The sequence below is a fragment of the Nocardia aurantiaca genome, from assembly GCF_009708175.1.
GTDB lineage: Bacteria > Actinomycetota > Actinomycetes > Mycobacteriales > Mycobacteriaceae > Nocardia > Nocardia aurantiaca.
Genome location: NZ_WMBB01000006.1, coordinates 56,728 through 114,398 on the forward strand (window position 1 = coordinate 56,728; position 57,671 = coordinate 114,398).

A 57,671-nucleotide genomic window follows, 5' to 3' on the forward strand; every position below is an offset into this window, starting at 1 on the left:
CCTGGGCCTGGTGCATGCTGAAGAGCTTCTCCAGCAGCTGCTCGACCGGCTCGCGTTCGACCACGTCACCGAGGGTGTAGTCATGACTCCCGGCGATGTTCTCGTACAGCGAGTTGGCCAGCGTGCCGACCATCTCGCCCAGCACCGGGCTGCCGCCGATCAGGTCGATCACAGTGGCGACGGTCTGCTTGGCCTGATCGACCTCCACCACATCGCGGAAGATGATGGTGTCGGCGACACCGACCACGGCTTCCACATCGCGGGCGATCACTTCGGCGAAGCGGTCACCGCTGACTTCGGCGATAATGAAGTCGACCTGGAGATCCAGCAGCTTCTCGGCGATTTCGCGGGGCGTCCGCGACGGCGAATCGGACTCGGTCAAGGTTCCACCCATCAAACTCGATGGAACGCCGGATTACTCGGAATCGTTGCCGTGCACCGATTTTCGAATCTGTTCCAGTCGTTCCCGCGCGGCCTCGGCTCGCGCATCCCACTGTTCCTCTACGCTACGGCCCACTGGTGTCTGCCGATCGAGCTCGCCCATCCCCTGCGATATCCCGTAGCGCTGTTCGACCTTATCGCGAACTGACTCGAAAGTAGGGACGCCCGCCGAGGTATACCCGCCAATGGAGGGCGCGGTGGGAATACCCGCAGGCGGTACCGGTATTCCGGAGACCACAGGACCCACTCCCACCTGCCCGGATGGGCCGAGCGTCTCAGACTGGGGATAGCCTTCCATCGGTAGAGTGTCAGGAGTCACATCGATGACATCGGGCGCATGACCCAGGGTGTCGACCAGTGACTGGGCCACCGCGTGCAGCGCGGCCAGCCCGGCCCTACCCTCGGTGGCGGCCTCGACCACCGCCGCGAGTTCGGCGTCCGGCAGCTGCGCCAACAACGCCACGAGTTCCTTGGCATCGCTCATGCTTCCAGGCTACGCATTGCAAGGCATTCGGGGACCGCGTACCGTGGTGGAGTCGCGATCCCGTGGATGCAGGTCGACGCCAAGTCCCTCCCACGCGATTTCTTCCCTCCCCGAGCCGGTTCCCACGGTGGCGCTGCCTGTCGCGGACAGCGCGGTATCGCGCCCACGAGCCACTCGGACTCACCGGCGGGTACCTGCCGCCCGTCGGCCGCATCCGGCCATGCCAATCACACACGCCCGGTGCACAAATCACCTGATCCCGCAGAGGAGAACACATCATGACCACCATCGAACCCATGCCGCGGGTTGCCACCGCCGCGACCCCGGCTCTCGAACACATCGAAACCCTGTCGCCCGCAACGGGAATCCTGGACATCCACGGCCAGAACAGTGTGCTGCGCCACGACGGATACCTGCCAGGCCCCGGCGATATCCACGTGCCGACCCGGCTGATTCGCCAGTTCGGCCTGCGCCGCGGCGACCTGATCACCGGGCTGGCGCAGCCGAATCGCAAGGGCGGCAAGCTCGCTCCCCTGGTGCGAGTCGACAGCGTCAACGGCCGGCCGAGCGCCGAGGTCGGCATTCGGCCGCACTTCAAGGACCTGACACCTATCCACCCCGACGAGCGGCTGCGGCTGGAAACCGAGCCGAAGAAACTCACCACCCGCGTCACCGACCTCGTCATGCCGATCGGCAAGGGCCAGCGCGCTCTGATCGTGGCTCCGCCCAAGGCCGGCAAAACCTCTGTGCTGCAAGCGATCGCGCACGGCATCGCGGCCAATCACCCGGAGGTGCACCTCATGCTGGTGCTCGTCGGCGAACGGCCGGAGGAAGTCACCGACCTCTCGCGCGGCGTCCCCGCCGAGGTCGTCGCCGCCACCTTCGACCGCTCCCCAGCGGAGCAGACCGCGCTGGCGGAACTCGCCATCGAGCGGGCGCAACGGCTGGTCGAGGAGGGCAAGGACGTCGTCGTCCTGCTCGATTCCCTCACCCGGCTCGCCCGCGCCTACAACACGTCCGGACCGGCCTCGGGTCGAATCCTTTCCGGCGGTGTGGATTCCACGGCACTGGCGCCGCCGAAACGATTCCTGGGCGCGGCCCGCAATATCGAGCACGGCGGCTCGCTGACCATCGTGGCCAGCGCCCTGGTCGAAACCGGCTCACTCGCCGACACCGTCATCTTCGAGGAGTACAAGGGCACCGGCAATGCGGAGCTCAAACTCGACCGCACCCTGGCGAGCCGCCACATCTTCCCGGCGGTGGATATCGCCAAGTCCGGTACCCGCCGCGACGAACTCCTGTTCAACCCGGCCGAACGACTGGCCGTGGACAAACTCCGCCGCACCCTGGCCGAACTCGACGATCAGCGCGCCCTCGACCTGCTCCTCGACGGCCTGCGCAAGACCGCCGGCAATGCCGAATTCCTCGCCAATATCATCCGGAAGTGAGCCGCTTGGGCGGCAACACCCCGGCTGCCCAGGTCGCGACGGTCTCCGCCCAACCCGGGAATCCGATGAGATTATTGTGCTGCGCCCCGGGGTAGATCACGAGCTGCTTGGGCTCGGGCGCGGCGGCGTACAGGTCACGGCCCATCTGCACGGGCAGGAGTTCATCGGCATCGCCGTGCATGATCATCAGCGGGCAGCTCAGCGTGCGAATCCGCTGCAGGCTCGGATAAGCGTTGGGCACGAACACCTTCGGCAGGAACGGATACACGGTCGTCGCCGCGTTCCGCATGCCGGTGAAAGTCGACATGAGCAGCAGCGCGGCAGGCGGAAACGCATTCGCCAGCTCGAGCATCACTCCCCCGCCCAGAGACTTCCCCAGGTACACCAGCCGGTTGGCATCCACACTGGGCCGCGCGAGCAAGGCCTCCCGAGCGGCCCGGACATCCAAATACGTCCCACGCTCGTGCGTCCGCCCGGTGCTGCGCCCATACCCTCGGTAATCGAAGACCATCACGTCGAACCCGACGGCCGCGAGCATGCCCAACATCGGCGACCGGTCTCCGATATTCCCGCCATTCCCATGCGCGAACAAGATGTGCCCCAGCGGCTCCCCCGCCGCCCGCACGAACCACGCGTTTATCGTCTCGCCATCCCTCGTGCGCAGGGAAAGATCCTCATACCCGATCCCATACATTTCCGGATTCGACAGGATCCTCCGATCGCCCGGTTGATAACTGAGCGCATTGAGGATGGGAGTCGCCGGATGCCACATGCTTCTTTCTTACCTCCCCGTCGCCACAACCCGGCATTCGGGTAGCAAGAAACGTCCGAATATTCTGAAACACGTTCCATTACAACAGAATTCGGCTTCATAGGCGGTCGTGTAAGCGGTAGAATTGGTGTATGGGTTCGAAGGGGGAAACGAAACGCTCGACACGTGCGGCATCGCCGAATTGGCGGCCGCGATGGCGGCCCTGTCCGAATCGGTCCTGCACGGGAACCTGACCCCGTTTACCGACGGTGAGGTCGTGGATTTGATGCAGCGCCTCGAAATCAGGCAGCTTGAGATAACCAAAACCTCGCTGTCCGAAAACTTTCCGGCCCCTCAATCTGACCTTGGCGTGCGACCACTGTCATGCGTTGGTCAATGACAGTGCCGGGGGTTGGAGAACGGTTGTGATGGGTGAGGGTTCGCGGTATCGGGGGCGGACGGGGTGGATCGCGCCGAAGAGTCTCGATCCGTCGGGTGTTCCGCGGGTGAACGAGCGGCATCACGTGGGGGAGCGGGTCGCTGTGGCGGTCGAGTCGAGCTGCCAGCGGCGGGGTTCACGGGGGTGGGGTTCACGGGTGGCGTGACCCTGGGGGCTGCTCGTGCCCGGCTGGGGTGGGCAGGACAACGGGAAGCCGTGGTTGCTTCACCTGTCTCCCTGCCCTGCCGGGCATGGGCGGGCTTGCGCTGCCAGGGCTTGGGCGCCGGGTTTGGGCTGCCCAACGTGGGCTGAGGCCGGGTTGGAAGCGATGACCCGCCGATCCCGGCCCGACATGGCAGCGACCATCGGCCCCGGCATCGATGACCACCTTCCTACGGCCACCCCACCATCGGGATGTGAGGATCACCCCCAGCAGCGACCCCAGCCCACGGCTTCAAAGGTGAGGTGGCCGGCCGGCGAGTTCGGCCTCCCAAGCCAGCCCCCTCCCTCCTCCAGGCGTCTTTCAGTCTTTTGTCTCTTTGTCTTTGTCTTTGTCTTTGTCTTTGTCTTCGAGCGTTTCCGGCTTCCTCAGCCCCGCAACACAGCCCCCACCGAGTCAGCAGCACGAGCCACCGCGGCATCACGAGCGGCGCTGGCCTCATCCTCGGTCAACGTACGGTCGATAGCACGGAACCGCAGAGCATAGGTCAACGACTTACGTCCCTCACCAGCCTGCGCGCCCTCGTAAACATCGAACAGAGAGATGTTTTCGAGCAACTCACCCGCACCAACTCGAAGGGCGTCCTCCACAGCGGCGGCAGGAACCGCCTTGTCGACGCTCACCGAGACGTCCTGAAGCACCGCCGGGAACGCGGAAATCACAGGGGTAGGCCGGATTTCACGCAGCGGCAGCGCATCGAGGTCGATCTGTACAGCACAGGTGCGCGGGGGCAGATCCGAGCGCTCCAGTACCGCGGGGTGCAGTTCGCCCGCGTGGCCGACGACGACCCCGTCGACAACGAGCTCGGCGCAACGACCCGGGTGCCACGGAAGGAACTGCGCGGCACGACGTTCGATGGTGACACCCGAGGCGTCGGCGACCGCATCCACCAGAGCGAAGGCGTCCGCGGCCTCCACCGAGCGGCCCGGTCCCCAGGGACCGCGCGGTTCGCGGCGACCGGTCAGGACCGCGCCGACACGGATCGGCTGCTTCGGCAGCGAGCGCAGCAGCGCCTCGATCTCGTCCTCGGTGGGACGGCGATCCACCGGCAGCGGGCCGACGGGCGCGGTCTCATCGGTCGGCAGGGTGACCTGACCGATGGCGTAGATCGCGAGATCGCGTTCGCCGCGGGAGATATTGCGCGCGGCGATCTCCAGCAGGCCCGGCAGCAGTGTGGTGGACAGTTCGGCGCGCTCGACATCGAGCGGGTTCAGCACCCTCAAGGTCTTGCGGCGCGGGTCGTCCGCGTCCAGGCCCCAGGTGTCGAAGACGCCCGCGGGCATGAACACCGGGGCGGGCACCTCGACGCAACCCTCGAAGGCCAGGGCCTTGCTCACCGCGCGGCGGCGACGCTGCCCGGCGCTGAGGCCGCGGCCGGCGGGGGCGGTGGGCAGCACCGATGGGATCTTGTCCAGACCCTCCAGGCGCAGCACCTCCTCCACCAGGTCGGCGGGTTGGGTCAGGTCGGGCCGCCAGCTCGGCGGGGTCACGATCAGCTGGCCGTGGCCGGATTCGCTGACGCCGACCTCGATGGAGCAGCCCACCTGCTGCAGCCGGCGGGTGGCCGCGCCGGGCGCGTAGTGCACGCCCGCGGTGCGGTCGGCCAGGTCGATGTCCATGACGATCGGCTGCGGGGCCGGGCCGGTCACCCGCACGTCGGTCAGGACGGATTCGACTGTGCCACCGGCGATCTCGGCCAGCAGGGTGGCCGCGCGATCCAGGGCGGCCAGGTTGATCTCGGGGTCCACGACCCGTTCGAACCGGCGGCTGGCCTCGGAACCGAGCTTGTGGCGGCGCGCGGTGCGGGCCACGGCCACCGGATTCCAGGTGGCGGCCTCGAGCAGGATGTCGGTCGAGCTGTCCGAGACCTCGGTGCTCGCGCCGCCCATGATGCCCGCGAGGGAGATGACGCCGGTGTCGTCGGCGATCACCACGTCCTCGGCGTCCAGGGTGCGCTCGGCCTCGTCGAGGGTACGCAGTGTTTCGCCCTTGTGGGCGCGGCGCACCACGAAGCCGCCCCGCACCTTGGCCGCGTCGAAGGCGTGCAGCGGCTGACCCAGCTCGAGCATCACGTAGTTCGTGACGTCCACGGCCGGGGAGATCGGGCGCACACCCGACAGCAGCAGGCGACGCTGCAACCACCACGGGCTCACGGCCTTCGGATCGATGCCGGTGACGCGGCGCACGGCGAAACGCGTGCACAGCGACTCGGGCTCGATTTTCACCGACCACGCCTCGGTCTCGTCGTCGGGCAGCAGACGCACGGCCGGGTCGCTGTATTCCAGATCGAAGCCGCAGGCCAGTTCGCGCGCCAGGCCGCGCGCCGAGAAGGCATAGCCGCGGTCGGGGGTGATGGCCAGCTCGATGACCGTATCGTCCATGCCCAGCAGCTCATTGGCGTCCGCGCCGGGCTCGGCGGTGCCGGGCTCGAGCACCAGGATGCCGCTGTGGTCCTTGCCGATGCCCAGTTCGGCGACCGAGCAGATCATGCCGTTGCTGGTGTGGCCGTAGGTCTTCCGCGACGCGATCTTGAAGCCGCCGGGCAGCACACCACCCGGCAGCACCACGACAACCAGATCGCCGACGGCGAAATTCCGTGCGCCGCAAACGATCTCCTGCAGCTGTGTGGAATCGCCCGCCGGCCCGCCCCGGCCGATATCGACCTTGCAGAACCGGATCGGCTTCTTGAACTCGGTCAACTCGGTGATCTCCGCGACCCGGCCCACCACCAGCGGGTGCTCGATGTCACCGGTCACCGGCTCCAGCGGGTCGACCTCTTCGACTTCCAGACCGACCCGGACGAACCCCGCGTCGAGCTCCTCCGGCGTCACCGACCACCCGGGGGTGGTCCGCTGCAGGATTTCCGTCAGCCAGGACTGCGCTACTCGCACTTGACGTTTCGCTTCCTCGTATCGGGGTCAGGTCAGGACTGGATGCCGAACGGCAGCGTGAAGCGCACATCGCCCTCGACGATGTCGCGCATGTCCGGCAGGCCGTTGCGGAACTGCAGGGTCCGCTCCAGACCCATGCCGAACGCGAAACCGCTGTACACCTCCGGATCGATGCCGCTGGCGATGAGCACCTTCGGATTCACCATGCCGCAGCCGCCCCACTCGACCCAGCCGGGGCCGCCCTTCTTGTCCTCGAACCACACGTCCACCTCGGCGGACGGCTCGGTGAAGGGGAAGAAGCTGGGCCGCATACGCGTGGTCGTATTGGGGCCGAACAGCGCCCGCGCGAACGCGTCCAGGGTGCCTTTGAGGTGGGCCATGGTCAGGCCCTTGTCGATGGCCAGACCCTCGACCTGCGAGAACACCGGGGTGTGGGTGGCGTCCAGCTCGTCGGTCCGGAAGGTGCGACCCGGGCAGACCACATAGATCGGCAGCTCGCGAGACAGCATGGAACGCACCTGAACCGGCGAGGTGTGGGTGCGCAGCACCTGCCGCGAACCCTCCGGCGCGATGTGGAAGGTGTCCTGCATGGTGCGGGCCGGATGGTCCGGCAGGAAGTTCAGGGCGTCGAAGTTGAAGTGCTCGGTCTCGACCTCGGGCCCCTCCGCGACCTCCCAGCCCATGGCCGCGAACACATCCGCGACCCGCTCGGACAGCACCGAGATCGGGTGCCGCGCGCCCGCGGCGTGCCGACGGGCGGGCAGGGTGACGTCGATCGTCTCGGCGACCAGGACCGCCGCGTCGCGCTCGGCGAGCAGCTCGGCCTGGCGGGACTCGTACGCCTGCGACACCCGCCCGCGGGCGACGTTCACGCGCTTACCGGCCTCGGCCTTCTCCTCCTTGGGCAGCGTGCCCAGTGACCGCTGCGCCAGCGAGATCGGCGACTTACCGCCCATGTACTCGGTCTTGGCGGCGGCCAGTTCGTCCAGGGTCGAGGCGGAGGCGAACGCCTTCTCAGCAGCTTCCGCGGCAGCGGAGAGCGACTCCTCGCTCAACGCAGCGGTCTGCTCGGCACTGTTGTCATCGGCCACGATGGTTCGTCACTCCCCAGGCTGGTTACGGGTCGGGCGGAATTGCACCCCCATTCTTGCTGGTCGCATCGTAATCCTTGTAATCAGGCCACCTCACCTGGATTTTCCCAGCTCGTGACCGCCTTCCGGGCGTGGCGTGCCCAGCTGGGCACGCAGTTCGGTGATTTCGGCACGCAACGAGCGAACTTCTCCGATCAGCTCATCCAGTTCGCGGTCGGCCCGTTCGACGCCCTCGTCCACCGTGCGCAGTCGGTCGATGACCCAGCTGGTGACGGTACCGATGACGAAGGAGATCAACCCGATTCCGACGGTCATCAGCACCACCGCGATCAGCCTGCCCTCGAGCGTCACCGGGTAGAAGTCTCCGTAGCCGACCGTGGTGACCGACACCACCGACCACCACGCGGCCTCACCGAGACTGTGGATATTGCTGCCCGGGGCGTCCCGCTCGGCGTCGAACATCGCGACACTGCAGAGCAGTACGAGCAGCATCGAACTCACCCCGACGAACATCGCCAACCGCACCCGCGCCTGGAATCGGGTGTGCCGGTCGACCGCATCGATGATCAGCAGTGCCGCACGCAGCAGTCGCAGTGGGCGCAACGGGGGCACCAACACGATCGACAGGTCCAGCCAGTTGTTGCGCAGAAACCGCCGGCGAGCGGTCGAAATGCGCAGGCGATACAGGAAATCAGCGGAGAACAGCAGCCAGATGACGATATCGACCCGGGTCAGCCAGACATCCAGCGACGGGGTGCGGCCATGGTCGAGCACCTGCCACACATAGGAGACCAGGAAAGCGATGGCCAGAATCGTGAAGGGGACGGTGGTCGCCCGCTCCCAGACCACACGACGGCTTTGGTGGCGAATGAGCATCGGCGGGGAAACGGCGGGGACGAACGTCTCGACCGTGCTATCGGTCTCTGGCATGGCTGGCCATCTCATGTCGGATCGGCGGGATGTCGATGAAAGCAGCGTCGACACCCAGCAGGATCGCATTGGCGGCTGGGCCCGAGCACGGCGGGCTGCGGTGGTACCAATGAACTCGTGAAGTCCCGGCCCGTGACCCTCATCGACGACACCGATCGCCTCATCGAGTATGCGGCGGCGATGGACCGCATGCAGGAAATGTGGGAGGAGCGCGTCGCCGACCAGCGGCCCGACACCCTGTGGCTGCTGAGCCACGAACCCGTCTTCACCGCCGGGGCCCGCACCCCCGAGGCCCACTTCCCGGCGCCCGAGTCCGATATCCCGGTTTACATGACCCGGCGCGGCGGTCAGCTCACCTATCACGGGCCCGGCCAGCTGGTCGGCTACCTGATCGTGAAGCTGCGACCCGGAGAAGGCGTCGTCGATCTGATCCGCGATGTCGAACACCGAATCGTCGCGGCTCTGGCCGAACTCGGCATTCCCGCCGAACGCCGCGACACCCCGGCCGGCTCCGAACTCCTCACCGGCGTCTGGACCCGCGACACCGGCCGCAAGATCACCTCGATCGGCATGCGGGTCGGCCGCAATGTCTCCACCCACGGCTTCGCCCTCAATGTCACAGGCGACCTCAGCCCCTGGAAGCTCGCCGTCGCCTGCGGCATGCCCGATGTCGACATGACCTCGGTGGAAAGGGAGCTGGACGGCAAGCAGACCCCGACGATGGAGCGAGTTGTCGCGACCATCGCCGGGGCCTTCGAGGCGAGCCCTACATCGACTCCCCTGCCCTGACCGGCGTACGCCGAGCGACTCCGGCGACGCGCGCAGCTCCCAGAGCGGCGAACAGGGCTACCGCGATGTAGACCAGCTGCTCGGGAACACGGAACCACAGCGGTGTGGCGGGCTCACCGTTGAAGGGGACGTTGTCCACCGCCGCATGGATATTCGCGGGCAGGAGCAGGACGAACAGCAGCGCCAGGGCCAGGCCCGCGAGGCGGCGGGTGGGGGCGAGGACCAGGCCGAGTGCGCCCAGGTATTCGAGGACGCCGGTGGCGTAGACGGTGAAATCGGGGAACGGGACGAAGGACGGGACCATGGCGACCAGGTCGCTGTGGTGCGGCATGACCGTCACCGAATCGGGGACGAAGTGGGCGGTGCCGGTCATGACGAGCATGAACGCCAGGCCGTGGGCGGCCGAGGACTGCCAGGTGGCGAAGCGGGTGACGCCGAACGCGCCCAGCAGTCGCAGGGCCAGGGTGGGGATGGCGCAGAGCAGAAGGGTCTCGAACATGATGCACTTCCGGTGAGGTGATCGTGGTCAGCGGGCGAGAGCGGTTGCGCCGGAGGATGATTCGGCCATGGACCGACGGCCGGGCAGCAGTAGCGAGATGAACGCGCCCACCGCGACGATGACCGCGCCGAGCTCGATGGCGGGAATCAGGCCATCGACGTAGCGCTGCGGGCTCAGATAGGAACCGTGCGAGGCGAACACCGAGGCCAGCACCGCGACGCCCATGGCCACCCCGACCTCACGGATGGTGTTGTTGGCGCCGGAGGCCATGCCCTGATCGGCCGGAGCGGCGCCGGCCATGACCGCGGTGGCGGCGGGAGCGAAGGTCAGGCCCATGCCGATGCCGGCGAGCACGAACGGCGGAACGAAGGCGCCGTACGCGGCGTCCACGCCGGTGACCAGCGCCATCCAACCGAGCGCGGCGGCCAGCAGAGCCTGACCGATCGCGATGAGCGTGCGCGGGCCCACCCGGTCCACGATCAACCCGGCCAGCGGCGCCACTACCATCGGGGCCATGGTCCAGGGCAGCGTGCGGACGCCGGAGGCCAGCGGCGTGTAGCCCTGCACCACCTGGAAGTACTGGGCCAGCAGGAAGATCGAACCGAAGACGCCGACGGAGAACGTGAACGAGACCGCGTTGATGACGTAGCCGCGGTGGCGGAACAGCCGCAGCGGCAGCATCGGATCGGGGACGCGGCGCTCCCACAGGACGAAGGCGGTCAGCAGTGTCGCGCCGCCGATCAATCCGGTCAGCACCTTGGCGGAGGTCCAGCCGTCGTCCGCGCCGTGCACGACGCCCCACACCACCGCGAGCACGCCCCCGGCCGACAGCAGCAGGCCGAGCATATCCAGTTTCCTAGCGCCGCCGAAGGATTCGTTCAGCACGCGGGCGGCCAGCGGCATCGCGATGATGCCGATCGGCACGTTCAGCCAGAAGATCCACTGCCAGTTGAGGCCGTCCACGACCGCGCCGCCGACCACCGGGCCGAGCGCCACACCGAGTCCGGAGATGCCGCCCCAGATGCCGATGGCGGCGCTGCGCATCTTCTCCGGCACCGCGGCCGAGAGCAGCGTGAGTGACAGCGGCATGATCGCCGCACCGCCGAAGCCCTGCCCCGCGCGGGCGGCGATCAGCATCCAGGGTTCGGTGGCCAGCGCACAGGCGGCCGAGCCGATGGTGAACAGCGTGATGCCGGCGAGGAAGACCCGGCGCCGGCCGAGCCGGTCACCGATCGCGGCGGCCGTGAGCAGCATCGAAGCGAACGACAGCGTGTACGCGTTCACGAACCATTGCAGGTCGGACAGCGACGCGTGCAGTTCGGTGCGAATGACCGGCAGTGCCATCGTCACGACGAGATTGTCGAGCGTGGCCATGAACATCGGGATGCCCACCGCCGCGAGCACCGCCGCCAGCGGCCGTTGCCGGGCGGCGTTCGCGAGCTTGCCGGTGAGAGTCGAGGTTTCGAGTGTTTCAGTCATGACCAATCCTTGTTGTTATCGACTGATAACTAGAGAGTATGCATCGACTGATAACATGTCAATGACGACCGCATTTCCCGACGGCGAGGAGACTCGACAACCATGACCAGGACCCGGATGACGGCGACCGAACGCAGCGCGGAAGTCCTCACGGCAGCAACCTCCGCCTTCGCCGAATCCGGTTACGCCGCAACGAAAACCGACGATATCGCACGCCGTGCGGGGGTCTCGCAGCCCTATGTGATCCGGCTGTTCGGCACCAAGCAGCAACTGTTCCTCGCGGTGCTGGACCAGGTGTGCGGGCGCATCGAGGAACTCTTCCGCGCCGGGGCCACCCAGGCCGCACCTGACGCCTCCCCCAAAGACCGCCTCGACTCCCTGGGCAGCCATTTCGGCGACCACTTCCTCACCGACCGCAATCTGCCGAGGGTCTTCCTGCAGGGCATCGCGGCGGCAAGCGAGCCGGCCATCGGCGAGAACATCCGCGATCACTTCGGACGCCTCTACAACCTCGCCAAGGAGCTCACCGGCGCGACGACCTACGAGGTCCGCCGCTTCTTCGGCACCGGCATGCTGCTCATCGACCTGACAGCGCTACAGGTCACCGACATCGACGACGCCGACACCCCGCCGTGGGCCACCGAGATCCTCACCAACCTCGGCGAGGACGGCATCTGATCAGATCCCGACCTGCTCCGGTGCCCCTGGACCGTCAAAACTGCGCGCACACCACCAGCACACCGGATTGGGGCCGGGTCACTCGGCGTGCTGGACCCGTGAACTCGCGTAGAGGCAAATGGCCGCGGCGGCGGCCAGATTCAGGCTCTCGGCGCGGCCGTGGATGGGGATGCGGACACGGTGGGTGGCGCGGGCGGCAATGGCCTTGTCCAGGCCGTGGGCCTCGTTGCCGAAGAGCCACGCGACCGGGCCGCGCAGGATCTCGTCGGCGTCGTCCAGGTCCACCTCGCCCTTGGCGGTGGTGGCGAGAATGGCGATGCCCGCCTCTTCGAGCGCCGTGAGGGTGGCCTCGATGTCGCGGGCGCGGGCGACGGGCACATGGAAAAGGCTTCCGGCGCAGGCGCGTACGCATTTGCCATTGTGCGGATCGACCGAATCACCGGCCAGCACAACGCCATCCGCGCCGACCGCGTCGGCGACCCGGATGAGGGTGCCCGCATTGCCGGGGTCGGCGATCTCGACGGGAACGGCGAGCATGCGCGGGGACGCGTCCACGATCTCGCGCAGCGGGACGTCCACCTGGCGGCACACCGCGATCAGCCCGGGCGGAGTCACGGTCTCCCCCAGCATTTCCGCGGCCCGATCGCTGACCAGCGTGGTGCGCACACGCTGGGCGGCGGCCCCGGCCACCAGCTCGTGCTCGCGCTCGGCGGCCCTGGAGGAGAAGAACAGCTCCTCGATCCGACCCGTATCCAACGCGGCCGCAACCGAATTCGCACCCTCGGCCAGAAACAGGCCGGTCTTGCGGCGCATCGGGCCGCGGTGCAGCTTGACAGCCGAAACGACCCGCGGGTTGCGCTCGGAGAGCGCGTCCGCGGGTCGTTTCGAGTCGTGTGTCGTCACGCAGGCCGAATCAGGCGGCCGGGGCGTTGACGTCGGCCGGCAGCGCGGCCTTGGCGGCGGCGACCAGCTGGGCGAACGCCTCGGCGTCGGACACCGCGAGCTCGGCCAGGATCTTGCGGTCGACCTCGATGCCGGCGGCCTTCAGGCCCTGCATGAAGCGGTTGTAGGTCATGTCGTTCAGACGCGCGGCGGCGTTGATACGAGTGATCCACAGCTGGCGGAAGTCACCCTTGCGCGCGCGACGGTCGCGGTAGGCGTAGGTGAGCGAGTGCAGCTGCTGTTCCTTGGCCTTGCGGTACAGGCGCGACCGCTGGCCACGGTAGCCCTTGGAGGCCTCGAGAACGGAACGGCGCTTCTTCTGAGCGTTGACGGCCCTTTTGACGCGTGCCACTTGTCAGTCCTTGATCGATTAGGGGCGCGGGGTCCTTCGCGTGGACCCGGCGGTTGCGCCCGAGGTTGGTCGGTGATGCGTTCCTCGAACGGATCGCGAGGGCTGGCTCAGCCTGTGATTACTTGGCGAGCAGCTTCTTGACGCGACGGACGTCCGCCTTCGCGACGACCTCCACGCCGTCCAGACGACGAGTCCGGGTGGTCGGCTTGTGCTCGAGCAGGTGGCGACGGTTCGCCTGCTGACGCAGCAGCTTGCCGCTGCCCGACACCTTGAATCGCTTCGAGGCGCCGCTGTGGCTCTTCATCTTCGGCATGGATTCCTCAATCTGTCGTGCCGGAGGCGCGCGTCAGCACGCCACCGGAGCTTCTCGTCATTACTGCTGCGGGGCGGCGGCCTCGGCGGCCTGTTCGGCAGCCGGAGCGGCAGTCTCGGCGGGGGCGGTGCCGCCCTGGGCCGCGGACTGCTGGGCCTTCGCCCGCGTCTTCGCGCCCTTGTGCGGCGCGAGGACCATGGTCATGTTCCGGCCGTCCTGCTTGGCCGAAGTTTCGACGAAACCGAATTCGGCGACGTCGGAAGCCAGTCGCTGCAGCAACCGGAACCCGAGCTCGGGCCGCGACTGCTCGCGACCGCGGAACATGATCGTCACCTTGACCTTCGAGCCGGCCTGCAGGAAGCGCAGGACATGACCCTTCTTGGTCTCGTAGTCGTGGTCATCGATCTTCGGGCGGAGCTTCTGCTCCTTGATCACGGTCTGAACCTGGTTCTTCCGGGACTCGCGCGCCTTCTGCGCGGTCTCGTACTTGAACTTGCCGTAGTCCATGATCTTGCACACCGGCGGGCGTGCATCCGGGGCGACCTCGACCAGGTCGAGGTCAGCTTCCTGAGCGACGCGTAGTGCATCTTCAACACGCACGATCCCAACCTGCTCGCCACCCGGTCCGATGAGTCGGACCTCGGGAACGCGGATGCGATCGTTGATGCGGGTCTCAGTGCTGATGGGGCCTCCTAGGTCAAGCGGTTCGTCAACGACCGCAAGCAATAACTGCAACCCCAATTCCAACACGAAAGCCCCGTGTTGGTATTTCACCACCACGGGGCCCGAGTCGACCGATCCACGAAGCGAATGGCTCGCATCGCACCGCACGCAGGACGAACCCACGCGCAAAACCCATCAGGTCAATGATGGGCGACCGGACCGCCGAATCTGACTGCCGCGTTCTACAGAAAGAACAGCCGATTGACGGTGGGAGTCGGGCTCCACTTGATGCCCCGAGTCGGTTACAGGAACCAGTCCGGGACGGTCGTCGCGGAAGAGTCTAACACTCATAGCCGTGAGCTCCGAATCGGCGGCCCCCGCGACCAGCGTCGACCCGCGCGATGGGATGCTCTATCCCATGAGCGAGGCAACCACGAACGACGATCCGGCCGGCATGGACGACACCGCGCTGCTCGATGGTGAGGTGGTCCGCGAACTGGCCGACATCCCCGCCGTCGAGGTGATCAGCCGCGCCGCGGTCATGCTGATGAGCTCCGCCGCCGAGAAGCTCGGCCTCGGCGAGGCCGATCCTGCCACCAGCCCTCACCTCGACCTCGACGAGGCCCGCCGCGTCATCACCGCCCTCGCCGGCCTGGTCACCGCGTCCGTGGAGTACCTCGGCCCGCACGCCGGCCCGATCCGCGAGGGCCTCCAGTCACTCCAGCGCGCCTTCCGCGAATCCTCCGCCTACCCCGACGCCCCCGGCGCGGGTCCGGGCGAGAAGTACACCGGACCTGTGTACTGACGACCTCTCCGCGGCCCGGCCCGACCGCTTCGGTTGAGCCGGGACCGTTTTCTCTAGGCGCGTTCTGTACGCGGCGCGATCCCGGTCAGAACAGTGGTGATGACCGCGTCGGCGTCGACGGGGTGTGGGGACATGCCCGGCAACAGCGTGGCCAGGACCTGGTCGTGACAGATGCCGACGAGGACCGCGGCGGCAGCGGCGGTGTCGGCGTCAGGGGCGATGCGGCCGAGTTCCCGTTCGCCGTTCAGGTAGCGCGCGAGAAGGATGCGCCAGTCGGGCTGGTCGGTCGGCAGCTCGGTGAAGCGGGTCAGCACGGCCGGAGTGGCGAGCAGGCCCGCGACGACCGGGAGGACCGCGCGGTGGAGGGCGAGTCCGGCGGACAGGTACGCGCGCAGGTTCCGCTCGACGGTGGCCGCGCCCGGGGCGGGCAGGGGGCCGAGGGCACGGTGGGCGGCGTCCACGTGGGCGCGGACGGCGGCGGCGAGGAGGGCGTCCTTGTCGGGGAAGTGGTTGTAGAGGACGCCGTCGGCCACGCCCGCGGCGCGGGCGATGCCGCGGACGGTGAGGGTGGCGGCGCCCTGGTCGGCGAGCAGGCGTTGCGCGGTGGTGACGAGGTGGTCGCGAAGGGTGCGGTCGTCGGCGGCGCCGCGCAGCGCTGCTGCCTTTCGAGGGGACATGGGTGGTTACGGTAGCGCGGTGGTCGCACTGACGAGCCAGGCCGCCACACGCAGCCGAATGCCGTCAGGGGTGACGTAGGGGGCCAGTGCGGCCGAGATCGCCTGGCGCACCTGGTCGTCGGTGGCGAAGTCGGCGAGGGAACGGTGGTAGTGGAGCGGACCCCAGCCCATGATGAACTCGGTGGCGTCGGGGATGTCATTGCCCCAGATGCCTTCGACCTCACGGTATTCGACGTCGATAGCGCGGAATCCAGTTTCGGACAACAGGTTCCGGATGCGTTCTGGATCGGTGAACTGACCCTCGGCGGCGCCGACGGCGAAGGTGTCGAGATGAGCTGCGGCGGCTCCGAATACGGCGCCCAGATCGGTACCGGGCATGGGCGACATGGCGACGAAAGCGAGGCGGCCGCCGGGACGCAGGGCGCGGGCGATATTGGCGAAGGCGGCCATGGGGTCGGCGAAGAACATGATGCCGAAGCGGCTCAACGCGGCGTCGAAAGCGTTGTCGAGGAAGGGGAATACCTGGGCGTCGCCTTGTTCGAAGGTGACGTTGGGGATCTGTTCGGCCGCGGCGAGGGCACGGGCCCGGCCGAGCATCGGGCCGGAGAGGTCGACGCCGGTGGCGGATCCGCTTCCAGCTCGCCGGGCGGCGGCACGAGTCAATTGGCCGTTGCCGCAACCGATGTCGAGGACGCGGTCACCGTCGGAGATACACGCGGCGGTCAGCAGCGGTTCGTTGAAGCCGCGGTTCACCGCGTCGTAGCGGTCGTGATTGCCTGCCCAGTATTCGCCCTCGTAGCCGTTCCAGGCCTCGAATTGGGCGGTATTGACGATCTCGGTCATGATCGACTCCTATATGAACGATAGTTCATGAACGCAAGTTCATAATGAGCTTCGATCCCCGATCGAGTCAAGAGCCCCGTCGGACAAAGGTTTCGGCTGTCGGTGGCCCGTGCGATCCTCTGGGCATGGCACGGATACTGCTGATTCCCGGCTTCTGGCTGGGCGCGTGGGCATGGGAGGACGTGGCCGGACCGCTGCGGTCGCTCGGGGACGAGGTCGACGCACTGACCCTGCCGGGACTGGATCCGGGCGATCCGGAGCGGCTGTCGGCAACCTTGCAGACACAGGCGCGGGCCATCGTCGACGCCGCCCGGGCGGCCGATGTCCTGGTGGCACATTCGGGCGCCGGCGCGGCGGCCTACATGGCGACGGACCTGGCGCCGGAACACTTTTCGAGGGTGATCTATGCCGATAGCGCACCCATGCCGGCCGGGTTCATCCTGAACCCCGCCCTGGGGGACACGGCGGAGTTCCCACTGCCCGAGACCTGGGAAGAGGTGGAGGCGGCGGGGAGCAGCCTGGCAGGCCTGAACGAGGCGATGCTGGCCCGATTCCGCGAGCGGGCGGTGCCGGTCCCGGCCGGGGTGGCCGCACGGCCGGTGACGCTCGGCGATTCGGCTGCGCGACTGAAGGTTCCGACCACGGTCATCTGTTGTAGCTTCCCCTCGGAGCTGGTCCAGCAGCTACGCGATGCCGGGGAGCTGCCGCTGTTCCGAGAGCTGCGGAACATCGACGCCGAGTACGTGGACCTGCCGACGGGACACTGGCCGATGTGGTCGAAGCCGACGGAACTCGCGGAACTGATTCACCATGCGGTACAGCGCTGAGCTTTCCGGCCGGGCGCCGAACAATCAGCGACCAATTGGCAAATATTCAGCGACGGAACACATCCGGATAGGCGGTCGCTCGGCTTGCTGCAAGCTCAGCGAAGCTGTTAACACTTGCCGCCACATGCGACATTTCAGGGTTGCAGGGTAATCGCTTGCGTGGCTGGATGATCAAATTTCTTGGCGGCGCGAACATGGTGCTGGTTGGATGCCGGAGTATCGCCTCGTTCGACGCGGACGCGAGCGAAGTCCTGCATACTACGACGGGCAGCGGCAAGGCTGTCCTCACTACGAGATCGATGAACTCTTCGGGGGTTTGTACATGAATGAACTGATGTCCCACGACAAGCGCGCGTCTGGACGCCGGATCCGACGCGGCGTCCTCCCGATCATGATCGCGGCGGCCGCGGCGGCCGCGCTCGTGACGGGCTGCTCCTCGTCCAGTTCGGACAGCAAGGCCACCACCTCCCAGGCGGCGCCGCCGTCGCAGCTGCCCGACGGCGCGCAGATCGTCGCCGAATCCGCCAAGACCACCCAGACCTTGCAGTCGGTGCACGTGGTGATGGACGTCAAGAACCTCCCGACCCTCCCGGTCGAGAGCATCAAGGCCGACGTCACCAACCAGCCACAGGGCCAGGGCCAGGCCATCGGTGAGGCCAAGGTCAAGGTCAAGCAGGACGCCGACTTCACCGACACCAAGTTCATGGTCGTCGACAAGACCCTCTACACCGGCGACGGCAGCAAATACGCTCCCGTCGGCCCCGCCGAGAAGGTCTACGACCCGGGCGTCCTCCTGGACAAGGACAAGGGTCTCGCCAATGTCATTGCGCAGGTGAAGAACGCGAAGGCCGAGGGCCGCGAGAAGATCGACGGCGTTGACACCGTGAAGGTGACCGGCACCATCGACGCCTCGGTGTTCGACCCGGTCGTGCCTCAGATCGGCAAGGACGGCGGCAGCTTCCCGATCACCCTGTACATCAAGGACGTCGCTCCGCCGAGCGGCTCGGGCACCACACTGCCGTCCACGGCCGCCTCGCCGGGCACCGGCCCGAACCTGGTGCGCGCCGTGGTGACCAAGGATGCCGGCACCGTCACAGTTACCTTGTCCGACTGGGCGAAGCCGGTTCACGTCACCAAGCCCGGCGGCTAAACAAGTACCTGCCTGTCATGTGAGTTCGGAGCCGGTTCGGGGAAAGAGCGACGGCGGCAACGGCTGTCGTCCGCCCACCCCCGGACCGGCTTTCGCGTTTCGGCAAACCGTCCGAAACCGCATTGCCTACAACAAATTCCGGCTCGTCCCGCGAGCTGGTTGATCCGCAGCCGACCGAGGCTGCACGCTTAAGAGATTGTTCAGTGAAATGCAAGGCGCGGCAACGACTATTTCGTCCGAAGGTTCAAACGTCGTGCTTGCGTGTGGAGGGATGAAATGACGATCGAACGCCCGGAAGCCGAAGCGACGATCGAGCGCCAGGAGCCCCAGGGGGAGGACGAGTTCCGTCGGCCCCCGCTGGACGGCCCCCCGCCGGCATCGAATGTCTGGGTCTACAACGGCAAAGCCTACGACCTCAGCGACTGGATTTCCAAGCATCCGGGCGGCGAGTTCTTCATCGGCCGGACCAAGAACCGCGACATCACCTCGATCGTCGGTTCGTATCACAAGAACCCGGAGGCCATCGGCCGCATCCTGAAGAAGTACGCGCTGGATCGCGACGCCCTGCCCGAGGACATCCACCCCAAGGCCAACGCGCCGGCGTTCCTCTTCAACGAGGGATTCGACAGCTGGCGCGACACCCCGAAGTTCACCTTCGACAACACCGATGACCTCCTACACAAGGTCAAGGCGCGGCTCAAGGAACCCGCGCTGGCCGCCCGAATCCGGCGCATGGACACCTACTTCAACATCGTGGTGGCCACGCTTGCGGTGCTGTACTTCGCGGTGCAGGGCGTGCGGCTGTTCGAGCGCAGCTGGATGCCGTTGCCGGTGTTCGTGATCGCCATGGTGCTGCTGCGCAGCTCACTGGCCGGCTTCGGGCACTACGCCATCCACCGCGCCCAGAAGGGCATGAACAAGATCTATACGAATGCCTTCGACTTCAATTACGTCGCACTGGCTTTCGTGACCGCGGACGGCCACGCGCTGCTGCACCACCCGCACACCCAGAGTGAAGTCGACATCAAGAAGAACGTCTTCACCATGATGATGCGGATCCCGCGGCTGTACCGGGTGCCGATCCACACCCTGCACAAGTTCGGTCACACCGTCACCGGCATGACCTTCCGCCTGGTCGATGTCTGCCGCCTCACCCGCAAGGTGGGCATCAAGGACATGTACGGCACCTGGGGCGGTGCGCTGCCGCACTTCATCGGCTCCTTCGGCGTGCGCTTGCTGCTGCTGGGCGAGCTGATCGTCTTCACCGTGATGGGCGACTTCTGGGCCTGGGCACTGCAATTCGTGATCACACTGTGGATCTCCACCTTCCTGGTGGTGGCCAGCCACGACTTCGAGCTAGAGACCGAGGAGATCGAATCCAACTCCGAGGATTGGGGCGTCAATCAAATCGAGCAGGCCTACGACCTGAAAGTGATCGGCAACCGCTACATCGACTGCTTCCTGTCCGCCGGCCTGAGCTCGCACCGGGTACATCACGTATTGCCCTACCAGCGCAGTGGTTTCGCGAACATCGCGACCGAGGACGTGCTGCGCGAGGAGTCCGCGAACTTCGGGGTGGAGTGGCTGCCGGCCAAGAGTTTCTTCACCGACCGCTTCCCCAAGCAGATCCGCACCTACATTCTCGCGCCGTCCGACGACGCGGTGGAGCGCAAGTGGGGGTTCGTCAAGGAGCACTTCTCACCACTTGCCCTGAAGACCTGCGCCGTCTACACGGTTCAGGGCTTCACCGGAATCGGAACCGTCTGAACCGATTCCACTTACCGCGGTGCGTTCACGCATGCGCCGACCGCACCGCGGGTCGTCATATCGAAACGAGGGGAGTAATTTCATGTCTATCACCATCGATGAGGGGAGCGCCCGCCGCTCGGCGGCGACCCGGCTCGCGGGGGGCAAGCCCGGCCGCAACTTCGCAACGACCCCGTTGCCGCCCACCCCGCCGACCACCGTCGGCGTGATCGAATCCATCGCTACCGGTTCGCCGGGCCAGATCTTCTCGCAGGCCGACGCCGCCGCCCAGGTGGCCGGACTGTTCGCCGATCCGGTGCAGCAGGCGCGGATTCCGCGGATCTACCAGAAGACCCGCATCACCACCCGCCACCTGGCGGTCAACCCGGTCGAACCCGAATTCCTCTCCTACAGCAAGGAATCCGGCACCATCCGGGACCGCATGAACACCTTCTACGAACACGCGGTGCCGCTGGCCGTGGATGTGGCCGGACGCGCCACCGCCCACCTGGAGGACCCTGCCTCGGAGATCGGCATGCTGGTCTTCGCCACCAGCACCGGGTTCATCGCGCCGGGCGTGGACGTGGCCGTGGTCAAGCAGCTGGGCCTATCCCCCGCCGTCAACCGCGTCATCGTGAACTTCATGGGCTGCGCCGCGGCCATGAACTCGGTGCGCGCCGCGGTGGATTTCGTCCGGGCGCACCCGGACAAGAAGGCGCTGGTCGTCTGCATCGAAATCAGCTCGGTGAACGCCGTGTTCGACGACAACATCAATGACGTCATCATCCACAGCCTCTTCGGTGACGGCTGCGGCGCGGTGGTCATCGGGGCCAGCCAGCCGCGGCAGCATCTGCCGGCCGGCACCGTGGTCATCCGCGACAGCTTCAGCTACCTGTTCGACGACGCGGAGGACGGAATCGTCCTTGGCGTCAACGACAATGGCATCACCTGCGAGCTGTCGGAGAATCTGCCGCAGTACATTCTGCGCGGGGTAGACCCGGTCGTGACCACCGTGCTGGCGCGCAATGGCATGACCAAGTCCGACATCGATCTGTGGGCGATCCACCCGGGTGGCCCGAAGATCATCGAGGAGTCGGTCCGCTCGCTGGGCATCGGCTCCGAGCAGGCCGCGACCAGCTGGGACGTGCTCGCCGAATACGGCAACATGCTCAGCGTCTCACTGATCTTCGTGCTCGAGCAGATGATCGCGCAGCACGCGACCAAGCCGATCTCGACCGGAGTGGCATTCTCCTTCGCACCGGGCGTCACCCTCGAAGGCGTCATCTTCGACATCATCCGCCCCTGACAAGCCCATCTGTCAGAAAACAGGCGTCAGTTCCGTCCAGAGAGACCAGCAGTCATGCAACTCATCAGATTCCTCATCTCCATCTCGTGGATGCGGATCGCCGGCGTCATCGCCTCCGGTCTCATCTGCGGTGCGGCCAATACCTACCTGGTGACATTGATTCGGGGAGTGGTGTCACCAGAACCGCATCCGGGCGTCACGGTACAAGCGTTCGTCGCGACCGCGCTGGTCATCCTGATCAGCGGCGTGATCTCGCAGGTGCTGCTGATCCGCCTGGCACAGGACGCCATCTACCGGTTGCGAGCCGATCTGAGCTCGCGCATCGTGTCCGCTCCGCTCGAGCACCTCGAGCGGCTCGGACAGCACCGCCTGATCGCGACGCTGACCGAGGACGTGCGGTCGCTGTCGCAGGCGGTGACGGCCATCCCGAGCATCTGCATCGATCTGGCCACCATCATCGGGTGCTTCGTGTTCCTGGCGATAGTGTCCGGCTGGATCTTCGCCACCACGGTGGCGGGCACGCTACTCGGAATCGCCTGTGTCGAACTGGTTCTCAAGCGGGTGCGCGCCCTGTACAAGTCCGCGCGCGAGAACGAGGACGGGCTGCTGCGCTCCTTCCAGGCGGTGTCGCTGGGCATCAAGGAGCTCAAGCTGCACCGCGGCCGGCGCCGCGACTTCATGGACAAGCATCTGCTGGGCTCCGCCGAGACGCTGCGCACGCAGAATATCGAGGCCGGCTCGAAATTCACCGTCGCCCAGGGCTTCGGGCAGCTGCTGCAGCTGGCCACCATGGCGCTCATCCTCTTCGGGCTCGCCCGGGCCCTCGACCTGCCGCAGAACGTGATGTTCGGATACGTCCTCGTCACAACCTTTTTGGCAATGCCCATGCAGAACTTCATGCACCGGATCCCGGACCTGCTGCGCGGTGACGTCGCGCTCTCCAAGATCCGTTCCCTCAACCTGTCCATTCAGACGGCACACGACGAATCGACCCTGCCCTACACCGAGCGGCCGGTCGTCGAGGCGGCCCGGCTGGAGCTGAACGACGTCAGCTACAGCTACCTGACCGAGGCGCCGCCCGCCTTCCCGCCCGTGCCGGGTGGCCCGCCGCCCGGAACCGGATCCCACCCGGGTGGAGGTGCGCGGCCGCACCCGGGTGGGGGCAATCGCCCCGGCGCGCCGGGTGCGCCGATGGGCGGACGGCCCGGACCGCATCCGGGTGGACGGCCCGGCGGTCCGCCGCCCGGTCACGCCGCGGCGTCGCCCGATCGCCCGGATGTCAACGGGCACCGGTTCATCGAGCACGGCGGCCACAACGGACGACCCGTCCCGATGGGCGCGCCCGTGTCCCCGCCCGAGGCCGACGGCTCCGGCTTCCACCTCGGACCGCTGGACCTGACCTTCGAGCCCGGCCGGATCACCTTCATCGTGGGCGGCAACGGCAGCGGCAAATCGACCCTGGCCAAACTGATCACGGGCCTCTACGTCCCGCAGCACGGCCACCTGTCGCTCAACGGCGAGACCGTCGACCACGAGAATATCGAGTGGTTCCGGCAGAACTCGTCGGCGGTCTTCACCGACTTCCACCTGTTCGAGGATTACCTGGGCTTCGAGCCGGGCATCGACGACGAGGTCCGGAAGTACCTGAAGGAACTGCAGATCGACCACAAGGTCACCGTGGAGAACGGGCGGCTGTCCACCATCGCGCTGTCCCAGGGGCAGCGCAAGCGGCTGGCGCTGCTGACCGCGCTGCTCGAGGATCGCCCGATCTACATGTTCGACGAGTGGGCAGCGGATCAGGAACCCAAGTTCCGTGACGTCTTCTACCGCGAGATCCTGGTCAATCTCAAGAACCGCGGCAAGACCGTCATCGTGATCACCCACGACGACCGCTACTTCGACTGCGCCGACCAGATCGTGAAACTCGACTTCGGCCGCATCGCCGAGGTCAAGGAACTCAGCCCGCCGCTGGCGGCTGCCGAGTAGGCACGAAACACGAAGGCCCCGCATCGATTTCGGTGCGGGGCCGCGTCATGTCGGGGGCAGTGCTCAGTCAACGTCCAGCAGGGTACGCGCGTGGAATAGGCGCGGCGATGGTCGTGGCCCGGCGAGCGCTTCAGGATCGGCCTCGGCCGACTCCGCACGACAACGGCCTCGAGAATTCGACGATGGCACTGTGCCTCGACGGGTTCGAGGTGGCTGCCGCTCGGCTGTTCGCCGATCAGACATCGTCGAGCTCCAGTTTTCACACCTTGGCCCCGCTACAGCGGTGAATCACACCATCAGCGGAGGGCGGCTGCCTTTCGGCGGGCGGCGGCTGCCTTTTTCGCGGCGGCGGCCTGGGAGTCGGTCTTCGGGGCGGCCTTCTTGGCGGGAGTCTTCTTCGCAGCCCTCTTCGCCGGCTCGGGCTCGGCGAGGGAGGCGGGCTGGGCGGCGAGGACGTTCTTCAAGAACTGGCCGGTGTAGCTTTCCGGAACGGCCGCGATGTCTTCCGGGGCGCCCTGAGCGATGACGGTGCCGCCGCCGGCGCCGCCTTCGGGGCCCATGTCGATGACCCAGTCGGAGGTCTTGATGACGTCCAGGTTGTGCTCGATGACGATGACCGTATTGCCCTTGTCCACCAGGCCATTGATCACCGTGAGCAGCTTGCGGATGTCCTCGAAGTGCAGACCCGTTGTCGGCTCGTCGAGGATGTAGATGGTGCGGCCGGTCGAGCGCTTCTGGAGCTCGGCGGCCAGCTTCACACGTTGGGCCTCACCACCGGAGAGCGTCGGCGCGGACTGGCCCAGGCGCACATAGCCCAGGCCGACATCCACCAGGGTCTTGAGGTAGCGATGGATGGAGGTCACCGGCTCGAAGAATTCCGCGGCCTCCTCGATCGGCATATCGAGGACCTCGGCAATGGTCTTGCCCTTGTAGTGGACTTCCAGGGTCTCGCGGTTGTAGCGCGCGCCGTGGCAGACCTCGCACGGGACGTACACATCCGGGAGGAAGTTCATCTCGATCTTCAAGGTGCCGTCACCCGAGCACGCCTCGCAGCGGCCGCCCTTCACATTGAAGGAGAACCGGCCCGGCTGATAGCCGCGCACCTTGGCCTCGGTGGTGGCCGCGAACAGGGTGCGGATCTTGTCGAAAACGCCGGTGTACGTGGCCGGATTCGAGCGAGGAGTGCGGCCGATCGGCGACTGGTCGACCTGCACCAGCTTGTCCAGATGATCGAGGCCGTTGACCCGGGTGTGGCGGCCCGGCACCTGGCGCGCGCCGTTCAACTTGTTCTGGAGAACGGTCGCCAGAATGTCGTTGACCAACGTCGATTTACCGGAACCGGAGACGCCGGTGATCGAGGTGAGCACGCCCAGCGGGAAACTCACGTCGATGTTCTTCAGGTTGTGCTCGACCGCGCCGACCACGGTGAGCTGCTTCTTCTTGTCGATCGGCCGCCGCACCAGCGGCACCTCGATCTGCTCGCGGCCGGAAAGGTAAGCGCCCGTGAGCGATCCCCTATCCTTCAACAACCCCTCGTACGGACCCGAGTACACCACCTGGCCGCCGTGCTCACCGGCCAGCGGGCCGATGTCGACCACCCAGTCCGAGGCGTGAATGGTGTCCTCGTCGTGCTCTACCACGATGAGGGTGTTGCCGAGATTCTTCAGGCGCGTCAGGGTTTCGATGAGGCGGCGATTGTCGCGCTGGTGCAGGCCGATGGACGGTTCGTCCAGCACGTACAACACCCCCACCAGGCCGGAACCGATCTGGGTGGCGAGTCGGATGCGCTGCGCCTCACCACCGGACAGCGTGGCCGCGGCGCGTGAGAGCGTCAGGTATTGCAGACCGACATCCAGCAGGAAGCCCAGGCGCGCCTGGATCTCCTTGATCACCTGCGCGGCGATCGCGGCCTGGCGATCATCGAGGGTCAGCGTGTTCAGGAAGTTGGCGGCATCACCGATCGACAGATCCGACAGATCCGCGATCGACTTGCGCTCCTGGCCCGCCGACAGCGTGACCGCCAGGATCTCCGGCCGCAGCCTGGCGCCATTGCAGACGGGGCACGGAATGTCCCGCATGTACCCGTCGTAGTGCTCTTTCATCGCCTCCGACTCGGTGGCGTCCATACGCCGCTGCAAGAACGGCATCACGCCTTCGAAATCGGCGTAGTACGAGCGCTTACGGCCGTAGCGGTTGGTGTAGGACACGTGCACCTGCTCGGAGCTGCCCTCCAGCACGGCCTTGCGGGCCTTGAGCGGCAACTGACTCCACGGTGTGTCCATGGAGAAGCCGATGGCCTCGGCCAGACCCGACAGCAGCCGGGTGAAGTATTCGGCGGTCTGCCCGCGCGACCATGGCGCGATAGCACCGTCCGCGAGGCTCAGATCCGGATCCGGCACCACCAGATCCGGATCGACCTCCTTGCGGATGCCCAGACCGGTGCAGTCCGGGCAGGCGCCGTAGGGCGAGTTGAAGGAGAACGACCGCGGCTCCAGATCCTCGATATCGAGCGGGTGCCCGTTCGGGCAGGCCAGCCGCTCCGAGAAGCGGCGCTCCCGATCGTGGGCGTGCTCGTCGCGGTCCACGAAGTCCAGCACCACGATGCCGTCGGCCAGCCGCAGGGCGGTCTCGATCGAATCCGTCAGGCGCTGTTTGGAACTCGGCTTCACCGCGAGGCGGTCCACGACCACCTCGACATCATGCTTCTCCTGCTTCTTCAGCTTGGGCGGGTCGGTTAGCGAATGCACCACGCCGTCGACCCGGACACGCGAATAGCCCTGGGAGTTCAGTGACTCGAACAGGTCCACGAATTCGCCCTTGCGGGTTCGCACCACGGGGGCGAGCACCTGGAACTTGGTGCCCTCCTCCATGGCCAGCACCTGATCCACGATCTGCTGCGGGGTCTGCTTGGCGATCAGGTGACCGCAGATCGGGCAGTGCGGAGTGCCCGCGCGCGCGAACAGCAGTCGCAGGTAGTCGTAGACCTCGGTGATGGTGCCGACCGTGGACCGCGGATTGCGGTTCGTCGACTTCTGGTCGATGGACACCGCCGGGGACAGGCCCTCGATGAAGTCCACATCCGGCTTGTCCATCTGGCCCAGGAACTGCCGCGCGTATGCCGACAGCGATTCCACGTACCGCCGCTGCCCCTCGGCGAAGATGGTGTCGAAGGCCAAAGAGGACTTGCCGGAGCCGGACAGACCAGTGAAAACGATGAGACTGTCGCGGGGTAGGTCCAGATCGACCCCTTTGAGGTTGTGCTCCCGCGCTCCGCGCACCGTCAGGCGATCCGCCACTGGCCATCCTTCCAACGTTTCAGCATCCAGACTTACCCCCGACGCCATGCTAGGGGCATCCACCGACAAGTTTGCTCGCGCCCGCTGAAACGCTGGTCACACTGTGTTTATTGCACGGTCGCGCCGCTCCGCGCCCGCGGCGGGCAACAGAGTCGGCCGACATCGGCAACCCCGTGCCGACGATCGGGTGCGCACCGATTCCGGACGCCCCCGGCGGGCTATCCTCGGCTCACGAAACCAGTCGCCGCCTCGGGCAAGGTCGCGGGCAGCGCCCGCCGCCCGCAGCTCGCGATCGCCCGCGGCTGGCGCCCCCGGTCCCGATCGCGCGAGCGGTCCTCGGCGCCGGCCGCGGTGACCAGGGCGAGATCGCCGTCGAAGCGGCGGTACAGCAAACGGCCGCGGCGGGTGTCGGCGTCGGTGAAGAACAGGTAAGGAAGCCCGCCCAGGCACAGCCGGTCCACCGCCTCATCCTCGACCAGGACGGGCGCGCTGTCGCGTAGCCGGCCCAGGGTCCGCACCCCGAGCGGTCCGGTCCAGCAGACCACCGCCTCGGATCCGGTCGTGGCGTCGATGAACAGGTGCGCGTCGTAGTCCATGGCATCCAGCACCCGCGCCGCCGCGGCGGGCGTGGTCACCTGGAGGCGGCAGTCCTTGCGCCGCACGATCGGTCGTAGCTCGGTCACCGCGGACAGCGAGGGCCGCGCGGGATCCGGCCAGGGCCGGGACAATTCATCCGGCGGACAGCCCAGCCGCAGATCCAGGCGCTCCAGGGCGAAGGTGGACGCGAACCGCCCCGGCGCGGCGACCTGCACCCGGAATGCCTTCCCCGGTGCCCGGACACCGGCCTGGACCAGGGTGGCCTCGTCCTCGGCGCCGGGCCAGCGCAGGCGTACCCGCACCGGCCCCTCGACCCCGTGACGGCGCAGGATCCTGCTCAGTCCGCGCACGACCCTTGTCACCTCACCCGACGGAACGGGCCCGTGCGTGGTCACCACGAAATCCGGATCGATTCCACTCGACCACCCATCGAACGTGCCCATCGCCGACCCCCGCTTTCCCTGTTCCGACCCGGCAACCCGAGGTCCATGGCAACACAGCGCAGCCACCCTCGACAGTGCCGAAGGTCCCAAACCAGACGACTTTCGGGGAATATTCTCCGACAAAAGATCGGCGCCGGTCCGAGCATCGGAAATTAGGGACCTTCGGCAATATCTGCTCGCCGCCCCGCGAGATACGTTGGCCAGACCCATTCGCGTGCCCGCGACCCTGAGCTTGGAGGCAGTCGTGATCAAAGTCTTCCTGGTCGACGATCACGAGATCGTCCGCCGAGGTCTGACCGACCTGTTGGAGGAGGATCCCGAACTGACCGTGGTCGGCGAGGCCGGTGACGTCGCCCAAGCCCTGGCCCGGATCCCGGCGCTGCATCCGGATGTGGCGGTCCTGGACGTGCGGCTGCCCGACGGCAACGGCATCGAGCTGTGCCGGGACCTGCTGGCCGACATCGACGACCTGCGCTGCCTGATCCTCACCTCCTACACCGACGAGCAAGCCATGATGGACGCCATCCTGGCAGGCGCCAGCGGCTACGTGGTCAAGGACATCAAGGGCATGGAGCTGGCCAAGGCCATCAAGGAGGTGGGCGCCGGCCGTTCGCTGCTGGACAATCGCGCGGCCGCCGCCCTCATGGCGCGGCTGCGGCGCAGCACCGAATTCGACGGTCCGCTGTCTGGTTTGACCGATCAGGAACGCAAGCTGCTGGACCTGCTCGGAGACGGTCTGACCAACCGGCAGATCGCGGAACGAATGTTCCTGGCTGAGAAGACCGTCAAGAACTATGTGTCCCGGCTGCTGGCCAAACTGGGCATGGAACGCCGCACCCAGGCGGCCGTGCTGGCCTCGAAATTGCGTACGGGACAGTCACGTTCGGCATGACGACCCTGCGGCAACCTCGGTCCGAATAGAATTCCGCTTGCCGTGTCGTATCCTCCGGACCGCAGGACAACCATGCACGACACACCCAGCGCCGGTCCCCGCTCAGTGCGTGAAACGCTGTCGCAGCTGCGATTACGCGAATTGCTCACCGAGGTCAAGGACCGGGTCGAACAGATCATCGATGCCCGTGACCGCATCGACGGGCTGGTCGAGGCCATGCTGGCGGTCACGTCCGGGCTCGACCTGGACCAGACCCTGAGCACGATCGTGCGCGCCGCCACCATCCTGGTCGACGCCCGCTTCGGGGCGCTCGCGGTGCGCGGGCACGAACAGCAGCCCAGTCAGTTCATCTTCCACGGCATCGACGAGCCGACGCGGGTCTTGATCGGCGCGCTGCCCGAGGGCCATGGCGTCCTCGGCCTGATGCTCGACAAGCCCGAACCACTGCGCGTGGACGACCTCGCCCGCCACCCCGACGCGACCGGATTCCCCGAGCACCATCCCGTCATGCGCACCTTCCTCGGCGTGCCGGTGCGGATCCGCGGCGAGGTCTTCGGAAACCTGTATCTCACCGAGAAATCCGGCGCGCACCCCTTCACCGAGGACGACGAGGTGCTGCTGCAGGCGCTCGCCGCCGCGGCCGGTATCGCCGTCGACAATGCCCGGCTCTACGAGCAGGCCCGCACCCGGCAAGCATGGATCGAGGCCACCCGCGATATCGCCACCGAATTCCTGGCCGACACCGAACCCGGCAAGGTACTGGCCCACGTGGTCGAGCACGCGCGCGAGCTCACCGGGTCGCAGCGGGCGCTGCTGGCTGTGGTCCCCGATCTCGACGTGGCCGCCGAGGAGATCGCCGAACTCGTTGTGGCGCAGTGGTCCGGCCCCGGTGATCCGGCGTCCGGGCACGCGGTGCGCACCGCGGACACCGCCGTCGGCCAGGCGCTCACCACCCGCACCCCGCTGCGCTTCGACGACGCCCGCCACATCGACCTGGGCACGCCGATCACCGATATCGGCCCGGCCCTGGTGCTGCCACTGCACACCCCCGATTCCACCCTGGGCGTGCTGATCACGCTGCGCGCCGCCGAATCCGCGCCCTACACCGACGAATTGATGGAGCTGATCGCCGCCTTCACCGATCAGGCCGCGCTGGCCATGCAGCTGGCGGTGGCGCAGCGACGCATGCGCGAACTCGACATCCTCACCGACCGCGACCGCATTGCCCGCGACCTGCACGATCACGTCATCCAGCGGCTGTTCGCCGTCGGGCTCTCACTCCAGGGCACCGTGCCGCGCGCCCGCGTGCCCGAGGTGCAGAAGCGTATCGCCGAAGCCATCAACGATCTGCAGGACGTGGTGGAGGAGATCCGCACTTCCATCTTCGATCTGCACGGCGGCGACGGGCGCGGCACTCGGCTGCGCCGGCGCGTCGAACGGGCGGTCGAACAGCAGACCACCGCCACCGACATCCGAGCGCTCACGCACATCACCGGATCACTGTCGGTGGTCGAACCCGCACTCGCCGATCACGCGGAAGCTGTGGTGCGCGAAGCGGTCTCCAATGCCGTCCGGCATTCCGGGGCGGACACCGTCACCATCGACATCAGCGTGGCCGACGATCTCACCATCGTGGTCTCCGACAACGGCCGCGGCATTCCCGACGACATCACCCCCAGCGGGCTGACGAATCTGGCGCGGCGCGCCGAGCAGTCGGGCGGCAGCCTGGCGGTGTATCCACGCCGCGATCCCAGCGGCGACGGCTCCGGCACGAAGCTGCACTGGTCGGTTCCGCTGCACTAGCCGACCGGGCCGAGTACCACCGCGGAGTTGTTGCCTCCCATGCCGAGCGCGGTCTTGACCGTGATTCCGTCGACCCCCGACCGTACGCCGTCGACCAGGCGCACCTGGGCGGGTGCGACGATCGGCGCGGATACCAGGAGTCCCCGCTCATAACCCAGGGCCGCGGCGGCCACTTCGACACCGGCCGAGGCGGCCTGGCAGTGCCCGGCCAGCGGTTTGAGCGCCACCACCTCCGGGCGATCGTCGAAAATCGCCGCCAGCAGGGCGGTTTCGGCCATATCGCACTGGGCAGTGCCGGAACCGTGGCTGTTGAGGTAGGCCACCTCGTCGGGACGGACGTCGGCGTTGGCGAGGGCGCGGCGCACGCACTCGAAGATCTGCTCATAGGACGGCTCCACCGAGATCACGTGGTGGCCATCGTTGGACATGGCCCCGCCGAGCATCGCCGCGTACGGGTCCGCGGCCTCCCGGGTCACCAGGAACGAGACCGACGCCTCACCGAAACCGAAGCCACGGCTGCCTTCTTGGAACGGACGGCAGGCGTCGAGCGGATCGGCATCGTCGACCGCCGCGCCCAGCGACACGAACGGCTGCACCATCTCCGGAATCGCGGACAGGTCGGTCGTCAGCACCAGCACGTCGTCGGCGATGCCCTGGGCCAGCCACAACTGCGCGATGATCAAAGCCACATTCGAGGAGGAACAGGCGGCGGTCACATTCATGGCCGGGCCGTGGAAACCGAACTCGCTCATCAGCATCGATATCGGGGTCGAGGGCAGCAGCCGTAGATAGTCGCGGTTGGCCCGCTGTCCCGCGTCGACGGTGTAGAAATCCCGCCACTCGTGGGCGTTTCCGAGCACGATCGCATGCAGCAAACCGACCGTCCGGCCGGGCCGCCAGCCGCGATCGCGCGCATCGGCCACGGCCTCCCGCGCCGAGCCCAGGACCGCGCGGAGGTAGCGGCTGAGCGGTAGATCCGGATCGCCACCTTCCGGCACGCGGGCAACCCACCCCTGCCGATCGCGCCCGAGACCGTACCCTGGAAAGAGCCGGGCTGCTGGTTTGCCGCTCAGCAAACCTTCCCAGAGGGTTTCTCGGCCCCAGCCATACCCGGACACGGCACCGATGCCGGCGATCGTCATATGATCTTGATGCCGACCTGCTGTCATCGGGACGGGGATAACGCCAGGCATTTGCATCGCTCCTTTCGGGCCATTACCCGTAATGATCACCAATCGCGGGCCGATGCTGTGCGGAACTGTGATTCATTCAATACGGTCGGCAAGGTGCACCAGCAACTTTTCAGATAACAGAATGGGCGCCGCGCTCCGGGGCGTGTCGGAACGACGATCAGGGGGTGCATGTGATGATGGGTAACGATCGGGCAAATGCCCCGGCCAATGTCGAACAGCTGGCCCAGCGGTACCGGTCCCTGGTGGACTACAGCCCCGACGGGGTGGTGGTCCATGAGCGCGGCACCGTCGTCTACGCCAACCCGGCGATGCTGCGTCTCCTGGCGGCCGGGAATCCGGACGAGGTGATCGGACAACCGGTCACGAATTTCGTCGAGCCCCACTCCGTCGAACCCATGCTCGACCGCATCCGCCGCCTCACCATCGCCGGCACCGCCTCCGACCCCAGCGAGATGACCCTGGTGCGCTGCGACGGCGGCAGCATCGAGGTGGAGACCGTGTCGGTGCTCACGGCCTGGCACGAACACCTCGCCTACCAGGTCGTCGTGCATGATCTCACCCAGCAGCGCCGCGCCGAGGCCGCCCAGCGGCGCGCCGAGCAGTTCTTCGCCAGCGTGGTCTCGCAGCTGGAGGAGGGCGTGGTGGTGATCGATCGGGAAGGGCGCATCGAATCCGCCAATCCGGCCGCGCGGCGCATCTTCGGGTACGAGGCCGACGACCTCGTCGGCACCCACATCTACGACCTTCCGCTATGCCTGCTCGACGCCAATGCCCAGCCCATGCCCACGTCCTGGTATCCGGTGATCCGTACCCTCGCCACCGGGGAAACCGTGACCCGCTTCGTGTTCGGGCTGGACCGGCCCGACGGGCTTCGGCGCTGGCTGTCGGCCAACAGCCGCCTGCTCAATCCCAGCGATCCGGATTCACCGGCGGTGTCCTCGTTCAACGACATCACCGAATTCCGAGCCAGCCGAAGGCAATTGGAGTACCAGGCCACCCACGACCCGCTCACCGGGCTGGCCAATCGGGCGCTGGTGCTGTCCCGGCTGGCGGCGGCGCTGGGCACCACCGAGAACCTTCCGGTGTCCAGCGTGCTGTTCATCGACCTGGACGGGTTCAAGACCATCAACGACACCCTCGGGCACGCCATCGGCGACACCGTCCTGCAGATCGTGGCGCAGCGGCTGCAGCGCGGGCTGCGCTCCGACGACATCGTGGGCCGCATCGGCGGTGACGAATTCCTGGTGCTGCTGTCCGGTCGCACCCTCGGCGACGATCTCGACTCGCTGATCGCGCGGCTGCGGCAGGCCATGGCCGAGCCGATCATCGCGCGCGGCCACCGCATCCAGGTCGACGCCTCCATCGGCGTGACCCACCTGCACGCCGGCGACAATCGCACGCCCGAGGCCGTCCTGCACGATGCCGACCTCGCCATGTACCGCGCCAAACCCCCGAATCACCAGAGCGGAACCCTCAGCCGCCGCAGCGACAGCACCCACGCCTCCTGAGCTTCTCATCACGATTACCTGGGGATACGGCGCTGGATGGAAACGCGAACTAGACTCGACAACTCTGTTCTCGATGCTTCGCGCGCCGTACCCGACACGGCGGATGTGGTGAACAAGGAGTTCCGTTTTGCCCGACCTCACCGAGGAGCGTTCCGTGTCCGATTCCGCCAGCGCGGCTTCCCCGGACCTGGAACGCGAGCAGCAGTACCTCACGAAGCTCTACGAACAGCTCGACGGCATGCGCGCCTACGCCCAGCGGCGGCTGCGGACCGTGCTGCTGGAGACCGGCGGCACCCCGCAGGCGCGCAGTGAGCGGGAATCGTTCACCCAGCTCTACTCCGAGGACCTGGCCAAATACGACGCCGCCGAACACGGCCTGTGCTTCGGCCGCATCGACATCGCCGACAACGGTGACAGCGAACAGCGCTACATCGGCCGCATCGGCATCCTCGACGAGAGCGCCGATTACGAGACGCTGCTCCTGGATTGGCGCGCTCCCCTGGCCCGGCCCTTCTACCTCGCCACCACCGCCGCGCCCGACGGAGTGACCCGGCGGCGCCATATTCGCTCACGCAATCGCAAGGTCACCGCGGTCAATGACGAGTACCTGGACCTGGATGCCGCCCAGCACGCCGGGGTGATCGGCGGCGACGGCGGCGTCGGCAGTGAGAGCGCGCTGCTGGCCGCGCTCAATGCCGCCCGCACCGGGCATATGAACGACATCGTCGAAACCATCCAGAGCGAGCAGGACGCCATCATCCGCTCCGAACACAAGAGCGTGCTCGTGGTGCAGGGTGGGCCCGGCACCGGCAAGACCGCGGTGGCGTTGCACCGCGCGGCCTATCTGCTGTACACGTACCGGCAGCAGCTGGACAAGGCCGGCGTGCTCATCATCGGCCCGAACTCCACCTTCCTCGACTACATCGGCCAGGTGCTGCCCTCGCTGGGTGAGACCGGCGTGCTGCTGTCCACCATTGGCAACCTATACCCGGGAGTGCAAGCGACACTGGAGGATTCGCTGCGCGCCGGGGAGCTCAAGGGCTCACTGGACATGCTCGAGGTGCTCAAGAAGGCGGTGCGGGACTGGCAGGAGGTGCCCCGGGAGCCGATCCGGCTGTACTTCGACGGACATCAGCTGGAACTGGATCGCAAGATCGCCACGAAGGCCCGCGGCCGCGCCCGCTCCTCGCGTCGCGCGCACAACCTGGCTCGGCCGATTTTCGCCGCCGCCGTGGTGGACGCGCTCACCGACCAGTTGGCCGAAGCCATCGGCGCCAACCCGCTGGGCGGGCGAAACCTGCTGAGCCAGACCGATCTCACCGAGATCCGCGACGAGATGCGGGCGGATCCGGAGATCCAGCGTGCCATCGCCGGGCTGTGGCCCATCCTCACCCCACAGGAGGTGCTGGGCGGGCTGTGGGCAGACCCGAAGCGCCTGGCCGGTGCCGCCGGACAGCTGAGCGAGGCCGACCGGGCAGCGCTGCGCCGGCCCGACACCGGCGAATTCAGTGACGCCGACGCGCCGCTGCTGGACGAGCTGGCCGAATTGCTCGGCATCGACGACAGCGAGGAGCGCGAGCGCGCCCGCCGCCGCTGGCGCGCCCAGCTGGCCGAGGCCCAGGACGCCCTCGACATCCTCACCGGTTCCGCGCCGCAGGACCTCGAGGACGACCTCGATCCGGAACTGCTCATGGCCTACGACCTCATCGATGCCTCCCAGCTGGCCGAACGCCAGCAGGTACGCACCCGGCAGACCACCGCCGAACGCGCCGCCGGCGACCGCACCTGGACCTACGGCCACGTCATCGTGGATGAGGCGCAGGAGCTTTCGGCCATGGCGTGGCGAATGGTCATGCGCCGCATCCCGAATCGCTGGATCACCGCGGTCGGCGATGTCGCCCAGACCGGCGACCCGGCGGGCGCCTCCTCGTGGCAGCAGGTGCTGGAACCGTATGTGGCCAAACGCTGGAAGCTCACCGAATTGACCGTCAACTACCGCACGCCATCGGAGATCATGGCGGTGGCGAGCGACGTGCTGGCCGCCATCGACCCGGCGGCGCCCGCGCCGCGCTCGGTCCGCGACTCCGGCTTCGAACCGACCGCGACCCGGGTTGCGGCCACCGAACTGGCCGACGAGATCAAGCGGCTGATCACCGCGGAGGCCGAGCATCCCGGCACCACCGTGGTCATCGTGCCGCACGACCTCGCCCCGGAACTCGGCCACCTGACCGATGATTCGGTGCGCGTGCTCACCGTCCACGACGTCAAGGGCCTGGAGTTCGACGCGGTCGTCCTCGCCGAACCGCACCGGATCCTGGACGAGTCGCCGCGCGGGCTCAACGACCTGTACGTGGCGCTCACCCGCGCCACCCAGCGCCTGGTGGTCGTGCATTCCGAGGACCTTCCGGAGGTCCTGCAGCGGCTGCGCTGACCAGCCTGGCGAATGGCGAAGCGGCCGAGCCCGATCGGGCTCGGCCGCTTCGTATGAGCGAGATTCGGGGCTGGCCCCGGTTTTCCCGAGTGTGAGCGAAGCCGCGCTCAGCGCACGGTATGCACGATCAGCACGTCGCAGCGGGACTTGCGGGCCACATCCGAGGGAACCGAGCCGAGCAGGCGGCCGGTCAGGGTGTTGAGGCCCCGGTTGCCGACGACCAGCAGGTCGGCCTCCACCTCCTTCACCAGGTCCAGCAGCGACTCGACCGGTTCGCCGACCACCGCTTTCTCCACCACGTTCACCGCGCCGACGGCGACGGCCTTGTCGCGCGCGACGCGCAGGATCTCGCTGGTGGGCGCGGAGCCGCGCACCTGGTAGGCCTCGTCCTTCAGCACGTCCGCGGCGGCGGCCACATCGCGGTCGTCGGTCGGGAAATACGCACAGGCGATGTGCAGCGTGGCGCCCTCGTCGCCGGCCAGAGCCGCGGCCCGCTCGACGGCGACGTACGACGAGTCCGAGCCATCGGTACCGACGACGATCGTCCGGTAGGCGGTCATTTCTCCTCCAAGTACAAGGGTCGGGGCCGCGGCATCCTCGAAGGTGGGGTTTTCACCGCGACAACTTCGCCTGACAATAGCGGCATAACCGGCGGAAATATTCGATATCGCAACACATCACACTTCTGTGGCGCGTTCGGTTCATGGCACTTTCCGGTCGCGGCGCGAACACGGCCTCGGCTACCAGCGAATTTCCGAGCCACCGCGACCTGGCCCACATAATGTCAACCATGTTGCGCACCTGGGAGATTCGTCACAAGTCCGATATCCACCGGAACCACGGCGGTCCGTTCGTTGTGACAGCGCACAACGAACGGCTCGCGAAACAGTGACTTCGTCTCGGCTCACAGGTCGCGATATTCGGCCCACAACCAGCCGAGAATCGCACTGAGGATGTCCATGCGATCCTCTCCCCTCCGGCCGATCAATGCTGCGCAATACTAACGCGCGGATCGGATCAGAGACTGAAAAGCGGTCCGGTGAGGGTCAATCCGAGATCACCGCCGGTGTGGGCGAAGAAGGCGAACAGCATGAGTGCCGCGCCCGCCAGGGCGATGTCCTTGTTGAACTGGATCATCTCGGTCTGCTTGGCCTGCGCGTCGGTCTCCTTCCAGAAGTTGTGCATGAGGAAGGCGGTCGGCACCAGGAAGACGAACAGCAGCAACGCGCCCAGGTCGGCCCAGACGCCCAGCAGCACGCTCAGCGCGCCGGCCAGTAACAGGACGCCGGAGGCGGGCACGGCCAGCTTCGGGGCGGGCACGCCCTTGGACTGGGCGTATTGCGCCATCGGGGCACGCTGCGCGAGGTGCCCGAAACCCGAGATGAGGAACAGCAGCGCGAACAGGATCCGTCCGATCAATACCAGCACATCCATGGCCCGCTCCTTCGATGATCGATCTGCCATTGGGTGACACGGCAACCAACTTGTCGGGCGGCGCGATTATTCCCGGACCAGTGTTCTCAGGATGGTAGCGAGATCTTCGCGTATTCCAGCGGAGGCATTCCGATCTCCTTGGCGAACTCATTGGAGAAGTGCGCCTGGTCGAAGTAGCCGAGTTCGAGGGCGAGCGCGGCCAGGTCCGAGGCGCGGCCCTCGGCCAGCAGGTGCGCGCCGTCCTGGAGGCGATACCGGCGCAGCACCCACTTCGGGCCGGCGCCGACGTAGCGGCGGAACAGGCGTTGCAGGGTGCGGACCGGAATGCCGAAACGCGCGGCGACCTGGTCGACCCGCGTCAGATCGCGATCGTGTTCCATGGCCTCGATGATCGCCAGCACCTGGCGGTACGCCTGGTCGTCGCCGTGCGATTCCTCGTCGCGCTGTGCCGCGACCAGGAAATCCTCGATCAGATCGCGGCGGATCTCGGCATCGGCCGTGGCGAGCACGGCGTCGGCCAACGTGTCGGCTGCCGGGAAGATATCGGTTGCTGGGACCGAGGTGTCGCTCAGCGCCCCGACGTCCAGCCCCGTGAACGCGCCGAAGCCGCCGGCCCGGAACTTCACCCCGAAGGTCTCACCCTCCCCGGCCAATTCACGCCTGTACTTGGTGGTCCACACGCCGGTGACGAAGGCGCCGGTGCGCTCATGGGTGCGCTCGAAGGTCAGGTTCACGCAGGGATACGACAGCACCTCGGCCTGGAACGGCGGCTGCCCCCGCCGATCCCAGCGGACCGCCCAGTACCACTCGACATAGCGAGCCACCCGTTCGCCCGCGGCGAGGCGGGCATGGTTATTGGCCGCGTTCTGCTGACGTGGCCGCAGAATGCCCTTGGCGGTCTCCGGCGGCGGCACCGGCCGCGGCGAGAACCGGCCCCGCGCACCGTTATTGCTGGTCATCGCTCCTGTCGCTTTCTTACAAGACCGTCGCCGCCGCGGCAACGAGAGTCGTACCCATGAGCAACGCAGTGAATCCGATTCCCGAGGGATACCACTCCATCACCTGCTTCCTGGCAGTCCCGGACGCCAATGCGGCCATCGAGTTCTACGCCATCGTCTTCGGCGCGAAGGTGCTGAGCCGCAACGATCTTCCCGACGGCCAGGCCGCGCATGCCGAACTCCTGATCGGCGACTCCACCATTCAGGTCGGCATGCCCATTCCCGACGAGGGCCTGCGCTCCCCCGCCGACGACTGGGTGCACACCAGCGTCGTCCACTACTGCCCCGATGTGGACGCCGTCTCGAAGCTGGCCTCCGAGAACGGCGCCCGCTTCGTCTCCGAGCCCCAGACCTTCGTCACCGGCGACCGCTACGGCCGCGTCATGGACCCGTTCGGCCATCGCTGGATCGTCATGACGCGAGTCGAGGACGTCTCCCGCCAGGAGGCGGAGCGCCGAGTCAACGAATGGATGGCCAAGGGCTGACGTATCGACTGATTCCGTGAGACGAGGGCAACTCGCCGGGTACGTCCACAATCGGCTCGGTTCCCAGCCGCTGGCACGGGTTGCCGAGTGCCAGCGGCTCCCGGCCGCCCGCTGACGGTGCGAGGAGGCGGTCAAGCCAACCCGGCGGCATCCATGCCGCGTAGTTCCTTCTTCAGATCGGCGATCTCGTCGCGGAGCCGGCCGGCCAGCTCGAACTGTAGCTCGCGGGCAGCGTTCATCATCTGCTCGGTCATGTCCTTGATCAGGTCGGCGAGTTCGGCGCGCGGCATGTTCTTCACATCGCGACCCTCGTAGACACCGGCGCTCACCGCACGCCCGGGCTCGCCCTGGGCGCGGCGGCCGCGGCTGGCATTGCGGCCCGAGCCGCCCACCTCGACGTCGGTCTCCTCGGCCTCGCGATACACCTGATCGAGAATGTCGGCGATCTTCTTGCGCAATGGTTTCGGATCGATGCCGCGCTCTTCGTTGTAAGCGATCTGCTTGGCGCGGCGACGCTCGGTCTCGTCGATGGCGTGACGCATGGAGTCGGTGATCTTGTCCGCGTACATGTGGACCTCACCGGAGACATTGCGCGCCGCGCGGCCGATGGTCTGAATGAGGCTGGTGGCCGAACGCAGGAAGCCTTCCTTGTCGGCATCCAGAATCGCGACCAGCGAGACCTCGGGCAGGTCCAGACCCTCCCGCAGCAGGTTGATGCCGACCAGTACGTCGTACTCACCCAGTCGCAACTGCCGCAGCAATTCGACGCGGCGCAGGGTATCGATCTCCGAGTGCAGATATCGCACGCGCACACCGAGTCCCAGCAGATAGTCGGTGAGATCCTCGGCCATCTTCTTGGTCAGCGTGGTGACCAGCACGCGTTCGTCGCGCTCGGTACGCAGCCGGATCTCATGCACCAGATCGTCGATCTGACCCTTGGTCGGTTTGACCACCACGTGCGGATCCACCAGGCCGGTGGGGCGAATGACCTGCTCGACGAATTCGCCCCCGGTCCGGCCCAACTCGTACGGGCCGGGAGTGGCGGACAGGTACACCGCCTGCCCGATGCGATCGGCGAATTCCTCCCAGGTGAGCGGCCGGTTGTCCACCGCCGACGGTAGCCGGAAGCCGTACTCCACCAGGTTCCGCTTGCGCGACATATCGCCCTCGTACATCCCTCCGATCTGCGGCACGGTCACATGCGATTCGTCGATGACGAGCAGGAAATCCTCGGGAAAGTAATCCAACAGCGTGGCCGGCGCGGATCCGGCGGGACGGCCGTCGATATGCCGCGAATAGTTTTCGATACCGGAGCAGAATCCGACCTGCTTGATCATCTCCAGGTCGTATTGGGTGCGCATCCGAAGCCGTTGCGCCTCCAGCAATTTGCCCTGCTTCTCCAGATCTGCGAGCCGCTCGTCGAGCTCCGCCTCGATATCACGCACCGCCCGCTCCATCCGATCCGGACCCGCCACGTAATGGGTGGCCGGGAAAATCCGGAGCATATCCACCTGCCGAACCACATCACCGGTCAGCGGGTGCAGATAATAGAGCGCCTCGATCTCGTCACCGAAGAATTCGATGCGCACCGCCAATTCCTCATACGAGGGAATGATTTCGACGGTGTCGCCGCGTACCCGGAAACTTCCGCGAGTGAACGACATGTCATTGCGGGTGTATTGCACATCCACCAGCAATCGCAAGAGCCGATCGCGATCGATCTCGGTGCCGACCTCCAGCTGCACCGACCGATCCAGGTACGACTGCGGCGTACCGAGGCCATAGATGCACGACACCGACGCGACCACCACCACATCCCGCCGCGAGAGCAGGCTCGACGTGGCCGAGTGCCGCAACCGCTCGACATCGTCGTTGATCGAGCTGTCCTTCTCGATGTAGGTGTCGGTCTGCGCGATGTACGCCTCGGGTTGGTAGTAGTCGTAGTACGACACGAAGTACTCGACCGCGTTGTTCGGCAGCATCTCGCGCAGCTCGTTGGCCAGCTGCGCGGCGAGGGTCTTGTTGGGCGCCATGACCAGCGTGGGGCGCTGCAAGCGCTCGATCAACCAGGCCGTGGTGGCGGACTTACCGGTACCGGTGGCACCGAGCAGCACCACATCCTTCTCGCCGGCCCGGATGCGCCGCTCGAGCTCTTCGATGGCGGCAGGCTGATCACCGGCCGGACGATGCTCGCTGACAACCTGGAACCGGCCGTCGGCGCGCTCGACATCGCCGATGGGCCGGTGCTCGGAATGGGCCAGCGGCAGGTCCTCGTCCGGGATCTCGGTTGCGAATGCCATGTCCCCAGCCTAGAACCCCCCACCGACAGGTTCGGGTTCCGCCTCTGCGCGCCTTCAGCGGGCAGCTGAGAGCCGTCGACGCGTGACAAACCATCAGGGCGGCTGAGTGCCGAACCGGTTGTGGACGTACCCGGCGAGTTACCCTCGGCTCACGAAATCAGTCGACGTCCCGGGTACGGTTGCCAGAGTTTCGGGATACGGCGAACGCGTCGGCCCCTTCCTGGTTTCCCATGCCTCACACACGATTTCGTAAACCGCCGGTAAATGTCCGAATTGACTGTTACCCCAAGGGATTTGACGCCACGTGCGCATGACGGTGTCGCGTAGATCTCAGTCCCTTCACGACGGTTTGAATCCCGGTCGCCGGGTGTACTCTGAGCTCGCTGGTCGCACGATTCGAAAAGAGGCAGGGCGATGACCGGTCTGCATACGCCACAGTGGATTTCCACCAATGGCGCACACCCACACGGCACGATCGGCAACACTCCTCCGGTGTCCCCGCATCGCCCCAGGCTCGAATACTTCAATCTCGCGGATCTGTCATGGACCGATTATCGCGGGTTCATACACCCCGTGGAGCGGATCCACGCCGAACCGTTCGGCCTCTATGTCGAACGGACAGTTGATAATCCGCGCTTCCACTACGTCGAGTCCTGGCTGCTGCCGGAATTCAGTCTGCGCGCCACCGTCTATCACCTGCGGCCCGGCCACGATCGCAGCCAGACCTACTACCTCGACATCGGCGAGTACGGTCCGTGCGAGGACAGGAAGTGGCGGGCAGAGAGCCACTACCTCCACGTGGTGGCGCGCCCCGGCCAAACGCCCGAGCTCGTCGGAATCGACGAGCTGCTGGCCGCCCACGCCGCAGGACATTTCGACACCGCACGCACCCACCTCGCCATCGAGCGCGCCGCGGCGGTGGTGGATGGCATCGCCGGTTGCGGTCACGATGTGGACCGCTGGCTCGCGGGGCAGGGCATCACGCTCAGCTGGCTGTGAAGACGACACTGCCCGGTTCGCGATATTGCGAACCGGGCGAGTTCGATGGGGTCTGTCCGCCCTCCGACTAGCCGGACAGGCTCGGGAACAGCCCGTTGAGGCCGCAGCCCACACTGCCGAAGCTGCTCTGCGGCGACACCTGGACGGTGATCGACTTCGGGATGAAGGTCTGGGTGGCCGTCAGCTCATGCGAGCCGGTGGTGGTCGGGGTCCAGTTGATGGTGACCTTGTTGCTCAGCAGCGAGGGCGAGACCGGGCTGCCGGTCAGCTCGGTGCCGTTATCGGTGAACGACACCGAGGTCAGGCGGTCGACTTCGACGGTCGCGGTGAGCGTGTAGGAGCAGCCGACATTGTGGGTCGAGCCGCCGGACACTTCCAGGTTGGACGGCCACGCGCCGGCCTGCGGCGCTGCCAGGATGATGATCCCGGCCACCGCGCCGAAGGCCGTGACCCCCGTGCCAACCCGGCGGACGCGGGCTGTGTGTGCGTTCATGCAGTACTTCCCTTGGATCGAGACGCCCGCCCAGGCGCGGCGGGTCGTCGTGCGCGAAGAAACAGCGCAGCCGCACATTAGCGAAACGTGACCGCTTCAGATTGTGTTTTCGGAAAAATCGACCCGGTCGGCGCCGGATTCCGGCATTGCGCCGGCGACGCGGCATCCCTTCCCCTGGACGACCGCCGCCCGACACGCGATGCTGAATGGCATGACTCGGGCACCCGCGGTAGATCTGCACCGACCCAAGGTGGAGTACTTCAATATCGACGAGCTCACCAATATCGACCCCAAGGGCTTCGTGCGGCAGGTGGAGCGGTACCACGTCGAGCCATGGGGGTTGTACATGGCCCGCACCTCCGACCATCCCGAGTTCCACTACATCGAATCCTGGCTGCTGCCAACGGTGTCCATCCGCGCCACCGTCTTCCACTTCACCCCCGCGCATCTGCGCGACCAGGACTATTACATCGATATCGGCACATTCATGCAGGTCGGCCCGAAGCAGTGGAAGTCCGTCGACCACTACCTGGACCTGGTAGTGCGCCAGGGCCGCGAGGTCGAGCTGCTCGACGTGGATGAATTGCTCGCCGCCCACTCCGCCGGCTACCTGACCCTGACCGAGGCTCAGGATGCGATTCGGTCGGCAACCGCGACGATCGATGGGATCGCCGCGCACGGCCACAATTTCGAAGCCTGGCTGGCCTCGAAGGACATCAAGCTGAGCTGGATGTAGCTCCGAGAGAGACCGTCCGGGCTCGCCGACGGGTCTGCTCAGGCTCCGAGGATCAGATTGACCGGACGGCCCGGGTCGGCGTTCGCGTGCAGCCGCTCCCCCGCCGCGAGATCCACGCCCATGGCGGCGATGAGCGGATCCCCCGCGGCGACCGGAGGAAAGCCGATGTCCGCCAGTCGATCCCGCAACGCGTCCGCGCTGACGCCGGCGGCGAGGGTGATGCGGATATCGATCACATCGACGGCCGGCTTGCCCGGCACGGCGGTCGCCCCGACGTGCTCGATGCCGCGGGCGTCCGCGCCGCAGGCCACGGCGAGCCGTGCGATCACGCGCCGGGCCTGCGCGGGCCACTCCGGATCCGCCTCCACCACAGGCAGTTCCGGCCGGGCGGCGGGGGTGCGGGTGCGCAGGTTGCGTTCGAAGGGGACCAGACGTTCGTCCCACAGCCGGTGTACCTCGGCGTCGATGCGGCCGTTCGCCCCATTGTTGTCGAGCAGCACGTCGGCCGCGGCCCGGCGCTGGGCGTCGGTGGCCTGTGCGGCGATGCGAGCGCGGGCGTCGGCCTCGTCGATGCCCCGAAACTCCACCAGCCGGCGCACCCGGGTTTCCTCGGCGGCGTCGACGATGACCACCAGGTTCATGAAGGGCGCGAGGCCGTTCTCGACGAGCAGCGGAATATCCTGCACCACAATGCCATCCGCGGGCGCGGCGGCGATGAGCTCGGCGGTGCGCCTGCCGACCAGCGGGTGGGTGATGCCGTTGAGGGTGGCGCGGGCCTCGTCGGAGGCAAAGGCCTTGGCGGCCAGGGCCGGACGATCGAGGCTGCCATCCGCGGCGAGGATGTCGTCGCCGAAGGCCGCGACCAGGGCAGCCAGGCCCTCGGTCCCTGGCGCCACCACCTCCCGCGCGATGACATCACTGTCGACCAGCACGGCTCCGCGCTCGGTGAGAATGCGGGCCACGGTGGACTTGCCCGCGCCCATGCCTCCGGTGAGACCGATTCGCAACATTCGACCAGTCTCGCATCAGCGGCGGACATCGCGCCCCTCAGGGTTACCCCCTCCGGACTGCGGTTTCACCTGCAAGTGCAGTACTTGGCCATTCCGTGATACCGACGAGATCAATTCGCAACTTTTTCGGCCAATCCGGACCGTTTGTCGGCAACATTCCGACACGCCGGGGCGGATGTCGCGCAAAATTCGGTGACGCACACTTTTGTTCGGCTAAGGTTCGCCGCAGGCGATCTTAGGCCGGTAACACGCAAGAGAAGGAACATCAGTGGGCACCAAAGAACTCCAGACGGGTCGCCACCGCCTGGGCCTGGCGGGCACCGTGCACTGCATCGAGATCCCCGCCGTCGCAGCCGCTCTCGCCGAGCACCGGCGACCCTGGCTGACCGCGCTGCTCAGCCCGGCTCGGCACAGCCTCGCGGCCACGCGAAAACGGAAGCCCGAGACCACGGTCATGCGGCGCTGGGTGCCCGCCGCGGCCAGCTGAATCGGCACCGCCTGCCGATCTCACCCGACCGGCTGATTCGTTCCCCCGAAACGCACGGTGGCTCGGCCCTATTCGGACCGAGCCACTGTTTCGTGCGCGCGTTACGCGATGACGCTTAGGCGATTACGTAGTGTCACCGGAAGGATTACACGATCCCGCTGGGTCGACGCCGTGTACCGGGATCCTGCGTGGGCATGGCGTTCGGCGGCACCGGGTAGGGCGTACCGATCGTCGCAGTGCCCAGGGCGATGTTCGGCCCGCACTGCGCGATGGCCGCGTCCACCTTCCGATTCGCCGGGGCGAACGCGGGTTTCGTGGCGTCCGGGGCCGAGGCGAAGTCGAAGGCCGAGGTCATGTCGCCGGTCACGCCGCGCCGCCACGCGGTCAGGTTGGGCACGTCGACGCCGAAACGGCGCTCGATCAGGCGCAGCTGCGAGGTGTGGTCGAAGGTCTCCGAGGCCACCAGGCCGCCGCGGCTGTAGGGCGAGATCACGAAACACGGCACGCGATACCCCAGACCGATCGGACCGGTGATGCCCTCGAACTTCTTGTCCACGGGCACGGTGACGTACTCACCGGGCGTGCCCGCGGGCGGGGTCGGCGGGGTGACGTGGTCGAAGAAGCCGCCGTTCTCGTCGTAGGACACGATGAGCGCGGTCTTCTCCCACACCGCGGGGTTGGAGGTCAGGATGTCGAGCACCTGCATGATGCCCACCGCGCCGAAAGCCGGTGGCAGCGCGGGGTGTTCGCAGTTCAGCAGCGGGGGGATCACCCAGGACACCGCGGGCAGCGTGCCGGCGGCCACATCGGCGGCGAAGTCCTTCGGATACTCCGGGGCCTTACCGCGCCGCGCCAGCTCGGAGTTCGGGTCGGCGGCCTGCTTGAAGCAGCCCATCATGCCGTCCAGGATCACCGAGGACAGCGGGCCGACGTCACGATTGTTGTAGATCTTCCAGCTGACGCCCGCCTCGGAGAGGTTTTCCGGCATGGTGCGCCAGCTGTAGGCGTTCTGCGGGATGAGGGTCGGGGTCTCCAGCAGCGGGCCGCCGTGCTGACCGTCCGGATCGATGGTGGCCGAGACCCAGTACAGGCGGTTGGGGTCGGTCGGACCGAGCACCGAGCAGTGGTAGCTGTCGCACAGGGTGAAGGCATTGGCCAGGTCCCAGTGCACGGGGACGTCGTCCTGGGTGTAGTAACCCATTGCGGCAGGGCCGTTTCCGGCGCCGACGGAGGCGATGGACATGGGCATCCAGCCGTCATTGCGGCCGTTGTTCCACGCCTTGTGCATGGCCGCCCAGCTGTGGTCCGGATCGTTGATGCATTCGCCGTCGAGGGTCGCGCCGCGGGTGGTGTCGAGCCGGAAGGGGTTGAGGAAACCGTCGGCGGTGGGACCAACGCCGGGCGCGTAGCCGTACTGGTTCCAGGCCGGGGACGGATCGTCGAAGCCGCGCACGCCGGACATGGCGCCGAAGTAGTGGTCGAAGGAGCGGTTCTCCTGCATGAGCAGCACGATGTGCTCGATGTCGCCGAGCCCGCCCATGCCCGCCGGATCGGCGGCGTAGGCGCGCTCGATGATCGGCCCGGCCAATGAGGCCAGCGAGGCCGCACCGCCCGCGGCCATGGCTTTCGCCAGAAAATCGCGCCTGTTGATTCCGGCGAACACGCCCATGCTCCGGTAGTGCCTTCCCGCTAGGAGTGACTGAATCGAACGCGCCGAACATATCCGGTCGCGCGTCCAGTTCGCATCCAACCCTCGAATAGTGACGGCTCAGCGAACCATTCGTAACCGTACTGGGTCCAGTAGCGGATTCATGACATGACTTGCACGTCATCGCGAGCGCGACCCAGGCTGGGCAGCGATATCCGATGCCTCACCGATATCTGACACCTCACGCCACCGGCACGTGAACACTCGAGCCGGACAGCCCGACAGGAAAGCCCCCCGGGTCTGATTGGACCCGGGGGGCTTCCTTGCGTGCTTATCCCGTCAGGGAACGCGAATTACGCGTTGCCGGACAGCTTCTCGCGCAGAGCGGCCAGCTGCGCGTCGCTCGCGAGCGAGCCACCGGCCGGCTCGGAGGAAGCGGCGGCCTGCGAACCCGACTCCGAGGAGTAGTTCGACGGACCACCGTTGGCAGCCTCGGCGGCGGCGTCGGCGGCCATCTTCTCCATCTGAGCGGTGTGCATCTTGTGGCGACGCTCGGCCTCGGCGTACCGGGTCTCCCACTCCTCACGCTGCTTCTCGAAGCCCTCGAGCCATTCGTTGGTCTCGGAGTCGAAGCCCTCGGGGAAGATGTAGTTGCCCTGGTCGTCGTAGCTGTCGGCCATGCCGTACTTCGACGGGTCGAACTCGGCGGTGTAGTCCTCGTTGGCCTGCTTCAGCGACAGCGAGATCCGGCGACGCTCGAGGTCGATATCGATGACCTTGACCATGGCGTCGTCGCCGACGGCCACAACCTGGTCCGGGACCTCCACGTGGCGCTCGGCCAGCTCGGAGATGTGCACCAGGCCCTCGATGCCCTCCTCGACGCGGACGAACGCGCCGAACGGAACCAGCTTGGTGACCTTGCCCGGCACGATCTGGCCGATGGCGTGGGTGCGGGCGAACTGACGCCACGGGTCTTCCTGGGTCGCCTTGAGCGACAGGGAGACACGCTCGCGGTCCAGATCGACGTCGAGAACCTCGACGGTGACCTCGTTGCCGACCTCGACAACCTCGGACGGGTGGTCGATGTGCTTCCAGGACAGCTCGGAGACGTGCACCAGACCGTCCACGCCACCCAGGTCCACGAAGGCACCGAAGTTGACGATGGAGGAGACCACACCCTTGCGGACCTGGCCCTTCTGCAGCTGGTGCAGGAACTCGGAGCGGACCTCGGACTGGGTCTGCTCGAGCCAGGCGCGGCGGGACAGGACCACGTTGTTGCGGTTCTTGTCCAGCTCGATGATCTTGGCCTCGATCTCCTTGCCGACGTACGGCTGGAGGTCGCGCACGCGACGCATCTCGACCAGCGACGCGGGGAGGAAGCCACGCAGACCGATGTCCAGGATCAGACCGCCCTTGACGACCTCGATGACGGTGCCCTTGACGGCCTCGTCCTTCTCCTTGAGCTCCTCGATCGTGCCCCAGGCCCGCTCGTACTGAGCGCGCTTCTTCGACAGGATCAGGCGGCCTTCCTTGTCCTCCTTGGTGAGAACGAGGGCCTCGACCTCATCGCCCACGGAAACGACCTCGGCCGGGTCGACATCGTGCTTGATGGACAGTTCGCGAGACGGGATCACGCCTTCGGTCTTGTAACCGATGTCGAGAAGGACCTCGTCACGATCGACCTTGACGATGGTTCCTTCGACGATATCTCCGTCGTTGAAGTACTTGATGGTCTTGTCGATGGCGGCGAGGAAGTCCTCGGCAGTGCCGATGTCGTTGACGGCAACCTGCGGCGAGGTGACAGTGGTGGGCATGTGTTGGGAGGCTCCGGACGGATTGTGGTCGGTAGTGGACATGTGGACTTTCGGTATTGCTGCGAACAGCAGGCGATGGAACTAACGTTGGTCATGCACAGCACACCGCTGCGACGCTGCACAACGCTGCCCTGAAAAGCATGCGGACTCACAGCACGATTATCTGCTCTACGCGGTCTCGAGAAACCGGGTACAGAAGACACTCGCGGAAAACAGCGTACGCGACGGGTGTTGTACCAAGCAAACATGGCCCCCACCGCACCGGTCGATAGGGTATGCCCATGTCCGACGATCGCTCCGCCACCCCTGACGATGCCCGGCACGCCGAGGCCAATGCCCTGCTCGGGACGGTGGGAGTGACCCGCGCCAAGGTCGACTCGCAGTCCAGCCAGCGCGCCAGCCGCCGATGGTGGGACGCCGACGCCGCGGCCTACCACGAAACCCACGCCGATTTTCTCGGCGTCGACTCCCCCGCCGGGGAATTCGTGTGGTGTCCCGAGGGATTGCACGAAGGTGATTGGCATCTGCTCGGCGATATCGAAGGCAAGCGGATCCTCGAGATCGGCTGCGGCTCGGCGCCCTGCTCCCGCTGGCTCGCCTCGCATGGCGCGCACCCCGTCGGCCTGGACATCTCCCGCGCCATGCTCGATCGCGGCCTCCTCGCCATGGCCGCGGGCGGTCCCCGCGTCCCCCTCGTCCAGGCGGGAGCCGAGGAATTGCCCTTCGCCGACGAGTCTTTCGATCTCGCCTGCTCCGCCTTCGGCGCGGTTCCCTTCGTCGCCGACTCGGGCCAGGTGATGCGCGAGGTTCGCCGGGTACTCAAACCGGGCGGCCGCTGGGTCTTCTCGGTGAATCACCCCATGCGCTGGATCTTCCCCGACGATCCGGGCCCGGAGGGCCTGCGGGCCACCATCCCCTACTTCGACCGCACCCCCTACGTCGAACTCGGCTCCGACGGCGAACCCACCTACGTCGAACACCACCGCACCATCGGCGATCGTGTCCGGGAGATCGTCGGTGCGGGTTTGATCGTGAAGGACATCATCGAGCCGGACTGGCCCGAGTGGCTCGACCGCGAATGGGGTCAGTGGAGTCCCCTGCGCGGCGAGATCTTCCCCGGCACAGCCATTTTCGTCACCGAGAAAGCGAACTGAGATCAATGACCGTACCTTCGTGGTGATTTGGGGGTACGGCGCGCAGGAAAGCCGGTTCGGCCGATACCGGCCGCACGCAGAGCTGGGCGCGGCGCGCACGAGACCGGCACCGACCGGATGGTGGCGCTCGAGGTGTCGCCGCCGGGGTCGGCGCACGATCCGGTGTACCGGAAGCGGTTCCGGCGGCAGGCACAGGCGACGGCCCGGCCGAACGAGTCCGCCCCGGCCGGATTCGGCGGGGCGGATGTGGTCATTTCGGTTCGCGCCCAACCTGTTTCAGGGCGAGGCGGAGGGCGAATTCAATCTGCGCGTTGATGCTGCGGAGGTCGTCGGCGGCCCATTTGGCGATGGCTTCATGGACCGCCGGGTCGAGCCGGAGCAGCACCTTTTTCGGCTCGCGCTTGACCATTACGCGTAGAGGGTTCCGGCGTTGACGACGGGTGCGGCGGCGCGGTCGCCGCACAGGACTACCAGCAGGTTGGAGACCATTGCCGCCTTGCGCTCCTCATCGAGTTCGACCACGCCCTGGTCGGCGAGTCGATCCAGGGCCAGGCCGACCATACCGACCGCGCCTTCGACGATGCGGCTGCGGGCGGCGACCACCTGGGCGGCCTGCTGGCGGACCAGCATGGCCTGGGCGATCTCCGGCGCGTAGGCGAGGTGGGTGATGCGGGCCTCGATGATCTCGATGCCGGCCAGTTCGGTGCGGTCACGCAACTCGGCGGTGAGCTCACCGGCGATCTCGGCCCCGTCGCGCAGGCTGGCAGCGTTCGCGTCGTCGGACTGGTACGGGTGGATGGTGGCCAGGTGCCGGACCGCGGTCTCGGACTGGGTCATGACGAAGTCTTCGTAGTCGTCGACGGCGAAGGCCGCCTTGTAGCTGTCCACCACCTGGTACACGACCACGGCCGCGATCTCGACCGGGTTGCCGTCGAGGTCGTTGACCTTCAGCTTCTGGGTCTCGAAGTTCCGGACCCGCAGCGAGATCCCCCGCCGGCTGGACAGCGGGGTGACCCAGTGGAACCCGGACTCGCCGACCGAGCCGATGTAGCGACCGAAGAACTGGATCACCTTGGCCTGGTTGGGATTCACCACCACGAACCCACTGGCCGCCAGCACCGCGGCCAGGATGGTGACGGCCAGCCCCGCACCGAGCAGGGTCGACGAACCCCCGTGATCATCGGCCCTGCTGTTCAGCCCGTGCGCCTCCGCGGCGATCGCGATGATGAGCAATACCAGTACGCCCAGTACGAGGAATCCGTTCAGCCGGAAAGCCCGACGCAACTCCATGACACTCTCCTAGTATCGAAGTGATATCACAACGATAGTATTGCCGCGGGTAGGTGGCAACCGATTTCGCGAGGCGGGGTGACTCGTCGGGGACGTCCAGAGTTGGGTCGGTTCCCAGCCGCCGGCACGCATGCACGACGGTCTACGGCTCTCAGCCGCGCGCGGCAGGCCCGGACAGGCGGGGGAGCCGGATATTGCGGTTGTTGCGGAACAGGTTGGCCGGGTCGTACTCGGCCTTCAGCGCGGCCAGCCGCTCGTAGGTGGCCGGGCTGTAGCCGCCTCGGGTCTGCGCCTCGTCGGCCGCATCGCCGCCGCCGTACAGGAAGTTCAGATTCTGGCCGACGGTCCAGGGCGCCAACGTCTTTCGCACGAGATCCAGCTGGTCGCGCACCTGATCGGCATTGCCCGGCTGCGGCATTGCCAGCACGCGTGCGATGTATTCGGCTTCGCGGTGATCCATCGAAATCCCGTTCGGGCCGGGCCGTCCCAGCGCGCCGCCCAGATGCCGGAATCCAGCTACCGTCGGCAGCGGCGCGTCCGGACCGGTGATCTCCAGGAAGGCGTCGGTGGCCTCGGCGGGCAGTTCGGACAGCAGAGCGTTGGTGGCGATGTAGGCGTGCGGGTGGTCCGGATCCCGGTAGATGGCATGACTTTCGGCGTACGGCATGATCCGCAGATCATCGGTCATCCGCGCACCGACCGCGCGCAGCGGCGCGACCAGCCGCTCACCTTCCTCCTCGGTGCCGGTGAAGGCGATATTGATGGTCGCCACGTACCGCCCGCGCAGATGTTCGGGCAGCTGCGGGATGTCGGGGAAGGTCAGCATGGTGATGGCCGAGGTGACGGCGTCGGGCACGTCCTGGGTCCACAGGCGCCAGGCCTCCAGCGCGGGGGCCACCAGCGGGGCGTCGAACTGCAGCTGACCGCCGTAAACCTGTGCGACGGAAAGCAGTTCGATTTCCAGTGCGGTGACCACGCCGAAGTTGCCGCCGGTGCCCAGCACGGCGCCGAACAGTTCGTCACCGGGCACGAGCCGGCGCAGGCGACCGTCGGCGGTCACGATCTCGATGGCGCGCACATGTTCAGCGGCGTACCCGTATTCGCGCGCCAGGATGCCGATGCCGCCACCGAGGATGTACCCGACCACGCCAACCGACAGCGAGGAGCCGTTCAGCGGAGCCAGGCCGTGCGCGGCGGCCGCCTCGATCAGGGCTCCGGCCACAACGCCCGCGCCGATGCGGGCGGTGCGGGCCTGCGCGTCTATCCGGATATCGCGCAGACGGCGGGTGGTGATGAGCACGCCGCCGTCGGTGGCCACCGACAGGCCGTGGCCCGTGGCCTGCACGGCGATCGGAAGCCCGTGGCGCGCGGCGTATTCCACGGCAACGCGGACGTCCTCGGCGTGAGCGGCTCCGACGACCACGGCGGGGCGGTGGGTATAAGCGGTTTGAAATCCGGCGATCTCGGCGTCGTAGCCGGTGTCACCCGATTGAAAGACCGGGCCGGTGGTGGCGGGCAGTTCAGGGATCGCTGTCTTCGTCATGTCCCCAACTCTGCTCGCGTCGGATTCAGAACTCCAACAGATAGTTTTTCTTGTAACTAGAATTGATAGTTATGGAACTGCGTCAACTGCGCTACTTCGTCACGGTCGCCGAGGAGGCCGGCTTCACCCGGGCGGCGGCCCGCCTGCACCTGGCGCAGCCTGGGCTCAGCGCGCAGATCCGGCAGCTGGAACGCGAACTGGGACAACCACTTCTGGATCGGTCGAGCCGATCGGTGGCCCTCACCCCGGTCGGCGAAGCGGTACTGCCGCTGGCCAGGGCGGCGCTCGATCAGGTCGAGCGCATCACCCACACGGTCGACGAATTCACCGGGCTGCTCCGGGGGCACGTGCGGGTCGGGCTGATCTCCGGCGCGGCGGGCGAGGAGATCGATATCGCCCAGGTGCTGGCCGACTTCCACCGCGACCATCCGCAGATCGGCATCTCCCTCACCGAGGACACCTCCGAGGCGATGTACAACGCGGTCCGCCGCGGCGACCTGGATATCGGTCTGCTCAGCATTTCCGCCGAGCTGGACCCGGGCATCGGCGCCGAGATCATCTACGACAGCACCATCGTCGCGGCAGTGCCGCTGGCGGCCGAGGGCTTCGGAGAGCGGATCACGCTGTCCGAGTTGTGCGAGCATCCGCTGATCTGCCTGCCCTCCGGATCCGGCCTACGGAGCCTCCTCGAAACAGCTTGCGCCACAGCAGGTCTCATACCGAATGTGGCATTCGAGGCCGCCGCTCCCCCGCTGCTGATCCGACTGGCCGCGCATGCGCTGGGCGTGGCGATCATTCCCCGGATTCCGCCCGCGGACGCGTCCGGACTGGGCGTGCGCACCCTGGAGATCGATCCGCCGATGCACGGCCGCCTGGCGCTGGCCTGGAATGCCGAGCGGCCGATGAGCCCGGCCGCGAAAATCCTGCTCGGCCAACTCCGTATCGCACTGGCGCGCTGGAAGAACCCGGCGGCGGCAGTCGTCACGCCCTAGCCATTCGTCGAATACCGGCCGCGAACACCGCCCGCGGACCACCGTCATCGATCACTTGGACGCCGGCCGGGAGCAGCGGTGTGACACTGTCGCGATGTGCTCGAGGGCGTGCCCGCGGTGGTTCGGGTAGCTGAACATCAGCACACTTCGCGCGAACCTAAACATCCCTATTGCGAGAGTGGATAGGTATGTTTAGGGTAGTTTGCGTGACAGAACGTCTGTACTCCGTCGACGAGGTGGCCGAACGACTCGGCCTGCACGTCCGCACCGTGCGGGGCTATGTGCGCGACGGGAAGCTGCCCGCTACCCGCATCGGCAAGCAGTACCGCATCGCACAGGCCGACCTGGATGCCTTCACGGGCCTGCCCGCACCCGACAGCCGACGGGAATCGTTTGCCCGGCAACGGCATTCGGAGGTGTCGAGCATCATCGAGGTCGATGTCGTGGATCCGGGCACCGCCGACCGCGTCAGCACCCTGCTGACCGGCGCGGCGGCCACCCGGCACCCGGACGGCCGGCCCCTGCGCGTCCAGACCTTCTACGACCGCGAACGCGCCCGCCTGAAGGTCATTCTCGTCGGCGGCCTGGGCGATACCGCCCGGCTACTCGAATACATGGAAGGAGTCCTCGCGTCGTGAGCGCGATCTACAAGTCCGAGGCCGGCCGTGCCGCCATCGCGGCCCGCTACCGGGAAGTCCTGCGCCAGTGGCCGGTTCCCGCCGAGCACCTGCATATCCCGACCCGCGAGGGCGACACCTTCGTGCTCGCCTCCGGCCCACAGGACGCCCCGCCGGTGGTCCTGCTGCACGGCTCCGGCTCGAACAATTCCGCGTGGCGCGGCGATATCGACTCCTGGGCACGGGACTTCCGCGTCTATGCGGTGGACATGCCCGGTGAGCCCGGCGGCAGCGCCGAATCCCGCCCCGCCCTCGGGTCCGAGGCCCTCGCCCTGTGGCTCGACGATGTCCTCGCGGGCCTCGACATTTCAGCGTCCGCCAGCTTCGTCGGCATGTCCCTGGGTGGATGGACCGCACTGGATTACGCCGTCCGCCGCCCCGACCGCGTCGCCAAACTGGTCCTGCTGTGCCCCGGCGGCATCGGCAAGCAGCGCTTCGGCTGGATCTTCAAGAACCTGGTCGACCACCTGTTCAGCAATCACGACCTGCGCCGCTCCGCGGCCATCGTCACGGGCCTGAATTTGACCGACCACGCGGAGATCCTCGACGACGTGGCACTCACGTTCACGCACTTCAACCCGCGGACGGGCAAGCTCCCGATCTTCACCGACGCCCAGCTGAACAGCCTGCCGATGCCGGTCCTGGTGATCGTGGGCGAGCAGGACGTCATGTTCAACTCCGCCGACACCGCTCGCCGCGCAGCGCACACCATTGCGAACGCGACGGTGCGCGTACTCCCTGACATCGGTCACGCCATCCTCGGGCAGACCTCCCCCGTGCTGGAGTTCCTTCGGAAATAACGAGATCAGGGAGCTGTCACCGAAGGGGAATTCGGACGAATTCCGCCGGGACCGCTCCCTGATCCTGTTGTGCCCGTTACAGAATGCGCGACAGGAAGGCCTTCGTGCGATCGTGCCGCGGGTTGGCGAGCATCTCCCGCGGATTTCCCGCCTCGACCACGACACCGCCGTCCATGAAGACCAGCTGATCGGCCACCTCACGCGCGAAGCCCATTTCGTGCGTGACCACGACCATCGTCATGCCCGATGCCGCGAGCTCGCGCATGACGCCCAGCACCTCACCCACCAGCTCCGGATCGAGCGCCGAAGTGGGCTCGTCGAAGAGCATGAGCTTCGGGTCCATGGCCAGCGCCCGCGCGATCGCCACGCGCTGCTGCTGACCACCCGACAGCTGGGCCGGATACGCATCGGCCTTGTCCGCCAATCCGACTCGGTCCAGCAGCTCCCGCGCTCGCGCCACCGCGTCGGCGCGCTTGAGATTCTTGACCCGGGTCGGTGCTTCGATGATGTTCTCCAGCGCCGTGCGGTGCGGGAACAAGTTGAAGTGCTGGAAGACCATGCCGATGTCGCGGCGCTGCCTGGCGGCGTCGCGCGGGCTCATCTCGTAGAGCTTGCCGTTCTTCTCTCGGTAGCCGACCAGATCGCCGTCCACGTAGAGGCGACCGGCGTTCACCTGCTCGAGGTGGTTGATGCAGCGCAGGAAGGTGGACTTGCCGGAGCCCGACGGCCCGATCAGGCACAGCACCTCACCGCGCTTCACCTCCAGTGTGATGCCCTTGAGCACCTGCAGCGCACCGAAGTTCTTGCACACTCGGTCGGCGCGCACCATCGGCACCGCCGACGACCGCAGCGCGTCCTCGGCCAGCGGCGACGGATCCTTCGAGAACGACATCGAGTTCCCGGCCATGTCCGCGCTCACCTCACCGATCCGGGCACCTGCGCTGCGGCCAAGGCGCGCAACTGCTTCGCCGTCAACTGCCGCGAACTACCACGCGAGTAGTACCGCTCCAGGTAATACTGCCCGATCATGAGCACGCTCGTGATGAGCAGGTACCAGGTGGCGGCCACCAGTAGCAGCGGGATCGGCTGAAAATTCACGCTGTAGATGTCACGCGCCCGGCCGTAGAGGTCGGTGGTGAGCGGGATGGCCGTCACCAGCGAGGTGGTCTTCAGCATGGATATCAGCTCGTTGCCGGTGGGCGGGATGATCACCCGCATGGCCTGGGGCAGCACCGTGCGGGTCATGGTCTGCGACCATGACATGCCCAGCGCCACCGACGCCTCACGCTGCCCCTCGCCCACGGAATTGATTCCGGCGCGGACGATTTCGGCCATGTAGGCCGCCTCATTGAGACCGAGGCCGATCATGGCGAAGAAGAACGGCGCGGACCAGTGCTGCACATCGAAGTGCGTCAGCGAGGGCCCGAACGGCACGCCCACGGTGATGGTCTTGTACAGCGACGGGAACAGGCCCCAGAACACCAGTTGCACATAGACCGGCGTCCCGCGGAAGATCCACAGGTACACCCACGCCACCGAGCGCAGCACCGGATTCGGCGACAGCCGCATCACCGCCAGCATGACACCGAGCACCACGCCGATGAGCATGGCCAGCACCGTCAGTTCCAGAGTCACCAACGCGCCCTTGGCGATTCGCTGGTCACCCAGGTACTTGAAATAGGTGTCCCAGTGATAGGCCTCGTTGGTCTTGGCGCCCCACACGAACAGCGCCAAGGCAATCAGAATAATCGCGGCGGCGATCCACCGGCCCGGCCGTCGCAGCGGAATCGCTTTGATCGGCTCGGGTTCGGTGTTCGCGACCGTCGTCGCAGCCGAGGCTGCGGAGTGGGTCTCGTCCTGCGACATGGGAGGTCAGCTCGTTGCTCCGTTGATGACCGACTTGGTGATCGCGCCCTCCTGGACACCCCAGTTCTCGGCGATCTTCTTGTACTGCCCGTTGTCCATCAGGTACTGCACGGCCTCCCGCAGCACCGGAGCGAGCGGGGAGTTCTTCTCGAGCGGCCAGCCGTAGGGCGCGGAATCGAAGATCGGACCGGCGGATTCGATCTTGTCGCTGGCCTGCTTGATGGCGTACGCGGTCACCGGGGAGTCGGCGGACATGGCATCGACCTGGCCCTGCACCAGCGCGTTGGCGGCGGCGGACTGCTCGTCGTAGGCGATCTTCTGGATCTCCGGCTTGCCGGCGGCGACACACGCCTTGGACTTGGCCGGGATCTCGTCGGTGTCCTGAACGGTGGTGCGCTGCACCGCGACTCGCTTGCCGCAGGCATTGTTCGGATCGACCGGTTTGCCCTTCTGCTGGGCCCACTGGCTGCCCGCGGAGAAGTAGTCGACGAAGTCGGCGGTGGCCTCGCGCTCCTTGTTGTCGGTGAAGGACGACATGCCGAGGTTGAAGGTGCCCGCCTCGATGGCGGGGATGATCTTCTCGAAGTCGGCTTCCTTGTAGTCCGCCGACAGGCCCAGCACCTTGGCCACCGCGTCCATCAGGTCGACATCGAAGCCGATGATTTTGCCGCTGCTCGGATCCCGGTACTCATTGGGCTGGTAGGGCACGTTCACACCGACGACCAGCTTCCCGGAGGACTTGATGTCGGCGGGCACCTTGGCCGCGATGGTGTCGACCTTCGACACGTCGACCTTCGACACCTCGGGACCGTTGGACTCCGAATTACTGGTACACGCGGTCAGCGCCAGTGCGCCACCGGCGACCACGACGGCGGCCCGCAGGGCACGCCCGCGGAGAGAGTTACGAACAGACACAGCAGTCCTCCACAGTTCGGGTACGCGATATCCGGGCGTCGCCCGCCGTTTGAAATGTAAGCGAGTGACACCGTCCGCGTCGGCCGGTAACCGAACATTAATCGGCGACACGCCATC

At 66.8% G+C, this 57,671-nt stretch carries 51 protein-coding genes and 2 pseudogenes (1 of these 53 running past the window's edge); 22 read left to right on the plus strand and 31 right to left on the minus strand.

The window, feature by feature from the left end:
• Both GLP40_RS13745 and GLP40_RS13750 read right to left on the minus strand, forming a co-directional pair.
• On the minus strand, positions 1-382 hold the 5' portion of the coding sequence (locus tag GLP40_RS13745) for a hypothetical protein (RefSeq protein ID WP_230329566.1). The gene continues 671 nt to the left of window position 1, outside the view; 382 of the gene's 1,053 nt are visible here — the first part of the coding sequence; the start codon lies at positions 380-382; the stop codon falls past the left edge of the window.
• Between the two features lie 33 nt (positions 383-415).
• The gene (locus tag GLP40_RS13750; RefSeq protein WP_154788316.1) at positions 416-925 is read right to left on the minus strand and encodes a PspA/IM30 family protein; all 510 of its coding nucleotides are present in this window, start codon (positions 923-925) and stop codon (positions 416-418) included.
• A gap of 260 nt (positions 926-1,185) precedes the next feature.
• On the opposite strand from GLP40_RS13750, the pseudogene GLP40_RS13755 reads away from it, so the two are divergent.
• A pseudogene (locus GLP40_RS13755) lies at positions 1,186-2,373 on the plus strand (transcription termination factor Rho, short form); the annotation flags it as partial.
• Here GLP40_RS13755 and GLP40_RS13760 read toward each other — a convergent pair.
• On the minus strand, positions 2,360-3,145 hold the full coding sequence (locus GLP40_RS13760) for an alpha/beta hydrolase (RefSeq protein ID WP_154788318.1): 786 nt from the start codon (positions 3,143-3,145) through the stop codon (positions 2,360-2,362). The pseudogene GLP40_RS13755 and the gene GLP40_RS13760 sit on opposite strands and share 14 nt — an antisense overlap.
• Before the next feature lie 127 nt (positions 3,146-3,272).
• Between GLP40_RS13760 and GLP40_RS13765 the strand changes: the two genes are divergently transcribed.
• On the plus strand, positions 3,273-3,524 hold the full coding sequence (locus tag GLP40_RS13765; protein ID WP_154788319.1) for a hypothetical protein: 252 nt from the start codon (positions 3,273-3,275) through the stop codon (positions 3,522-3,524).
• A gap of 627 nt (positions 3,525-4,151) precedes the next feature.
• On the opposite strand, the gene pheT is transcribed toward GLP40_RS13765, so the two are convergent.
• The 3 genes from pheT to GLP40_RS13780 form a co-directional block, all read right to left on the minus strand.
• The gene (gene pheT / locus GLP40_RS13770; RefSeq protein WP_328290123.1) at positions 4,152-6,674 is read right to left on the minus strand and encodes a phenylalanine--tRNA ligase subunit beta; all 2,523 of its coding nucleotides are present in this window, start codon (positions 6,672-6,674) and stop codon (positions 4,152-4,154) included.
• A 32-nt stretch (positions 6,675-6,706) separates the two neighbouring features.
• Positions 6,707-7,765: a phenylalanine--tRNA ligase subunit alpha gene (gene pheS / locus GLP40_RS13775; RefSeq protein WP_328290124.1), complete on the minus strand. Its 1,059-nt coding sequence runs from the start codon at positions 7,763-7,765 to the stop codon at positions 6,707-6,709.
• 93 nt (positions 7,766-7,858) lie between these two features.
• The gene (locus GLP40_RS13780) at positions 7,859-8,695 is read right to left on the minus strand and encodes a potassium channel family protein (RefSeq protein WP_328290125.1); all 837 of its coding nucleotides are present in this window, start codon (positions 8,693-8,695) and stop codon (positions 7,859-7,861) included.
• A gap of 117 nt (positions 8,696-8,812) precedes the next feature.
• Between GLP40_RS13780 and lipB the strand changes: the two genes are divergently transcribed.
• Positions 8,813-9,484: a lipoyl(octanoyl) transferase LipB gene (gene lipB / locus GLP40_RS13785; protein WP_328290126.1), complete on the plus strand. Its 672-nt coding sequence runs from the start codon at positions 8,813-8,815 to the stop codon at positions 9,482-9,484.
• Here the strand turns inward: lipB and GLP40_RS13790 are convergent.
• The gene (locus tag GLP40_RS13790) at positions 9,462-9,983 is read right to left on the minus strand and encodes a DoxX family protein (RefSeq protein ID WP_154788320.1); all 522 of its coding nucleotides are present in this window, start codon (positions 9,981-9,983) and stop codon (positions 9,462-9,464) included. The two genes, lipB and GLP40_RS13790, sit on opposite strands and share 23 nt — an antisense overlap.
• Before the next feature lie 27 nt (positions 9,984-10,010).
• Positions 10,011-11,462: an MFS transporter gene (locus GLP40_RS13795; RefSeq protein ID WP_154788321.1), complete on the minus strand. Its 1,452-nt coding sequence runs from the start codon at positions 11,460-11,462 to the stop codon at positions 10,011-10,013.
• Between the two features lie 102 nt (positions 11,463-11,564).
• Between GLP40_RS13795 and GLP40_RS13800 the strand changes: the two genes are divergently transcribed.
• Positions 11,565-12,140 carry a TetR/AcrR family transcriptional regulator gene (locus tag GLP40_RS13800; RefSeq protein WP_196054656.1) on the plus strand — a complete coding sequence of 192 codons (576 nt, stop codon included), beginning with the start codon at positions 11,565-11,567 and terminating at the stop codon, positions 12,138-12,140.
• Positions 12,141-12,218: 78 nt separating this feature from the next.
• Here GLP40_RS13800 and GLP40_RS13805 read toward each other — a convergent pair whose 3' ends face one another.
• The 4 genes from GLP40_RS13805 to infC all read right to left on the minus strand — a co-directional run bounded on the left by GLP40_RS13805 (position 12,219) and on the right by infC (position 14,473).
• On the minus strand, positions 12,219-13,043 hold the full coding sequence (locus GLP40_RS13805) for a TrmH family RNA methyltransferase (protein WP_328290127.1): 825 nt from the start codon (positions 13,041-13,043) through the stop codon (positions 12,219-12,221).
• A 10-nt stretch (positions 13,044-13,053) separates the two neighbouring features.
• Positions 13,054-13,434 (minus strand): 50S ribosomal protein L20, encoded by a 381-nt coding sequence (rplT, locus tag GLP40_RS13810; RefSeq protein WP_040807291.1) that lies wholly within the window; start codon positions 13,432-13,434, stop codon positions 13,054-13,056.
• A gap of 118 nt (positions 13,435-13,552) precedes the next feature.
• The gene (gene rpmI / locus GLP40_RS13815) at positions 13,553-13,747 is read right to left on the minus strand and encodes a 50S ribosomal protein L35 (RefSeq protein WP_154788322.1); all 195 of its coding nucleotides are present in this window, start codon (positions 13,745-13,747) and stop codon (positions 13,553-13,555) included.
• 60 nt (positions 13,748-13,807) lie between these two features.
• Positions 13,808-14,473 (minus strand): translation initiation factor IF-3, encoded by a 666-nt coding sequence (gene infC, locus GLP40_RS13820; protein WP_154788598.1) that lies wholly within the window; start codon positions 14,471-14,473, stop codon positions 13,808-13,810.
• 391 nt (positions 14,474-14,864) lie between these two features.
• On the opposite strand from infC, the gene GLP40_RS13825 reads away from it, so the two are divergent.
• Positions 14,865-15,215: a DUF1844 domain-containing protein gene (locus GLP40_RS13825; RefSeq protein WP_154788599.1), complete on the plus strand. Its 351-nt coding sequence runs from the start codon at positions 14,865-14,867 to the stop codon at positions 15,213-15,215.
• 53 nt (positions 15,216-15,268) lie between these two features.
• On the opposite strand, the gene GLP40_RS13830 is transcribed toward GLP40_RS13825, so the two are convergent.
• Together GLP40_RS13830 and GLP40_RS13835 are read right to left on the minus strand one after the other, a co-directional pair.
• Complete coding sequence (locus GLP40_RS13830; RefSeq protein WP_154788323.1) at positions 15,269-15,892, minus strand: TetR/AcrR family transcriptional regulator; 624 nt, start codon at positions 15,890-15,892, stop codon at positions 15,269-15,271.
• A gap of 6 nt (positions 15,893-15,898) precedes the next feature.
• Complete coding sequence (locus GLP40_RS13835; RefSeq protein WP_154788324.1) at positions 15,899-16,735, minus strand: class I SAM-dependent methyltransferase; 837 nt, start codon at positions 16,733-16,735, stop codon at positions 15,899-15,901.
• A 125-nt stretch (positions 16,736-16,860) separates the two neighbouring features.
• On the opposite strand from GLP40_RS13835, the gene GLP40_RS13840 reads away from it, so the two are divergent.
• From GLP40_RS13840 to GLP40_RS13860, 5 genes are all read left to right on the plus strand, one after another.
• Positions 16,861-17,562: an alpha/beta fold hydrolase gene (locus GLP40_RS13840; RefSeq protein WP_154788325.1), complete on the plus strand. Its 702-nt coding sequence runs from the start codon at positions 16,861-16,863 to the stop codon at positions 17,560-17,562.
• Between the two features lie 322 nt (positions 17,563-17,884).
• Positions 17,885-18,712 carry an LppX_LprAFG lipoprotein gene (locus GLP40_RS13845; protein ID WP_196054657.1) on the plus strand — a complete coding sequence of 276 codons (828 nt, stop codon included), beginning with the start codon at positions 17,885-17,887 and terminating at the stop codon, positions 18,710-18,712.
• Between the two features lie 276 nt (positions 18,713-18,988).
• Positions 18,989-20,479, plus strand: coding sequence for a cytochrome b5 domain-containing protein (locus GLP40_RS13850; protein WP_154788326.1), 1,491 nt, complete (start codon positions 18,989-18,991; stop codon positions 20,477-20,479).
• 82 nt (positions 20,480-20,561) lie between these two features.
• A complete protein-coding gene (locus tag GLP40_RS13855; RefSeq protein ID WP_154788327.1) occupies positions 20,562-21,764 on the plus strand; it encodes a type III polyketide synthase in 1,203 nt (400 codons plus the stop codon).
• Positions 21,765-21,818: 54 nt separating this feature from the next.
• Positions 21,819-23,750, plus strand: a complete 1,932-nt coding sequence (locus tag GLP40_RS13860; protein ID WP_154788328.1) for an ATP-binding cassette domain-containing protein — start codon at positions 21,819-21,821, stop codon at positions 23,748-23,750.
• Positions 23,751-24,046: 296 nt separating this feature from the next.
• Here GLP40_RS13860 and uvrA read toward each other — a convergent pair whose 3' ends face one another.
• The gene (gene uvrA, locus GLP40_RS13865) at positions 24,047-27,046 is read right to left on the minus strand and encodes an excinuclease ABC subunit UvrA (RefSeq protein WP_328290128.1); all 3,000 of its coding nucleotides are present in this window, start codon (positions 27,044-27,046) and stop codon (positions 24,047-24,049) included.
• Positions 27,047-27,264: 218 nt separating this feature from the next.
• Complete coding sequence (locus GLP40_RS13870; protein WP_196054658.1) at positions 27,265-28,086, minus strand: hypothetical protein; 822 nt, start codon at positions 28,084-28,086, stop codon at positions 27,265-27,267.
• Between the two features lie 244 nt (positions 28,087-28,330).
• Between GLP40_RS13870 and GLP40_RS13875 the strand changes: the two genes are divergently transcribed.
• Together GLP40_RS13875 and GLP40_RS13880 are read left to right on the plus strand one after the other, a co-directional pair.
• Positions 28,331-28,978, plus strand: a complete 648-nt coding sequence (locus GLP40_RS13875) for a response regulator transcription factor (protein WP_328290129.1) — start codon at positions 28,331-28,333, stop codon at positions 28,976-28,978.
• 72 nt (positions 28,979-29,050) lie between these two features.
• Positions 29,051-30,781, plus strand: a complete 1,731-nt coding sequence (locus tag GLP40_RS13880) for a GAF domain-containing sensor histidine kinase (protein ID WP_154788330.1) — start codon at positions 29,051-29,053, stop codon at positions 30,779-30,781.
• Here the strand turns inward: GLP40_RS13880 and GLP40_RS13885 are convergent.
• Positions 30,778-31,980, minus strand: a complete 1,203-nt coding sequence (locus tag GLP40_RS13885) for a beta-ketoacyl synthase N-terminal-like domain-containing protein (protein WP_328290130.1) — start codon at positions 31,978-31,980, stop codon at positions 30,778-30,780. The genes GLP40_RS13880 and GLP40_RS13885 overlap by 4 nt on opposite strands.
• A 167-nt stretch (positions 31,981-32,147) precedes the next feature.
• On the opposite strand from GLP40_RS13885, the gene GLP40_RS13890 reads away from it, so the two are divergent.
• Together GLP40_RS13890 and GLP40_RS13895 are read left to right on the plus strand one after the other, a co-directional pair.
• Positions 32,148-33,482: a diguanylate cyclase domain-containing protein gene (locus GLP40_RS13890; protein WP_328290131.1), complete on the plus strand. Its 1,335-nt coding sequence runs from the start codon at positions 32,148-32,150 to the stop codon at positions 33,480-33,482.
• Positions 33,483-33,636: 154 nt separating this feature from the next.
• Positions 33,637-35,913, plus strand: a complete 2,277-nt coding sequence (locus GLP40_RS13895; RefSeq protein WP_328290132.1) for a HelD family protein — start codon at positions 33,637-33,639, stop codon at positions 35,911-35,913.
• 107 nt (positions 35,914-36,020) lie between these two features.
• On the opposite strand, the gene GLP40_RS13900 is transcribed toward GLP40_RS13895, so the two are convergent.
• From GLP40_RS13900 to GLP40_RS13910, 3 genes are all read right to left on the minus strand, one after another.
• Positions 36,021-36,473, minus strand: coding sequence for a universal stress protein (locus GLP40_RS13900; RefSeq protein WP_154788332.1), 453 nt, complete (start codon positions 36,471-36,473; stop codon positions 36,021-36,023).
• Between the two features lie 457 nt (positions 36,474-36,930).
• Entirely contained in the window at positions 36,931-37,347 is a 417-nt protein-coding gene (locus GLP40_RS13905; RefSeq protein ID WP_154788333.1) for a DoxX family protein, read from the minus strand.
• Positions 37,348-37,433: 86 nt separating this feature from the next.
• Positions 37,434-38,306, minus strand: coding sequence for a helix-turn-helix domain-containing protein (locus tag GLP40_RS13910; protein ID WP_154788334.1), 873 nt, complete (start codon positions 38,304-38,306; stop codon positions 37,434-37,436).
• Positions 38,307-38,362: 56 nt separating this feature from the next.
• Here GLP40_RS13910 and GLP40_RS13915 point away from each other — a divergent pair, with 56 nt between their 5' ends.
• Positions 38,363-38,830 (plus strand): VOC family protein, encoded by a 468-nt coding sequence (locus GLP40_RS13915; RefSeq protein ID WP_154788335.1) that lies wholly within the window; start codon positions 38,363-38,365, stop codon positions 38,828-38,830.
• Positions 38,831-38,961: 131 nt separating this feature from the next.
• On the opposite strand, the gene uvrB is transcribed toward GLP40_RS13915, so the two are convergent.
• Positions 38,962-41,130: an excinuclease ABC subunit UvrB gene (gene uvrB, locus GLP40_RS13920; protein ID WP_154788336.1), complete on the minus strand. Its 2,169-nt coding sequence runs from the start codon at positions 41,128-41,130 to the stop codon at positions 38,962-38,964.
• Positions 41,131-41,544: 414 nt separating this feature from the next.
• On the opposite strand from uvrB, the gene GLP40_RS13925 reads away from it, so the two are divergent.
• Positions 41,545-42,129, plus strand: coding sequence for a DUF402 domain-containing protein (locus tag GLP40_RS13925; protein ID WP_154788337.1), 585 nt, complete (start codon positions 41,545-41,547; stop codon positions 42,127-42,129).
• A gap of 67 nt (positions 42,130-42,196) precedes the next feature.
• Here GLP40_RS13925 and GLP40_RS13930 read toward each other — a convergent pair whose 3' ends face one another.
• Positions 42,197-42,622, minus strand: coding sequence for a hypothetical protein (locus GLP40_RS13930; protein WP_154788338.1), 426 nt, complete (start codon positions 42,620-42,622; stop codon positions 42,197-42,199).
• A gap of 211 nt (positions 42,623-42,833) precedes the next feature.
• On the opposite strand from GLP40_RS13930, the gene GLP40_RS13935 reads away from it, so the two are divergent.
• On the plus strand, positions 42,834-43,358 hold the full coding sequence (locus GLP40_RS13935; protein WP_154788339.1) for a DUF402 domain-containing protein: 525 nt from the start codon (positions 42,834-42,836) through the stop codon (positions 43,356-43,358).
• 59 nt (positions 43,359-43,417) lie between these two features.
• Here the strand turns inward: GLP40_RS13935 and coaE are convergent.
• Positions 43,418-44,368, minus strand: a pseudogene (coaE, locus tag GLP40_RS13940) (dephospho-CoA kinase); the annotation flags it as partial.
• Between the two features lie 268 nt (positions 44,369-44,636).
• On the opposite strand from coaE, the gene GLP40_RS13945 reads away from it, so the two are divergent.
• Positions 44,637-44,855 carry a hypothetical protein gene (locus tag GLP40_RS13945; protein WP_154788341.1) on the plus strand — a complete coding sequence of 73 codons (219 nt, stop codon included), beginning with the start codon at positions 44,637-44,639 and terminating at the stop codon, positions 44,853-44,855.
• 145 nt (positions 44,856-45,000) lie between these two features.
• Here the strand turns inward: GLP40_RS13945 and GLP40_RS13950 are convergent, their stop codons facing one another.
• Positions 45,001-46,524, minus strand: coding sequence for a phospholipase C (locus GLP40_RS13950; protein ID WP_154788342.1), 1,524 nt, complete (start codon positions 46,522-46,524; stop codon positions 45,001-45,003).
• A gap of 332 nt (positions 46,525-46,856) precedes the next feature.
• The gene (gene rpsA, locus GLP40_RS13955) at positions 46,857-48,317 is read right to left on the minus strand and encodes a 30S ribosomal protein S1 (RefSeq protein WP_154788343.1); all 1,461 of its coding nucleotides are present in this window, start codon (positions 48,315-48,317) and stop codon (positions 46,857-46,859) included.
• Positions 48,318-48,598: 281 nt separating this feature from the next.
• Between rpsA and GLP40_RS13960 the strand changes: the two genes are divergently transcribed.
• Positions 48,599-49,471, plus strand: coding sequence for a class I SAM-dependent methyltransferase (locus GLP40_RS13960; protein WP_154788344.1), 873 nt, complete (start codon positions 48,599-48,601; stop codon positions 49,469-49,471).
• Positions 49,472-49,721: 250 nt separating this feature from the next.
• Here GLP40_RS13960 and GLP40_RS33250 read toward each other — a convergent pair whose 3' ends face one another.
• The 3 genes from GLP40_RS33250 to GLP40_RS13970 form a co-directional block, all read right to left on the minus strand.
• The gene (locus GLP40_RS33250; protein ID WP_196054659.1) at positions 49,722-49,880 is read right to left on the minus strand and encodes a hypothetical protein; all 159 of its coding nucleotides are present in this window, start codon (positions 49,878-49,880) and stop codon (positions 49,722-49,724) included.
• On the minus strand, positions 49,880-50,761 hold the full coding sequence (locus tag GLP40_RS13965; protein ID WP_154788345.1) for an SPFH domain-containing protein: 882 nt from the start codon (positions 50,759-50,761) through the stop codon (positions 49,880-49,882). The genes GLP40_RS33250 and GLP40_RS13965 overlap by 1 nt, the downstream gene beginning before the upstream one ends.
• Before the next feature lie 151 nt (positions 50,762-50,912).
• On the minus strand, positions 50,913-52,304 hold the full coding sequence (locus GLP40_RS13970; RefSeq protein WP_154788346.1) for an FAD-binding oxidoreductase: 1,392 nt from the start codon (positions 52,302-52,304) through the stop codon (positions 50,913-50,915).
• 71 nt (positions 52,305-52,375) lie between these two features.
• Between GLP40_RS13970 and GLP40_RS13975 the strand changes: the two genes are divergently transcribed.
• From GLP40_RS13975 to GLP40_RS13985, 3 genes are all read left to right on the plus strand, one after another.
• A complete protein-coding gene (locus GLP40_RS13975; protein ID WP_154788347.1) occupies positions 52,376-53,296 on the plus strand; it encodes a LysR family transcriptional regulator in 921 nt (306 codons plus the stop codon).
• Positions 53,297-53,502: 206 nt separating this feature from the next.
• Complete coding sequence (locus GLP40_RS13980) at positions 53,503-53,934, plus strand: helix-turn-helix domain-containing protein (protein ID WP_328290133.1); 432 nt, start codon at positions 53,503-53,505, stop codon at positions 53,932-53,934.
• Positions 53,931-54,773 carry an alpha/beta fold hydrolase gene (locus GLP40_RS13985; RefSeq protein ID WP_328290134.1) on the plus strand — a complete coding sequence of 281 codons (843 nt, stop codon included), beginning with the start codon at positions 53,931-53,933 and terminating at the stop codon, positions 54,771-54,773. The genes GLP40_RS13980 and GLP40_RS13985 overlap by 4 nt, the downstream gene beginning before the upstream one ends.
• 76 nt (positions 54,774-54,849) lie before the next feature.
• Here GLP40_RS13985 and GLP40_RS13990 read toward each other — a convergent pair whose 3' ends face one another.
• The 3 genes from GLP40_RS13990 to GLP40_RS14000 form a co-directional block, all read right to left on the minus strand.
• The gene (locus tag GLP40_RS13990) at positions 54,850-55,602 is read right to left on the minus strand and encodes an amino acid ABC transporter ATP-binding protein (protein WP_154788605.1); all 753 of its coding nucleotides are present in this window, start codon (positions 55,600-55,602) and stop codon (positions 54,850-54,852) included.
• An 86-nt stretch (positions 55,603-55,688) separates the two neighbouring features.
• Positions 55,689-56,639: an amino acid ABC transporter permease gene (locus GLP40_RS13995; RefSeq protein WP_154788349.1), complete on the minus strand. Its 951-nt coding sequence runs from the start codon at positions 56,637-56,639 to the stop codon at positions 55,689-55,691.
• Positions 56,640-56,645: 6 nt separating this feature from the next.
• A complete protein-coding gene (locus tag GLP40_RS14000; protein WP_328290135.1) occupies positions 56,646-57,554 on the minus strand; it encodes an ABC transporter substrate-binding protein in 909 nt (302 codons plus the stop codon).
• Positions 57,555-57,671: the final 117 nt, after the last annotated feature.

Bases quoted from the DNA above. Each gene is read 5' to 3' on its own strand.
- GLP40_RS13750 (WP_154788316.1), bottom strand. From the start codon at position 925: ATGAGCGATGCCAAGGAACTCGTGGCGTTGTTGGCGCAGCTGCCGGAC.
- GLP40_RS13760 (WP_154788318.1), bottom strand. From the start codon at position 3,145: ATGTGGCATCCGGCGACTCCCATCCTCAATGCGCTCAGTTATCAACCG.
- GLP40_RS13780 (WP_328290125.1), bottom strand. From the start codon at position 8,695: ATGCCAGAGACCGATAGCACGGTCGAGACGTTCGTCCCCGCCGTTTCC.
- GLP40_RS13790 (WP_154788320.1), bottom strand. From the start codon at position 9,983: ATGTTCGAGACCCTTCTGCTCTGCGCCATCCCCACCCTGGCCCTGCGA.
- GLP40_RS13795 (WP_154788321.1), bottom strand. From the start codon at position 11,462: ATGACTGAAACACTCGAAACCTCGACTCTCACCGGCAAGCTCGCGAAC.
- GLP40_RS13800 (WP_196054656.1), top strand. From the start codon at position 11,565: ATGACCAGGACCCGGATGACGGCGACCGAACGCAGCGCGGAAGTCCTC.
- rpmI (WP_154788322.1), bottom strand. From the start codon at position 13,747: ATGCCGAAGATGAAGAGCCACAGCGGCGCCTCGAAGCGATTCAAGGTG.
- GLP40_RS13825 (WP_154788599.1), top strand. From the start codon at position 14,865: ATGGACGACACCGCGCTGCTCGATGGTGAGGTGGTCCGCGAACTGGCC.
- GLP40_RS13830 (WP_154788323.1), bottom strand. From the start codon at position 15,892: ATGTCCCCTCGAAAGGCAGCAGCGCTGCGCGGCGCCGCCGACGACCGC.
- GLP40_RS13835 (WP_154788324.1), bottom strand. From the start codon at position 16,735: ATGACCGAGATCGTCAATACCGCCCAATTCGAGGCCTGGAACGGCTAC.
- GLP40_RS13840 (WP_154788325.1), top strand. From the start codon at position 16,861: ATGGCACGGATACTGCTGATTCCCGGCTTCTGGCTGGGCGCGTGGGCA.
- GLP40_RS13845 (WP_196054657.1), top strand. From the start codon at position 17,885: ATGAATGAACTGATGTCCCACGACAAGCGCGCGTCTGGACGCCGGATC.
- GLP40_RS13850 (WP_154788326.1), top strand. From the start codon at position 18,989: ATGACGATCGAACGCCCGGAAGCCGAAGCGACGATCGAGCGCCAGGAG.
- GLP40_RS13855 (WP_154788327.1), top strand. From the start codon at position 20,562: ATGTCTATCACCATCGATGAGGGGAGCGCCCGCCGCTCGGCGGCGACC.
- GLP40_RS13860 (WP_154788328.1), top strand. From the start codon at position 21,819: ATGCAACTCATCAGATTCCTCATCTCCATCTCGTGGATGCGGATCGCC.
- GLP40_RS13870 (WP_196054658.1), bottom strand. From the start codon at position 28,086: ATGGGCACGTTCGATGGGTGGTCGAGTGGAATCGATCCGGATTTCGTG.
- GLP40_RS13880 (WP_154788330.1), top strand. From the start codon at position 29,051: ATGCACGACACACCCAGCGCCGGTCCCCGCTCAGTGCGTGAAACGCTG.
- GLP40_RS13885 (WP_328290130.1), bottom strand. From the start codon at position 31,980: ATGCAAATGCCTGGCGTTATCCCCGTCCCGATGACAGCAGGTCGGCAT.
- GLP40_RS13890 (WP_328290131.1), top strand. From the start codon at position 32,148: ATGATGGGTAACGATCGGGCAAATGCCCCGGCCAATGTCGAACAGCTG.
- GLP40_RS13900 (WP_154788332.1), bottom strand. From the start codon at position 36,473: ATGACCGCCTACCGGACGATCGTCGTCGGTACCGATGGCTCGGACTCG.
- GLP40_RS13905 (WP_154788333.1), bottom strand. From the start codon at position 37,347: ATGGATGTGCTGGTATTGATCGGACGGATCCTGTTCGCGCTGCTGTTC.
- GLP40_RS13910 (WP_154788334.1), bottom strand. From the start codon at position 38,306: ATGACCAGCAATAACGGTGCGCGGGGCCGGTTCTCGCCGCGGCCGGTG.
- GLP40_RS13915 (WP_154788335.1), top strand. From the start codon at position 38,363: ATGAGCAACGCAGTGAATCCGATTCCCGAGGGATACCACTCCATCACC.
- uvrB (WP_154788336.1), bottom strand. From the start codon at position 41,130: ATGGCATTCGCAACCGAGATCCCGGACGAGGACCTGCCGCTGGCCCAT.
- GLP40_RS13925 (WP_154788337.1), top strand. From the start codon at position 41,545: ATGACCGGTCTGCATACGCCACAGTGGATTTCCACCAATGGCGCACAC.
- GLP40_RS13930 (WP_154788338.1), bottom strand. From the start codon at position 42,622: ATGAACGCACACACAGCCCGCGTCCGCCGGGTTGGCACGGGGGTCACG.
- GLP40_RS13935 (WP_154788339.1), top strand. From the start codon at position 42,834: ATGACTCGGGCACCCGCGGTAGATCTGCACCGACCCAAGGTGGAGTAC.
- GLP40_RS13950 (WP_154788342.1), bottom strand. From the start codon at position 46,524: ATGGGCGTGTTCGCCGGAATCAACAGGCGCGATTTTCTGGCGAAAGCC.
- rpsA (WP_154788343.1), bottom strand. From the start codon at position 48,317: ATGCCCACCACTGTCACCTCGCCGCAGGTTGCCGTCAACGACATCGGC.
- GLP40_RS13960 (WP_154788344.1), top strand. From the start codon at position 48,599: ATGTCCGACGATCGCTCCGCCACCCCTGACGATGCCCGGCACGCCGAG.
- GLP40_RS33250 (WP_196054659.1), bottom strand. From the start codon at position 49,880: ATGGTCAAGCGCGAGCCGAAAAAGGTGCTGCTCCGGCTCGACCCGGCG.
- GLP40_RS13965 (WP_154788345.1), bottom strand. From the start codon at position 50,761: ATGGAGTTGCGTCGGGCTTTCCGGCTGAACGGATTCCTCGTACTGGGC.
- GLP40_RS13970 (WP_154788346.1), bottom strand. From the start codon at position 52,304: ATGACGAAGACAGCGATCCCTGAACTGCCCGCCACCACCGGCCCGGTC.
- GLP40_RS13975 (WP_154788347.1), top strand. From the start codon at position 52,376: ATGGAACTGCGTCAACTGCGCTACTTCGTCACGGTCGCCGAGGAGGCC.
- GLP40_RS13990 (WP_154788605.1), bottom strand. From the start codon at position 55,602: ATGGTGCGCGCCGACCGAGTGTGCAAGAACTTCGGTGCGCTGCAGGTG.
- GLP40_RS13995 (WP_154788349.1), bottom strand. From the start codon at position 56,639: ATGTCGCAGGACGAGACCCACTCCGCAGCCTCGGCTGCGACGACGGTC.